This is a genomic window from Virgibacillus oceani, assembly GCF_014638995.1.
Lineage (GTDB): Bacteria > Bacillota > Bacilli > Bacillales > Amphibacillaceae > Virgibacillus_E > Virgibacillus_E oceani.
On record NZ_BMFR01000001.1, the window covers coordinates 173015 to 230685 of the forward strand.

A 57671-nucleotide genomic window follows, 5' to 3' on the forward strand; every position below is an offset into this window, starting at 1 on the left:
ACATATACACAGGCAACAGTTACCGGTCCAAAATAATCTCCAGTTCCAGCTTCATCTGAACCAGCATGCGAATCGTTAAACAATGCATGAGGCGGTGTAAATGAATGTACTGTTTTTAAGGGTGGTTTTGAAGTAGCTTGTGCAGCACTGTCTGATACCCATTTATTCGCTTCTGCAGCTGGTGCTTTTCCTTGAAAAAGTACCTTTCCAGATTTGTATGCAGTTATCACTGCATTTGGTGTTTTCGCTCTGAATATGGCTCCCTTTGGTGTGTTTGTTACTGAATCTGCATAATGACGCTGCATTTTTTCGATGGTTTCTGATGGTATTACATGAACACTTTGTGGCATATTAATCACTCCAATCAATCACATATATACACTATAGCAAAGGATTCATCATTTATCCCGTATTAACAGGCAGTAATATCTCAAGTTTAAGATTTGAGGTGATACAAAAAGATAAGCAGGGGATTACTGCCCAAAAATCCTGTTCTTTCAAACTAACAATCAGTGGGCGGAAAACTCCCAGCTGATTGAAATATCAATTATAAAAGGTTATTCTTTAGTTTCCTAAATGGCGTCTTCATGTTAATATAAAGTGAACCATTTTATTAAGGGGGTAACCGTGTGACCCAGGAAGATAAAACACGAATAACGGTCGATATACATAATAAATCTTATACAATAGTCGGAACTGAACCCGCCCATCATGTAAGGTTAGTAGCCAGTTTAGTTGATCAAAAAATGCATGAAATTCAAGAGATGAATAAAAATTTAGACACGACTAAATTAGCTGTTTTAACAGCTGTTAATTCAATGAATGATTATTTGAAATTAAAAGAAGAATACGCAAAACTGCTTGGCTCAATAAATAAGAAAGAGGATAAATAAAGTATGGTTGATATTATTTTAGTGCTTCTGCTGATTTTTGGCTTTTTAATTGGTTTAAAACGTGGTTTCATATTACAGGTTTTTCATTTGATAGGGTTTGTAGCGGCTTTTATAGTTGCCGCAATGTACTATGATGAACTAGCATCCAAGCTTGCTCTTTGGATTCCCTATCCGGAATTGTCAAATGACAGTTCATGGGCAGACTTTCTGCAGTCACTGCCCCTTGAAAATGCTTTTTACAATGCCATCGCATTTGCGATAATCTTTTTTGCTGTAAAAATCATTTTACAAATTATTGCCTCCATGCTTGATTTTGTTGCAGAATTACCGATATTGCATTCTGTGAATAAAATCCTTGGTGCTGTGTTAGGGTTTATAGAAGTATACCTATTGATTTTTATTATTTTATATATTTTAGCTTTGACACCCCTATCAGGCGTCCAATCTTGGATTAATGATTCTTCTGTTGCATTGTTTATGATTGAACATACTCCAATATTCTCTGAACAAATTAAAGATCTATGGTTTACACATATAGAAAGTTTGTTTGATTTCAATAAATAAATTTTTCAATAGGCTGATTCAATATAATAGGATATGCATTTGTATCTCATGTACAATAAGTATATCCTAACTTGGATCAGTCTCTTTTGGTATTAAGATAAGTAGGTGAAATCAATGATAAATAAAAAAGATGTATTGAAGCTGCTTGAAAAGATTGCTCTTTATTTGGAACTAAAAGGAGAAAACCCTTTTAAAATTTCTGCATATAGAAAGGCATCACAGGCCCTTGAACGAGATGATCGGTCATTAGATGAGATTGATGACTTTACAAAAATAAAAGGAATTGGCAAAGGTACAAGTGCGGTTATTCAGGAATATATAAAAAATGGCACATCAGAAACATACAATCAATTAGAAAAAGAGGTTCCTAAAGGGTTAATACCGCTGCTTAATCTACCAGGTCTTGGTGGAAAAAAGCTAGCAAAATTATATCAAGAGCTTGGAGTTATAGATGCCGATTCACTTAAAAAAGCTTGTGAAAATGGCAATGTCGAAAGCCTTGCTGGTTTTGGGAAAAAGTCTGCTGAGAAAATTTTAAAGGCATTAGAAGAAGCTGATAAAAGACCTGAACGATTACCGATTGCAATCATGCTCCCAATTGCTGAGCAAATTGAAGAATATTTAAAGGAAATCCCTTCAATCGAAGCGTATTCTCGTGCAGGCAGTTTACGAAGAATGCGTGAAACAATAAAAGATCTGGATTTTATTATTGCTGCTTCGAAGGCTACGGAGGTTCGCGATGCACTGCTTGAAATGGACAACATTAAATCTGTCATTGCCAGTGGTGAAACAAAGGTTTCAGTTACATTAGAAGATATTTATGATATTAATATTGATTTTCGTATAGTTGAACCAAGAGAATTTGCCTCGACCCTCCATCATTTTACTGGTTCAAAAGAGCATAATGTTGCCATGAGGCAGCTAGCGAAATCCCGTGGGGAAAAAATTAATGAATATGGAATAGAATTAGAGGATACAGGAGAAATAATAACATTTGCCAGTGAAACACAATTTTTTGAACATTTCGGCTTACCATATATTCCGCCAGAGGTTAGAGAAAACACTGGTGAGATCGAGTCGTTTTCAAATAAAACTGATTTAGTGGAAATGAACGATATTCGTAGTGATCTGCATATGCACACAACCTGGAGTGATGGTGGACAATCACTAGAAGAAATGGTCAATCAAGCACGCAATAAAGGGTATGAATATATTACGATTACTGACCATTCGAAATATTTACGAGTTGCAAATGGATTAGATGAAACAAGACTCAGAAAACAGCGGGAAGAAATAGAAAAATTAAACGAAAAATTTAATGATATTCATATTTTTGCTGGAGTAGAAATGGACATTTTACCTGATGGCACGTTGGATTTCGACAATCAATTTTTAAGGGAAATGGATTTTGTTATTGGTGCAATCCATTCAAGCTTCAGTCAGCCAAAAGATAAAATTATGTCACGAATATATGCTGCTTTGGAATGTCCATATGTGTCACTTATCGCTCACCCAACCGGCAGACTGATTGGAAGGCGCAAAGGGTATGCTATCGATAATGAAAAATTAATTGAACGCGCAAATGAAACGGGTACAGCATTGGAAATTAATGCAAATCCCAATCGACTCGATTTATCTTCAGAGTGGGTTAGGATTGCTCAGGATAACGGGGTAAAAATTGCCATTAACACGGATGCACATAATTATCAAATGCTGGATCACATGGAATATGGTGTCGGAGTGGCCAGGCGGGGCTGGCTGCAAAAAGAAAATGTATTAAATACATGGTCAAAAGAGAAACTTCTGGCCTTTGTTAACCGTAAAAGATAATAGACAATGTAAGCAATTAAAGGGGTAAGTATGTATGAACGATCGTATTTTACGTGTACTTGAATTTAATAAAATACTTGAACAATTAACAAATTTTGCTGCAACAACATTGGGGAAGGATTTAACGTCAAGATTAAAACCCTCTACCGACTTAGCGGAAGTCGAGATTCTGCATAGAGAAACTGATGAAGCAGCACAAATTTTACGATTAAATGAAGCAATTCCGCTTGGCGGTATTTTTGATATCAGAGCAAGTATTAAACGTAGTGTTATCGGAGGCGTTTTAAGTACGGAGGAGTGCTTAGATGTAGCAAACACAATATATGGCGGGAGACAGGTTAAAGACTTTATTGAGAAACAGGAAGAAATTTTACCAATTTTAATTGAACTTGTGCAGCGTATCACTCCGTTGCGTAATTTAGAAACAAAGATAAAAAGCTGTATAGACGACCATGGTCATGTAATGGATAGTGCATCCGCAAAACTGCGTAGTATCAGATCGTCTATCCGTACATTTGAGAGTCGGGTTCGTGATAAACTGGATAATTATACGAAATCAAGCAGCAACATGCTTTCTGATGCCATTATTACTATTCGAAATGATCGTTATGTGCTTCCTGTAAAACAGGAATATCGAGGATCAATCGGCGGTATCGTTCACGATCAATCTGCATCTGGTGCAACATTATTTATGGAGCCAAAAGCAGTTGTTGACCTTAACAATCAGCTGCAGGAAGCAAGGGGGAAAGAAAAACAGGAAATTAATCGTATTTTAGAAGAATTAACGGAACATATTGCTGAATCAGAAGTATATTTGATGGAAAATGTGATGGTATTGGGACAAATTGATTTTATGTTTGCTCGTGCAAAATTAGGGAAAAGCATGAAAGCAGCAATGCCTAAAATGAATGATAATGGACTAATCAAAATGAACCAGGCACGGCATCCGTTAATACCAATGAAAGAAGTCGTAGCAAATGATGTGGAACTTGGTGAGACCTTTACATCGATTGTAATAACAGGTCCGAATACTGGCGGTAAAACTGTAACACTGAAAATGATCGGTTTGTGCACATTAATGGCTCAATCAGGTTTGCAAATTCCGGCACTTGACGGGTGTGAAATGGCTGTATTTGAAAATGTGTTTGCGGATATTGGTGATGAACAATCAATCGAGCAAAATTTAAGTACATTTTCTTCACATATGACAAATATCGTAAACATTATTAAACAAGTTGATAATAGGTCTTTGGTTTTATTTGATGAGCTCGGTGCGGGAACAGATCCACAGGAAGGGGCAGCACTTGCGATAGCAATTCTTGATGAAGTGATTGCAAGAAATGCTAGGGTAATTGCTACGACCCACTATCCTGAGCTAAAGGCATATGGCTATAATCGTGAAAATGTTATTAACGCATCTGTTGAGTTTGATGTAGAAACGTTACAGCCTACTTATCGATTGCTGATTGGAATTCCTGGAAGAAGTAATGCATTTGAAATTTCTAAACGATTGGGATTGAATGAATCCATAATCGATCAAGCAAAAGGTCATATTGGTGTAGATTCAAAAAGTGTTGAAAATATGATTGCTTCTTTAGAGTATTCTCAAATACAGGCAGAAAAGGAGTATCAACAAGCACACCAAAATTTATTGGAAAGTGAAAAATTACAAGGGGATTTAAAAAGAGAATGGCATCAATTTGATCAGAAACGTGAAGAACTATACAGAAAAGCTGAAACGAAAGCAGAAAAAGCATTACAAAAAGCAAGGGAAGAGGCAGAATTAATTATTGATGAAATTCGTAATATGAAATCAGCTGCATCGGTAAAAGAGCATGAATGGATTGAAGCCAAAAAAATGTTAGAAGAGGCAAAGCCGAATCTTTCTGCAAAACAACAGAAAAAGCAACGTAATGATAAATCGTCATCAAAAGAATTGCAAGAAGGAGATGAGATTAAATTAATTACGGTTAATCAAAATGGTACGGTTCTTGAGAAAGTTAGCGATAATGAGTACCTTGTTCAAATAGGTATTATGAAAGTTAAAGTAAAACGAAGTGATTTGCAGGCAATTGGCAAGCAAAAACAAGTAATGGATAAACCATTAGCGACTGTAAAAGGTTCCAACTATCATGTTAGTACAGAGCTTGATTTGCGCGGAGAACGTTTTGAAGATGCGTTAATCAAATTGGAAAAATATCTGGACGATGCAATGCTTGCCGGTTATCCAAAAGTATCGGTTATTCATGGTAAAGGTACTGGAGCATTACGAACTGGTGTAAAAGAATTTGCCAAGAAACATCCCGGAATATCCGCGTTTCGTACTGGAACGATGGGTGAAGGTGGAAGTGGTGTTACCATATTAGAGTTGAAGTAAGCATCAGTATTTAAGGGAATGGGGTGTTCAGAACGTGAGTAGTTTTTGGGAAAATATATTTGTTGAAACGGCAGCAAGGTATAGTGTAGTTATACTGTGCACGATTGTTTTTCTAGCTGTGTTCGAACTTGTTACGTCCTACAAAAACTGGGATCAGATAAAGAAAGGGAATTTTGCTGTAGCGATGGCGACCGGAGGGAAGTTATTTGGCATCGCTACAATATTCCGCTACTCAATTGAGCATAATGATACATTGATTCAAAGCATTGGATGGGGTGTTTTTGGATTTGTTTTACTATTGCTTGGTTATTTTATTTTTGAATTCTTGACTCCTACCATAAAAGTTGATGAAGAGATTGGCAGAGGGAATAATGCGGTGGGATTTATTTCCATGCTGATTTCGGTTGGATTGGCATTTATAATTGGGGCAAGTATAGGGTAAGGAGAGAAATAATTGGAGACATTGGCAAAGGTATTAATTGTAGTTGCAATTATTTTTGTAATAGTTGGCGTATTTTATTTGATGTAAAGTATAGTTGAAATAAGTGATATAAAATTTCAAAAAATATAAATTAATCGGTATAATGGAAATAAACTAGTAAAAAGGGAGGAAAAATAATGGGGAACGAAAAACGCTGGCATACGCATTATCCAGATGAAATACCGACTAGTATTATGTACGATGAGAAACCGCTTCATGCCTTTCTTGAGGAAAGTGCTAAGCGCTACCCGGAAAAGAAAGCGCTTTATTTTATGGGTAAAGAAATTTCTTTTTCTGAAGTATACAGGCAAGCTAGGAAGATGGCAGGCTATTTGCAATCAATAGGCTTGCAAAAGGGAGATCGTGTGGCTATAATGCTGCCAAACTGTCCGCAAGCTGTAATTAGTTATTATGGGGCTTTAATGGCGGGTGCAACTGTAGTACAAACAAATCCTTTGTACAAGGAGCGAGAACTTGAATATCAGCTTAATGATTCTGCTGCTGAAATTATTATCTGTTTGGATATATTATTGCCGCGGGTTACAAATGTAAGAGGTAATACATCATTGAGGCACACAATCGTAACAGGAATTAAAGATTATTTACCATTTCCTAAAAATCTTGTTTATCCATTTATCCAAAAAAAACAGTATAATATGGTAGTCCGGGCTGAACAAACGGATGATACACATGTATGGAACAGAATTATGGAAAACGCATCAGATTCATATAAGAAAATAGAAGTTTTTCCAAAAGAAGATTTAGCACTGCTTCAATATACAGGTGGAACGACAGGTTTTCCAAAGGGAGTAATGTTAACCCATTATAACCTTGTTTCAAATGTTCAAATGTGTCAAGCATGGCTGTATAAATCAAAAGTAGGCAAGGAGACTGTATTAGGTGTATTACCTTTCTTCCATGTATATGGAATGACGACGGTGATGAATATGTCCATAATGAATGCCTCCAAGATGATACTGTTACCGAAGTTTGACCCCGGGGAGGTATTAAAAACGATACAAAAACAACGTCCGACCTTATTCCCCGGTGCACCAACGATTTATGTGGGGTTATTAAATCACCCTGACCTTAATAAATATGACCTATCATCCATTGAGGCATGTATTAGCGGATCAGCGCCATTACCTATTGAAGTTCAAGAGCAATTTGAGCTCGTAACGAAAGGGAAATTAGTAGAAGGATACGGACTAACCGAATCCTCTCCAGTTACACATTCCAATTTTGTCTGGACAAATCGTGTAAATGGAAGTATTGGTGTACCATGGCCAGATACAGATTCTAAAATTTTCCGGATGGATACCTTAGAGGAAGCGGATATAGATGAGGTAGGGGAGGTCGCGGTTAAAGGTCCGCAAGTTATGAGAGGTTACTGGAATAACCAAGAAGAAACGGATAAAGTGTTAAGGGATGGATGGCTGTTAACAGGTGATCTGGGATACATGAATGAAAGTGGCTACTTTTATATTGTTGATCGCAAAAAAGATATGATTATTGCTGGCGGTTATAATATTTATCCGAGAGAGGTAGAGGAAGTGCTCTATGAACATGAAGGTGTGCAGGAAGCTGTTGTTGCTGGTGTACCTGATGCATATCGGGGTGAAACCGTTAAGGCATATATTGTACTTAAATCCGGCTATAAGCTAGATGAAGGGGAATTAAATAAATATTGCCGGAAACATCTTGCAGCATATAAAGTACCTCGATTATATGAATTTAGAGATGAATTACCAAAAACAGCTGTTGGTAAAATTCTGCGCAGACAGTTAGTCAATGAAGAAAAAGATAGGCTTCAGGAAAACTCTACCACTATTTGAGCGACAAGCTCACTTTTTTGTACAAAATATGGACGGGCAATATTGACACGATTAATTTGAATCGATAAAATATACTTATGAATGATTATTCATTCAGTTTGCTGCAGAAAGTAAGGAGATCAATATGAAAAAAAATAAGCCAAAGTATAAACAAATAATTGAGGCTGCTGTTGAGGTTATTGCTGAAAATGGATACCATGCATCACAGGTTTCCAAGATTGCTAAAAAGGCCGGAGTAGCGGATGGAACGATATATTTATATTTCGCAAACAAAGAAGATATTCTTGTTTCGTTGTTTGAAGAAAAAATGGGCCAATTTATTGAAAAAATTACGAACAGTATTAACCAAAAACAAAGCGTCAGCGAAAAATTACTTACATTAATTGAAATGCATTTTCGTCAGCTGGCTGAGAACCATCATTTGGCTATAGTAACGCAGATAGAGCTGAGACAATCAAATAAAGATTTACGTTTAAAGATAAATAAAGTTCTGAAGCCTTACCTAGCTACTATTGACCTCATTATTAATGAGGGTGTGGAGGAAAAGATTTTCCGTAATGATCTAAATCTTCCACTTGTACGACAGATGATTTTTGGAACTCTGGATGAAATAGTGACAAACTGGGTGATGAAAGAGCAAAAATATGATCTAGTCAAGCAAGCTCCGGGAGTGCATGCATTAATCATAAACGGCCTTTCCGTTAAATAAGAAGAATGCAAATCAATACAAACTTCTGTTATTATATAAAAGAGGAGGGTTACAGATGGGGACAATAGCATACGAATCAGCGAATAATGTGGCAATATTAACAATAAAGAGTCCGCCGGCAAATGCATTATCCAGTACGTTGCTTGAGGATATTGCAACCAAACTTGATGAAATTGAGAAAGATGGAACAATAAAAGCGATAATATTAAAAGGTGAAGGCAAGTTTTTCTCAGCAGGTGCGGACATCAAGGAATTTACTTCGTTTCAAAAGGCATCTGATTATGAGTCATTATCACGTGATGGCCAACTATTGTTTGATCGAATTGAAAACTTTTCAATTCCTGTTATAGCTGCTATTCACGGTGCGGTATTAGGTGGTGGCTTAGAGTTAGCAATGGCCTGTCATATCCGTATAGTAACTGAAAATACGAAAATGGGGCTTCCTGAACTTTCGCTAGGGATTATTCCCGGCTTTGCAGGTACTCAGCGATTACCACAATATGTAGGTACTGCAAAAGCATATGAAATGATTTTATCCGGTGAGCCAATAAGCGGAAAAGAGGCTTGTCAATTAGGGCTGGCTAATCAAGCTGTTGCAGAGGATGCTGTTTTTACAGAAGCTATGAAACTAGCAGAAAAGATTGCTTCCAAAAGCAAACCGGCAATTAACCGTATAATGAAATTAATTCCGTATGCGAAAGTGGAAGCCTTTTCAGAAGGTTCTAAGGCGGAAGCAAAGGCATTTGGAGAAATCTTTGGTTCAGAGGATGCTAAGGAAGGTGTACAAGCGTTTCTTGAAAAACGCAAACCTAACTTCCAAGATAAATAGAATATAATGGATTTGACTTAAAGGAGGATATCTCATGAATATTTATGTATTGTTAAAAAAGACATTTGATACAGAAGAAAAAATTGCTGTAACAAACGGTCAAATTGAAGATGATGGTGCTGAATTCATTATTAACCCATATGATGAGTATGCAGTAGAAGAAGCAATCGTACAACGCGATGAACACGGTGGTGAAGTTACCGTTGTTACTGTTGGGGATGAAGATTCCGAGAAACAATTGCGTACTGCCTTAGCAATGGGTGCAGATAAAGCTGTTTTAATTAATACGGAAGATGATCTTGACGAAGGTGATCAGTACACAACAGCAAAAATTTTAGAAGCTTATTTTGAGGATAAAGACGCAGATTTAATTTTAGCAGGTAATGTAGCAATTGATGAAGCTAGTGGTCAAGTAGGGCCAAGACTTGCGGAACTCCTGGGTATACCTTATGTGACGACAATTACCGGTTTAAAAATTGATGGAGAAACAGTGAGCATTGATAAAGATGTTGAAGGTGATGTAGAGAAGGTTGAGACTAGTCTTCCAGTACTAGTTACATGTCAGCAAGGATTGAACGACCCAAGATACCCATCACTTCCAGGTATCATGAAAGCGAAGAAAAAGCCATTGGAAGAATTAGAAATTGATGATTTGGATTTAGATGAAGATGAATTAGAACCAAAAACAAAAACAGTTGATATATTCTTACCACCAGAAAAAGAAGCAGGTAAGGTACTTGAAGGTGAACTGCAAGACCAAGTTCAGGAATTGGTATCACTATTAAAGAATGAAGCAAAGGTACTTTAAACCCGATCACAGAAAGGAGAATCTGATATGAGCAAACTACTAGTAATTGGCGAAACAAGAGATGGTTCGTTGCGAAATGTTACGTTTGAAGCAATTGCAGCAGCAAAAAAAATAGATTCTGATGGAGAAGTTGTAGGTGTTTTATGCGGTAATGGTGAATTAGAATCACAAGCAAACGAAATGGTGTATTACGGTGCGGACCGTGTTATCGCTATTAAACATGATAATTTGAAAACGTATACATCAGAAGGTTTTGGTCAAGCGATTATGGCCGTTATTAATGACGAATCGCCAGCTGCTATTGTAATGGGGCACACTGCAATAGGGAAAGATCTAACGCCCAAAATTGCAAGTAAGTTAGAGGCTGGTTTAATTTCCGATGCAACTGATATTGAAGTTGACGGCGACAAGGTTGTATTTACTAGACCAATTTACTCTGGGAAAGCATTCGAAAAGAAAATCATTACAAGCGATATTACGTTTGTGACAGTACGACCTAATAATATCACTGCATTTGATCGTGATGAATCACGTACTGGAGAAATTTCTTCCAAAGATGTTGAGGTTACTGATATTAGAACGGTAATAAAGGATGTTATCAGAAAAGTATCTGAAGGTGTCGATCTATCAGAAGCGAAAGTAATTGTTGCCGGTGGTCGAGGTGTGAAAAGTGAGGATGGATTTAAACCATTACAGGAGCTTGCAGACTTATTAGGCGGTGCAGTTGGAGCATCACGAGGGGCATGTGACGCAGAATACTGTGATTATTCCCTGCAAATTGGTCAAACTGGTAAGGTTGTTACACCGGATCTTTACATAGCGTGCGGAATTTCCGGTGCTATACAGCATTTGGCCGGGATGTCAAATTCAAAAGTCATCGTTGCGATTAATAAGGATCCTGAAGCAAATATATTTAACGTTGCTGATTATGGTATTGTTGGGGACTTATTTGAAGTTGTACCGATGCTGATTGAAGAAATTAAGAAAATAAAATAAGGCAGTTATTTAGGTGGATTGTCTGATCAAACAGTTGATCAGGCTTTTTACCGTTTAGAACCAATGAATGGTTACATAGAATATGCATAAGCAAACTATTAGCAAGGATATACTAATCGATGATATACTCATGAAAAGAGTTAAAGCAACACTTGAGGAGGAAATAGTATGGCTATTGTAAATGTTACAGATCAGAATTTTTCTAAAGAAACTGCTGAGGGTTTAGTATTGGCTGATTTCTGGGCACCATGGTGTGGGCCATGTAAAATGATTGCACCGGTTTTAGAAGAAATTGATGGCGAAATGGAAGAAAAAGTTCAAATAGTTAAGCTTGATGTAGACGAAAACCAAGAAACAGCGGGTAAATTTGGTGTAATGAGTATTCCGACTCTATTACTATTCAAAGATGGAAACGTCGTTGACCAGGTTATCGGTTTTCAGCCAAAAGAGGCACTTGTTGAACTAATTAACAAACATGCCTAAAGATAGTATAATTGTATAATGTACAAAGAGCAGATCCCTTGTTGCCTTATGTGACAAGGGATTATCTTTTACTTATAGGTAAAAAGGACTGAACTATATGAATCAAACGATTAAAGAAAAATTAGCCGTTCTTCCCGCACAGCCAGGCTGCTATTTAATGAAAGATAAGCATGGGACAATAATTTATGTAGGAAAATCGAAATTGTTAAAAAATAGGGTGCGATCTTATTTTACCGGTGCAAACGATAGAAAAACTCAGCGTTTGGTTCAGGAGATAGTGGATTTTGAATACATTGTTACCTCAACTGAAATTGAAGCACTTATTTTAGAAATGAATTTGATTAAGAAATACGATCCTAAATATAATGTTATGCTGAAAGATGATAAATCATACCCCTACTTGAAAATAACTGCTGAAAGACATCCACGACTACTTATTACTCGAAAGGTTAAAAAAGACAGGGGAAAGTACTTTGGACCATATCCGAACGTGATTGCAGCAAGGGAGACAAAAAAACTTCTTGATCGCATGTATCCATTGAGAAAATGCAATAATCCACCTGGACGCGTCTGTCTTTATTATCATCTGGGCCAGTGTCTAGCTTGCAGTGAAACTCCAGCATCTGAAGAAACGTATAAAAATATTGTACAAAATATTACCTCCTTTCTAAATGGCGGTCATAAAGAAATTAAAAATGAGTTAAAACAAAAAATGCTGGATGCAAGCGAAAGATTAGATTTTGAACGTGCAAAAGAATTGCGTGATCAAATTCAGCATATTGAGTCTACAATGGAACAGCAAAAAATGACGCTTAATGATCAAGTAAACAGGGATATATTTGGATACAGCTACGATAAGGGCTGGATGTGCGTTCAAGTGTTTTTTGTAAGACAAGGAAAATTAATCGAAAGGGATGTATCCATTTTTCCGTTTTTTGATGAACCAAAGGAAACTTTTATAAGCTTTATCGGAAGGTTTTATTTACATCAACATCATCCAAAACCAAAGCAAGCATTAGTACCTGTAGGGGTGGATACCGATTTATTAGAAGAACTTTTAGAAATAAATGTTCATGTCCCATTTCGAGGCCGTAAAAAGGAATTAGTGAAGTTAGCAATGGAAAATGCAGCAATTGCCTTGAACGAGAAATTCTCTTTAATTGAACGTGACGAGGAAAGAACCTTTAAAGCGGTAGAACGATTAGGGGACAAATTAAATATTGAAATGCCGCATCGGATTGAAGCGTTCGATAATTCAAATATCCAGGGAACAGATCCCGTTTCGGCTATGGTAGTATTTGTCGATGGACGGCCTAACAAGAAAGATTACCGGAAATATAAAATTAAGGATGTACAGGGACCTGATGATTATGAAACAATGCGGGAGGTTATCAGGCGTCGTTATACACGTGTTTTGAAGGAACAATTGCCTTTACCGGATTTAATTATTGTTGATGGTGGTAAAGGTCAAATGAGCGCCGCACTGGACGTGCTGGAGAATGAATTAGGTTTAGATATTCCTTTGTGTGGATTGGCAAAAGATGATAAACATAAAACAAGTGAATTGTTATATGGCTTTCCACCTGAAATGGTACCATTGTCCAGGAAATCACAGGAATTCTATCTTGTACAGCGTATTCAGGATGAGGTGCACAGATTTGCTATTACGTTCCATCGGCAATTACGGGGGAAGAGCTTGTTTCGATCTGAATTGGATAAAATACCTGGAGTTGGGGAAAAGCGCAGAAGGTTGTTACTGACTCATTTTAAATCCATTGAAGAAATTAGAAATGCCTCATTATTAAATATAACAAAGCTGGGTATACCACAGAACGTCGCACAAATTATTATAGATTATTTAAATTCGGAAAAAAGTAAAAAGTAATGTTCTTTAACCTATTGAAGAACATTACTTTTATTTATAAATGCGTTTTACTATGCAGTATATACTACAGTAAACTCAACCTGGAGAATTTTATTATTAACTTCTTCCATGCATTCACAGGATTCATCCTTAATAAGTTGCATGGATTCAGCCAGAAAACCTGCTTCCATTCTGAACTCTGATTCAAATGGTGCGTTTAGACGATTGGCAACTGAATCAGCCATTAAATGAAAGATTTGTTCTTTTCTTTTTTTCTTAATTAATTCCAGCTTGCCCCACCCTAATTTTTCAAAAGTAAAATATATGTCTTCAATCGTCTGTATATCTAGTTTTCTAGCTAGATTTCTGCCCATAAAATATAAAAGTGTTTTTGCTTCAGTACCCAACAATTCAGGGAGACTATAATAACGCAGTAAATCATAACCAGCACCGGGATTTTGCAGTTTGTCGAGTAAAGTCAGGGGGACTGCTGCTTGATTTTTTGACATAGATGTCATCCTTTCTAACAGAACCAATTCAACGAAAAACGATAAATTAATTTTAATAGATTGCTAGTATTATTATCTATATAAATGGTAAGTTGTGCAAGCATGCTCTATCAATTTAAGGACAAAATATGTCAATTGTCTCATATCTTAAATTTGTCGAGTCCTTTTCTTGACGCTTATAGTGGTTAGAAGTACAATAAAATGTGTCACAAATTGTACATTTTTAGGCAGTAAAGGGAAATACCTATAATGAAGCAATCTTTATTGTTTAGAAACCCGTGCAAATCACAAAATAACATTACATAATCTGAGGGGGGTAACACTTAATGGAACATCGCGAATTTGGGTATCGCAGGCTACACTCGCTGTTAGGAGTAATTCCGATTGGGGTCTTTTTAATTCAGCACTTGATCATAAATCACTTTGCAGTTTATGGTGAAGAAAGCTTTAATAATGCGGCTGGGTTTGTAGAAAGCCTTCCATTCCTAATTGTATTGGAAGTTGTAATAATTTATCTTCCGATTTTATACCATGCAATTTTAGGTGTATACATTGTATTTGTAACGAAGAATAATCCTAACAACTATGGTTATTTTCGAAACTGGATGTTTTATTTGCAGCGTGTGACAGGAATCATCACGTTAATTTTCATTGCTTGGCACGTATGGGAAACACGTATACAAATAGGGCTAGGTAATGAAGAGCTGAACTATGGATTAATGGAAAGTATTTTGTCAAGTCCGGTAATGTTCTGGTTCTATATCGTGGGTGTTATATCTACTACATTCCACTTTGCAAATGGGTTATGGAGCTTTTTAGTATCATGGGGAATTACACAGTCACCAAGATCTCAAAAAGTAGCTACATATGTAACGTTAATCGTATTTTTAGCACTTAGCTATATTGGTGTAAGAGCATTAATTACATTTGCTTACGGAATTTAATATTGAATAAGGGAGTGAGTATTTCTCATGAGTAATCGTAAAGTAGTTGTTGTCGGAGGCGGTCTTGCCGGACTTATGGCAACAATTAAAGCAGCTGAAGCAGGTGTTAATGTAGACCTGTTTTCCATTGTGCCTGTAAAACGTTCTCACTCTGTATGTGCCCAGGGTGGTATTAATGGTGCAGTAAATACAAAGGGTGAAGGAGATTCCCCTTGGCAGCATTTCGACGACACAGTATATGGCGGGGATTTTTTAGCAAACCAGCCACCTGTTAAGGCAATGTGTGAAGCAGCACCAGGAATAATTAACATGCTGGACCGGATGGGTGTTATGTTTAACCGAACACCAGAGGGTTTATTGGATTTCCGCCGTTTTGGTGGTACTGCCGTGCATCGTACAGCATATGCAGGTGCAACAACAGGTCAGCAATTATTGTATGCATTAGATGAACAAGTACGTCGTTATGAAGTAGATGGCCTGGTAACGAAATATGAAAACTGGGAATTTCTTGGAGCTGTCCTTGATGATGAAGGTGTCGGTAAAGGAATAGTTGCACAAAATATTAAATCACATGAAATTAAATCTTTCCCATCCGATGCAACAATAATGGCTACTGGCGGACCTGGGATTATTTTCGGCAAATCTACAAATTCAATGATTAATACAGGGTCGGCAGCAAGTATTTTATATCAGCAAGGTGCAAAATATGCAAATGGAGAATTTATTCAAATTCATCCGACAGCAATACCTGGTGACGATAAATTACGCTTAATGAGTGAATCAGCACGTGGTGAAGGTGGACGTGTCTGGACATATAAAGATGGGGAGCCATGGTACTTCCTGGAAGAAAAATATCCTGCATACGGAAACCTAGTTACTCGTGATATTGCAACACGAGAAATTTTTGATGTCTGTGTAAATCAAAAGTTAGGTATAAATGGGGAAAACATGGTGTACCTGGATTTATCTCATAAAGATCCTAAAGAATTGGATGTTAAACTTGGTGGAATTATCGAGATTTATGAAAAATTTGTCGGTGAAGATCCTCGTAAAGTACCGATGAAGATTTTCCCTGCTGTTCATTATTCTATGGGAGGTCTATGGGTTGATTTTGACCAAATGACTAGCATTCCAGGAATATTCGCATGTGGTGAATGTGATTATTCACAGCATGGAGGTAATCGTCTTGGTGCAAACTCATTATTATCAGCGATTTATGGTGGTTCTGTTGCTGGACCGAACGCTATCAAATACATTGACGAACTTGAAACACATGTAGAGGATATGTCACCTGAATTGTTTGAGAGAAGGGAAAAAGAAGAACAAGAAATATTTGACGAGTTTATGAAAATGGATGGCGAGGAAAATGCTTACCAGATTCATAAAGAGCTTGGAGAATGGATGACAGATAATGTCACAGTGGTTCGTCACAATGATAAACTGCTTAAAACAGATGAAAAAATTAAAGAGCTTCTAGATCGATGGGAAAACATAAATATCAATGATACATCTCGTTGGAGCAATCAGGGAGTTATGTTCACTCGTCAACTTAAAAATATGCTCCATTTGGCACGTGTTATTACGCTTGGCGCATATAACCGTAACGAAAGCCGCGGGGCACATTATAAACCGGATTTTCCTGATCGTAATGATGAGGATTGGTTAAAAACAACCATTGCAACATTTGATAAGGAAAATAATGCTCCGGTATTAACATATGAAGAAGTAGACACTTCATTAATTAAACCAAGGTTACGTGACTATACAAAAAAACATTGAGGGGAGAAAGATAAAAATGGCTGAACAAAATACTGTTACCTTTATTATTACTAGACAAGACAGCCCGGATTCTGCTCCTTATAAGGAAACATTTAATGTCCCTTATAAAAAAAATATGAATGTAATTTCTGGGTTAATGGAAATCCGCAAAAATCCTGTTAATGCAAACGGTGAAAAAACGACACCAGTAATGTGGGATATGAACTGTTTGGAAGAGGTTTGCGGAGCTTGTTCGATGGTGATCAATGGTACTGCACGCCAATCCTGCGCAGCGCTGGTTGACCAGCTTGAACAGCCGATTCGCTTAGAACCAATGAGTACATTCCCGGTTGTCCGTGATTTGATTATTGATCGTGAACAAATGTTTGATGCGTTAAAACAAGTAAAAGCCTGGATTCCAATTGATGGTACGTATGACCTTGGACCAGGACCGCGCATGCCTGAGAAAAAACGTCAATGGGCATATGAACTTTCAAAATGTATGACTTGCGGTGTTTGTTTAGAGGCTTGTCCAAATGTTAATGATAAATCAGACTTTATTGGACCTGCAGCAATTTCTCAAGCAAGATTATTCAATGCACATCCAACTGGAGAAATGAACAAAAGTGAACGCTTAGAGGGGCTAATGGAAGAAGGCGGAATTACTGGATGTGGTAACGCACAAAACTGTGTCCAAGTGTGTCCAAAAGGAATTCCATTGACAACCTCAATAGCTGCAATGAATCGCGCTACAAACATACAATCATTTAAGAATTTCTTTGGCAGTGATAACGTACGATAGTCAGTATAGGTTAGAATTTACCATGGCCCTTACCAGTTAATATGGTAGGGGCTTTTTACTAAATATATGAAAGGGGATTAACGAATGAAGTCTGTTGCATATATCGCGGATATGGAGAAATGGCAATCTGAATTTTCCTTTTTTATCCCAATTAGGGTACGTTTTTCAGAAACAGATATGTTTGGTCACGTCAATAATGTTTCGTCATTTATATATTTTGAAGAAGCACGCATCGAATTTTTAAAATCTGCTGGACTGTTTGGTGATGCGAACAGTAAAGAAGGTATACCGATTGTCGCAGATTTGCAGTGTGATTACCATAAGCAAATGTTTTTTAATGAAACTATAAAGCTATTTGTAAAGGTTAATTATATTGGGAAGACATCTTTTGATGTACATTATATGGCATTAAATGAAAATGAAGAAATCTGCTTGACTGGCAGAGGAAGAATTGTTTACATAGCGACTTCAACCGGGAAACCAATATTATTAAGTGAAGTGATGAAGGAAAAACTTAGAATAGTTTAACAGTGAAAACCGACTTCCCAGAAAGAAAGTCGGTTTTAATTAGAGCTTTAATTCCCCCATGCGAAGGAGCTCTACTACTGCTTGCGAGCGCCCCTTGACTCCTAATTTTTGCATAGCATTTGAGATGTGGTTCCGGACAGTCTTCTCAGATATAAACAAATCCTGGGCAATTTCTTTTGTTGTTTTGTCTTGTACTAAGAGTTCGAATACTTCTTTTTCACGTTTAGTTAATAATTGCTTCGGTTTATACTCGTTGTCCTTCAAATGTTAACCCCTCCTTACTGTCATAGAGCTGCAGAATGAAGGGAAATTATCTAGTCACTATAGCTTATGAAATTAAGTGTAAACGGTGCGTACAAATGAATGAACGATACAAATTTGTTGTGTTATAGGTTATGCGTTGAATGATACCGATTTGTAAATCATTGTTGTTAATATTGAATAGAATAAAAATAAGGTGAGTATTAATTTAAATATTAACGCTAATAACCACATGACCAATAAAGTACGTGAACATTAACGTGAGTATTTTAACAATCCTATGTTAAAATATACTTAGAGAGTTAGGAAATTTTACCTTATGAATGCTGAAATTTTTTAACAGGAAGTTACATTTTATAGGGGGCTGCCCACTTGGCAAATAATATAACAGTTGAAGTAATAGCTGATTTAGAAAAAAGGCTGCGATATATCGCAGGAGATATAAAACAAAATGGTCGCAAAATTTTAGCTAACTATCCGATTACGTCACCGCAATTCATTGCACTGCAATGGCTGCTGGAAGAGGGTGACATGACAATTGGTGAATTGTCAAACAAAAATGGGTTAGCATTTAGTACGACAACTGATTTAGTTGATCGGATGGAAAAAAATAAGCTTGTTGAGCGTGTACGGGACTCGAATGACAGACGTGTTGTTCGGATACATGTACTGAAAAAAGGCAAAACAATTATTGAAGAAGTCATTCTTGAGCGGCAAAAATATCTGGGAGAAATAGTTCAAAATTTTTCATTAGAACAGACAAATACATTAAATGAGTTACTAACATTTCTTCATCAGCAAATGAAATCAGTGAATGAAAAATAACAACAAAGTCGAGGCGATAAGTTTGGATTCAGCAATTGGTGTAATCGATTCTGGTGTTGGAGGATTGACGGTGGCACATGAACTTATGCGACAGCTCCCTAAAGAAAGATTAATTTATCTTGGGGATACGCTAAGATGTCCATATGGTCCAAGATCCAAAACGGAAGTAAAAAAATTCACTTGGGAAATGGTAGAATTTTTGTTGCAAAAAAACATTAAAATGTTAGTGGTTGCATGTAATACCGCTACCGCTTTTACCTTAACTGAACTGCAAGAAGGCTTGAATATCCCGGTAATCGGGGTTATACTGCCAGGTGCACGGGCTGCTATTAAGTTTACTAGAAATAGTCATATTGGCGTTATAGGGACAGATGGCACAATCCGAAGCAATGCATATCCAAATGCATTGAAAAGTATTAATGGAGACATTCATGTAAGCGCCCTTGCCTGTCCAATGTTCGTACCAATGGTAGAACAAGGAATTTTATCTGGAGAAAAAGCAAAAAATGTTGTAGAAGAATCATTGCAGGTTATGAAAGAAGACGATCATTTAGATACATTGATATTGGGATGTACGCATTACCCGCTAATAAAAGATACAATTCAAGAAGTTATTGGAGATTATGTTACAGTAATTTCTTCCAGTGAGGAAACTGCACGGGAAGCGAGTACAATATTAGAGTTCCGGCAATTATTATACAAGGGTGATCGGGTAGCAAGACATCAATTTTTTACAACAGGAGAATTAGGAATTTTTGAGAAAATAGCAAGGGATATTTTTAAAACATCGTTACCGGACTTTAGAAGTGTCATAATTGAAAAGGCAGTTATTAGTTAATATCAAGGTATTACAACCTTGATATTTTTTTATGTTTATTTTCATAGGTTGGTCTAATTTCACGATAAGCTCGTATATATAATAGTACAAACCATCGTGGGAGGGAAAAACATGCGGAAGCAAGGCACATTACTAATAACTGGAATAATGGGGATTTCAATAATATTGACGGGGTGTTTTCAAGGGGAACAATCAATGGGAGAAAAAGTGGATCCGCCTCAAAATGCTGAACCGGTAAACGAATTAGAAAATGGATCTTCGGATGAAACGGGAGCTGATGCGGAGAATGATGCAGCTGCTGAAACTGTAAAGAGGCAGTTATTTTTAATTGATGCAAATGGAATGGTTGCACCTCAAACATTAGAAATACCGAAATCTGAATCAAAAGAAGTTGCTGCCCAAGCATTGGAATATTTGGTGAAGGATGGACCCGTAACAAATTTATTGCCGAATGGATTTCAAGCGGTCTTACCAGCAGGAACGGAAATACTAGGGTTAAATTTGGAAAAAGACGGAACTATGATTGTTGATGTTTCCAGTGAATTTAAAAATTATGAAGCAGCAGATGAGTTAAAAGTATTGCAAGCCATGACATATACACTAACACAATTTGATAGTGTTAATAAAGTTCAATTGCGAATTGAGGGACAGGACCAAACTGAAATGCCTGTAAATGGAACTCCAATTGCGGAGGGGTATTCCAGAGCGAATGGTATTAATATAACAGAAACGGATGCACTAGATCTTATTAATAGTCAAGCTGTTACATTATATTATCCGACCGAGTACAATGAAACTAAATACTTTGTCCCGATTACCAAGCATATTGAGGTTAATGACCAAGATTTATATGGCTCAATCGTTCAAACCCTTTTAGAAGGACCAGGATATAGTGTAAATGCGACACAGGTTTTTAATGAACAAGCTTCTTTAACTGCAGATCCTACCTTAAATAATGGGGTTCTGGAGTTGGTCTTTAATCAAGGGATATTAGCAGAGGCTGATAAAACTACAATTTCGGATGATGTAATGGAGTCACTTGTTCGGACACTGACAGAACAACAAAGTGTTGAAGCGGTACAGGTAAAGGTGGAAAACGTTGAAAAATTGTTTAACGAAAATGGAGAAGAATACAATAAACCTGTAACATCAAGTGTATTTTCTAAAGCTAAAAAATTATAAATTGAAGTGGCTGGTATTAACAGCCTCTTTTTTTATGCTCAGAAAACTATGGGATTATGGATACCGGTCGATTGCATCGGTGACGATTTGCCAAAGTTCCATTGTGATGTACTCGCAGTTGCCTACCAATAAATTAGTTTAGTATCGACGAAATAGCTCTTCATGTTTCCTTTAATATCCGCAAAAAAATGTTTAACTGAATCCGCGCATTTACTGTGAAAACATGGATCTTTCATGTTACCTTGTACGAAATTGAACATTAGTTATACGAGAGAATGTACATCGTTGCATTAAAAATAAAATGATATGCTGTGGTTAAACTAATGACCAGTTAATCCTATATTGCATACGCACTTTTGTTCCATGTTTGGCTAAAAATATGTTACTATTGATTTTGACTGAAGGAGGAAATTTTATATGAGAAATGATCAACGTACAACGGATGAAATACGACCAATTACAATTACACTAGATTTTATAAAACATCCTGAAGGATCGGTGCTGATCCAAGTTGGGGAAACTAAAGTGATATGTAACGCAAGTATTGAAGATAGGGTTCCTCCTTTCATGCGCGGACAAGGAAAAGGCTGGATAACCGCAGAATATGCTATGTTGCCAAGAGCCACTGATCAACGAAATATTCGGGAATCGTCTAAGGGCAAAGTTAGTGGAAGAACAATGGAAATTCAGCGATTAATCGGAAGAGCATTGCGTGCAGTTGTGGATCTGGACAAGATTGGTGAACGTACTGTATGGGTAGACTGTGATGTTATTCAGGCAGATGGTGGAACCAGAACAGCATCCATTACTGGAGCGTTTGTCGCTATTGTGCAAGCATTTGGTAAACTTTTGGAAAATAAAACATTAGAAAAAATGCCTGTTACAGATTTTTTAGCAGCTACATCTGTAGGTGTGTTGCCTAACGGTACGGAGGTTTTGGATTTAAATTACGAAGAAGATTCTAAAGCACTTGTAGATATGAATATTGTTATGACAAGTGCAGAAGAATTTGTTGAAATTCAGGGAACAGGTGAGGAAGCAACGTTTACATACAATCAATTACAAGGGATGCTTCAACTTGCGACCAATGGTTTACTCGAAATTATGGAGAAGCAAAAGGAAACATTAGGTGAGTTAGCAAACCGTATTGGTGAAACGAAAAGATAGGTGATGACAATGAAACAGATGATTATTGCGACAAAGAATCAAGGCAAAGCAAAGGAATTCAAAGATTTTCTAGCACCATTCGATATAAAAGCTGTTTCTTTGTTAGAATTACCTAATACTATTGATGATATAGAAGAAACAGGAACCACTTTTGAACAAAATGCTGCCTTAAAAGCAGAAACAATTGCTGACATAACAGGCGGTCCAGTATTAGCGGATGATTCAGGATTGGTAATTGATGCGTTAGACGGAAAACCAGGAATTTTCTCAGCACGTTATGCAGGAGAATCAAAGGATGATAACGCAAATATTGAAAAAGTTCTCTCCGAATTGGAAAACATTTCATTAGAAAAACGTACTGCAAGATTTGTATGTGTTCTTGCAATGGCTAAACCAAATGAAGTGACAAGATTTTATAAAGGAACCTGTGATGGTCACATAGCGAATTATCCTAAAGGTGAATATGGGTTTGGATACGATCCAATTTTTGTTCCCAATGGGTACTCTGAAACAATGGCAGAGCTTCTCCCAAATGAAAAAAATAGTATTAGTCATCGAAAAAACGCGTTTATACAATTAGAAGCCTGGTTAAAGGGTATAAGATAGCAGAAACCTTTACTGGAAAGGGGATATTATGCCTAAAGTTTTAATAGTAAGTGATAGCCATAGTCTAACGAATGAAGTTACACAAATTAAGGAACGCCATCGTGTGGATTATATGATTCATTGTGGTGATTCCGAACTGGATATGGACGCTTCTGAACTGGAAGGATTTCTGAAAGTAGCAGGTAATTGTGATTTTGATAATCGATACCCTAATGAACAGGTAACGGAGATAGAAAATGTGAACTTTTTTGTAACACACGGACATCTATATAATGTGAAATCGAACCTTTTGAATTTAGCGTACCGTTCAAAAGAATATAATGCACAGGTAGTTTGCTTTGGTCATACTCATATTGCTGGAGCTGAAAAATCAGGAAATCAATTATTTATAAATCCCGGAAGCATACGCCAGCCAAGAAATAGGGTGGAAAAGACCTACGCAATATTGGAGTGGGATATGTTGGACGATGTTTACGTAACCTTTTATTCGTTATCTGGTGATACTGTCGACGAGCTTAATTTCCACACATCTATATAAAAACTAACGAAAACCTATTGTTTCATGCTTTATAGGATGAATGATAGGTTTTTAATTGATCACTTTCCAAGATTGTTGTTTCTATACAATAGACGTAAAATGCGACGTAATATTCTCGGGTCGCCGTCCGGGATCGCTCCGGGCGGATTCTTTCCGCGGGCACCCTCTGCCTCCTCGAGAAAACCACTCTTTGGTGTCTTCGGACTCGTGCTTTTCTGAGCAGGAGTCATCGCCCGCAGCGATGCCGGACTAGTGCAGTGGAATTAATATATATCGGTACTTGCATAGATTGTAATTATTAAATATAAATTATCTATAATATCTTTAAGAAATCATGATTACGTTATAAATACACTTACTAGCAGCCCGTATACACGGAGACTCCTGTGGGAGATGAGGCATCGGTGAGACCCCGGAGCGACGAGCAAAACATCCACCGAATAAGCTACGAGTTGTGAGGAGTGCAGCATCACCGAAAATGCTTGCAACACGACGAACACCCAGCGTGAGGAGGCTCATCAGCCGCCCACGGAAAGCGTAGTGTATACGGGCTGCGGGACCAAAGAGCGTCCAAAATAATGCAAAATCACCACTAGTATTTACGTCGCAGTTTACGGAAAAACTGAAGTACAATGTGAAGAATTATGCAAAGTGATTTGATAAATTTAACAAAAGGTATTGACAAAAAAATGACCAGTGCATATAATAATTCTTGTCTCTTAAAAAGATAAATAACTGCGGGTGTAGTTTAGTGGTAAAACCTCAGCCTTCCAAGCTGATGTCGAGGGTTCAATTCCCTTCACCCGCTCCATACATAATATGTCCCAGTAGCTCAGCTGGATAGAGCAACAGCCTTCTAAGCTGTGGGTCGCAGGTTCGAATCCTGCCTGGGACGTTCCAACAGGAAACCTATACAATTCATATAGGTTTCCTTTTTTCTTCCCTTGCAAAAATGTTTATTTTTATATTTTTCGGGAATGTATATCTATTATGTAGTAAACTAATAAAAAATATTGTAGGAAAGGAGTGAAAGAATGCAAAAAAACGAAAACGTGATTCTTTTTCCAAAATGGCAGACAATGCTGGAAGAAGAAAGCCTATCTGCACTTAAACAAAAGAAGTACGGAGAAGCACTGGAAAAATTAAATAAATTATTAAGTTATCAAATTAATAACCATGAGATTGTTATTGGTAAGATAATTTGTTTAATGGAGCTAGGCCATTATGAAGATGCACAAGACTTATGTGAAGAAGCATTAAAGCAAAAGGATGAACATTATTATCAATTTGTACATATTTACTTAACAATACTGTTTCAAACAAACCAGTATAAACAACTAATGGAACAAGTAGAGTATGAATTTGAAACGGAAGAAGTTCCAGTGCCAATTAAAGAGCAGTTCCAGCAATTATATGATATGAGCGAACAAATGAATGATCAACTCAAGGTGGAAAAATCAACGGAGTACATAAATGAATTACTTGAAGCAGTAACAGTAGAAGAGCACGCATTACAATGGCGTCTAGTAGAAAACATGAAGAAAATACATGTCAAGCCTGATATACAAATATTAAAGGATTTTTTAATGAAAGAAAATGTTCACCCGGTCACGAAAACTGCCATCCTTCAGCTGCTTCAGGAAAATAAGGTTTCACAAAGCGTTACTATACATAAGCTAAATAGATGTCAATCTGTTGTACCTGCAGATATTACGGACTTAGAGTCACATATTTTCATAAAACAAACATTGTTGGTGATCGGCGAATTAGAACAGAAAAATCCTTCACTGTATCAGTTAATAGAAAAACTTCTATATCGTTATGCCTATGTTTGCTATCCATTTATGCCGGCGAATGATGATTTTATACTGGTTGCTAAAGCTTTAACGTCTATCGGGGAAGAATACCTGCATTTACATATTGATGATGATCCGGATCAAAGAGTTTTACAATATATGGAAGAGATAAAAACATGTGAAACCTTATATTTATCAATTATTGAGGACTGAGTGTTTTCTTGCATTTAAGAATAGCTACAAATGCTTGAAAGGCATAGTAATTATGTTATAATAAGATGGTTGTAAATTTGAATAGTATTACGTATCCATTATATTAAAATTAATGAACGTGAAAAATTAGTTAGAACAATAGATTTTGGAGGGAATTATATGTCAGCAAAATGGGAAAAGCAAGAAGGTAATGAAGGAGTACTTACAATCGAAGTTAGTTCTGAGGAATTTGATCGTGCTTTAGATCAAGCATTCAAAAAGGTTGTTAAAAAGGTACAAGTTCCTGGGTTCCGTAAAGGTAAAATTCCGCGCAAGATATTTGAAAACCGTTTTGGGGTTGAATCCTTATACCAAGATGCTGTAGATATTGTATTACCAAGTGCTTATACGAAGGCAATTGAAGAAACTGGAATTGAACCAGTTGAACAGCCTGAAGTTGATATTGAAGAGATTGAACAAGGAAAAGACCTTGTATTTACTGCAAAAGTAACTGTAAAACCAGAAGTTTCTCTTGGAGAATACAAAGGATTAGAAGTTGAAGACCAAGATACAACTGTTACAGATGAAGATGTTGATCATGAGATTGAACATCAAAGAGAACATCACGCTGAATTGATTGTTAAAGAAGAAGGTAATGTTGAACAGGGCGATACAGTTGTAATGGATTTCGAAGGATTTATTGATGGTGAAGCATTTGACGGTGGTAAGGGTGAGAATCATTCACTTGAAATTGGATCAGGTCAATTTATCCCTGGATTTGAAGATGAACTTATTGGGAAGGAAGCTGGGGTTGAAACTGATATCGATGTAACATTCCCAGAGGATTATCATGCTGAAGAATTGGCTGGAAAGAAAGCAACATTCAAAGTAACGATTCATGAAATAAAAATGAAAGAATTACCTGAGCTTGATGATGAATTTGCTAAAGATGTTGATGAAGAGGTTGAAACGCTTGAAGAATTAAAAGCAAAAAAACGCGAGGAATTGGAAACACAAAAGAAACAAGATGCTGAAAATCAAAAACGTGAGACGTTAATAGAAAAAGCTTCTGATAATGCAGAGGTTCAGATTCCTGAAGCAATGGTTAATTCGGAATTAGATCGCATGGTAAAAGAATTTGAACAACGTTTGCAAATGCAAGGTATGACTATGGAGATGTACTTTCAATTTTCAGGGCAGGATGAAAATGCATTACGTGAGCAAATGAAAGAAGACGCGGAAAAACGTGTTAAAACAAATCTTACGTTAGAAGCTATTTTCAATAATGAGGGCCTTGAGGTTTCTGATGAAGACGCGGATGCTGAACTTGAAAAAATGGCTGGAATGTATGGAACGGAAGTAGAGCAGCTTAAGCAGATGCTTGGCGGTAATACGGAGGCTATAAAAGACGACCTTAAGTTCCAAAAAGCAATTGATTTCTTAGTAAGCTCAAGCAAAACTATATAATCATTTCGTTTAGGGTTTATTTACAACTGAAAAAGGTGAATACTACTAACAAGGTGCGAGTTATTCGTACCTTGTTTTACCTTTTAAAGAATTACTTAACATCACCCTACAATGCGACATAATGTGTTGTCTTAAATTTAATTAAATCACATATGATAAATAAAAGAGCATGTTTCTTAGAAATTAAATAAATTTTTATTGGATAAATCTTATGATGGAAACAGTTATGATTTGACTTTTTCAATAATTTATCCATAATTATAAGAAATATTATAAGAAATATAGAAAAGGGTTATTGTTTTGTTTTCTAAATATGATTTGTTATGATGGGCTAAGAAAGTGGAGTCCTATATGTGGAAGTAGAGTGAAACTTTTAGGGGTGAAAATGTATGTTTAAATTTAACGAAGAAAAAGGGCAATTAAAGTGTTCATTTTGTGGAAAGAGTCAAGATCAAGTTCGTAAGCTAGTTGCCGGACCTGGTGTTTATATATGTGATGAATGTATTGAACTTTGCACAGAGATTGTTGAAGAAGAATTAGGAACAGAGGAAGAAACAGAATTTAAAGAGGTGCCAAAGCCAAAGGAAATTTGTGACATTCTTGATGATTATGTAATTGGACAAGAAAAGGCAAAAAAGAATTTATCTGTAGCGGTCTATAATCATTACAAGCGGATCAACTCACCGAAAAATTCTGATGATGTTGAATTAGCAAAAAGTAATATTGCAATGATTGGGCCGACTGGTAGCGGGAAAACATTGCTGGCTCAAACACTGGCAAGAATTTTGAATGTACCTTTTGCAATTGCTGATGCGACTTCATTAACTGAAGCAGGTTATGTTGGAGAAGACGTTGAAAACATCTTGTTAAAATTAATTCAATCTGCTGATTATGATGTTGAAAAAGCTGAAAAAGGAATCATTTATATTGATGAAATTGATAAAGTTGCACGTAAATCAGAAAACCCATCCATAACGAGAGATGTGTCTGGGGAAGGAGTTCAGCAAGCACTCTTAAAAATACTGGAGGGAACTACTGCAAGTGTTCCTCCACAAGGCGGCCGCAAACACCCGCATCAAGAGTTTATACAAATCGATACCACAAATATATTGTTTATATGTGGCGGGGCTTTCGATGGGATTGATCAAATTATCAAGCGTCGTCTAGGTAAAAAAGTAATTGGTTTCGGTGCGAATGAAAAACAGCAGGATCTTGAGATGGGGCAATTACTTTCAAAAGTATTACCGGAAGACTTGCTGCGCTATGGTTTAATTCCTGAATTCATTGGAAGACTTCCTGTTATTGGGGCATTAGAGCCGTTGGATGAAGACGCATTAGTGGAAATTCTAACAAAACCAAAAAATGCTTTAGTTAAGCAGTATGAAAAACTCTTCCAAATGGATGATGTTGAGTTAGAGTTTGAAGATGGTGCACTTGTAGAAATAGCGAAGAAAGCTATTGAAAGAAAAACAGGGGCCCGCGGATTAAGGTCTATCATTGAAAGTATCATGCTTGATGTTATGTTTGAATTACCTTCAAGAGAAGATATTGACAAATGTGTTATTACTTCAGATACGATTGCTGAGGAAGATGGCAGTCCTAAACTAATTTTCAGGGATGGCACTGTAAAAGAAGGCAACGAAAAATTTCCTAAAGAAAGTGCTTAATTAATGGGATAAAAAATAACTAATGTGTAAAAGAGACTGGATTGAAAGGCATATTTCTCCCGTATAAATATCATTATTAAGTGGGAAGGGAGACATATGTGCTTATTAACCAGTCTCTTTTTAATGGAATTAGTATTTTCTCTTAGGGCAATACTAAACCCGTCGTCATTGATAGACATATACATTTACAAATAGGAAAGTTTTCTATAAACTTTAACAATGAAGCTATACATAGGAAAATAATTAAAAAGCTCGATGATATATATTGGAGGTACATATAATGACAAATAATACAATTCAACTTCCCCTCCTCCCTTTACGCGGATTACTCGTTTTTCCATCAATGGTGCTCCATCTTGATGTAGGCAGAGATAAATCCGTTACGGCATTGGAAAAAGCGATGATGGATGATCAAACCATTTTTCTTGCAGCGCAGAAAAAGGTTAGCATTGATGATCCAGAACCAGCTGATATCTACCGAATTGGAACAGTGGCGAAAGTCAACCAAATGCTAAAACTTCCAAATGGGACAATTCGTGTGTTAGTTGAGGGTCTGTACAGAGGTGAAATTCTCCATTTTATTGATGAAAAAGAAGAGTTTAATGTAGAGATAGAGAAACTGGCAGATATTAATGGTGAAACGAATGAAGAGGATGCATTGATGCGTTCCCTATTGACGCAATTTGAACAATATAGTAAGGTCTCCCGTAAAATAACGCAGGAAACGTTCGCAACTGTACAGGACATAGAAGAACCGGGCAGGCTGGCAGATATTATTGCTTCGCATTTATCATTAAAAATAAAAGACAAACAGGAAATACTTGAAATCGTTAACGTCAAAAGCCGTATGCAGCATTTAATCAAGTTAATCTCAAATGAAAAGAAAGTTCTGGATTTGGAAAAGAAAATTGGTCAGCGTGTAAAGACTTCAATGGAAAAAACGCAAAAAGAATATTATTTGCGAGAACAATTAAAGGCAATTCAAAATGAATTAGGAGAAAAAGATGGTAAATCAAGTGAAGTAGAACAATTGCGTGAAAAGGTATCCGAATCTGATATGCCGGAAAGAATCATGGAAGTAGCCCTGAAAGAGCTTGGAAGATATGAGAAAGTTCCGCAAAGTTCTGCTGAAAGCTCTGTTATACGTAATTATGTTGAATGGCTGTTAGCGTTGCCGTGGACAAAGAAAACAAATGATACGATTGAGATTAATAAGGCACAAACGATTTTGGATCAGGACCATTATGGTTTGGATAAAGTGAAAGAACGAATATTAGAGTATTTAGCAGTTCAAAAGCTTACAAAATCAATTAAGGGTCCGATTCTATGCCTTGTCGGTCCGCCGGGAGTAGGTAAAACCTCTTTAGCTAAATCTATTGCGAGATCCATTAATCGGAATTTTGTCCGAATTTCTTTAGGCGGGGTTCGGGATGAAGCTGAAATCCGCGGGCACCGCAGGACCTATATTGGTGCAATGCCGGGAAGAATCATTCAAGGGATGAAAAAAGCAAAAACAGTTAATCCGGTGTTTTTATTAGATGAGATTGACAAAATGTCCAACGATTTTCGCGGTGATCCGTCATCAGCGATGCTTGAGGTACTGGATCCTGAGCAAAATAACAATTTTAGTGATCACTTTATTGAAGAAACATACGATCTATCAAGTGTTTTATTTATCGCAACGGCAAATTATGTAAACAACATCCCTGGACCATTATTAGATAGAATGGAACTGATATCGATCGCTGGTTATACAGAAATAGAAAAGCTTCATATTGCAAAAGAGCATTTATTGCCCAAGCAATTGAAGGAAAATGGCTTAAAAAAAGGTGATTTACAAATTCGCGATAATGCACTGCTAAAATTAATCAGAAGATATACACGTGAAGCGGGTGTCAGAGGATTAGAAAGACAATTAGCGACCTTATGCAGAAAAGCTGCAAAAACAATTATTTCCGAAGATAAAAAACGTGTAATCGTAACAGAGAAAAGCATTGAAGAACTGTTAGGAAAGCCTCTATTCCGTTATGGATTAATGGAAAGTGAAGATCAAATAGGTGCAGCTACCGGTCTCGCCTATACAGCGGCTGGTGGTGACACCCTTTCTATTGAGGTTTCTCATTATCCGGGAAAAGGCAAGCTTACCTTAACTGGTAAATTAGGTGATGTTATGAAAGAATCAGCACAGGCTGCTTTTAGCTATATCCGCTCAAGAGCAGAAGAGCTGCATATTGATCCTGACTTTCATGAAAAATATGATATTCATATTCATGTACCTGAAGGGGCAACTCCAAAAGATGGACCGTCTGCAGGGATAACAATGGCTACAGCACTTGTTTCTGCACTGTCAGGAAGAGCTGTTAAGAAAGAAGTAGGAATGACAGGTGAAATTACATTAAGAGGGCGTGTACTTCCAATAGGTGGGTTAAAAGAGAAATCACTAAGCGCACACAGGGCCGGTATTACCACTATAATCATTCCAGAAGAAAATGAGAAGGATACTGAGGATATACCCGAGAGTGTCCGAAATGATTTAACCTTTATTAAAGTGAATCATCTGGACCAAGTATTAAAACATGCCCTGGTGGAGGAGAACTATGAAAGTAACTAATGCAGAAATTGTTATTTCAGCTGTCAGCCAAAAACAATATCCTAGCGACCAGCTACCGGAAATAGCTTTAGCTGGTCGCTCCAATGTTGGGAAATCATCTTTTATAAATAAATTAATCAATCGAAAAAATTTAGCCAGGACATCTTCTAAGCCTGGTAAAACACAGACATTAAATTTTTATAAAATAAATGAAATGTTTTATTTTGTTGATGTACCAGGATATGGATATGCGAAAGTTTCGAAAAAGGAACGTGAAAAATGGGGCGGCATGATGGAAGAGTATTTCGAAACAAGGGATACCTTAAAAGCTGTTTTATTAATTACAGATATTCGCCATGAACCAACAAAAGACGATATCCAAATGTATGATTTCTTAAAGCATTTTGAACTGCCTGTAGTTGTCATAGCTACTAAACTTGATAAAATACCTAAAGGCAAACGAGATAGACACTTAAAACGTACGAAAGAAACCTTGCAAATAGAAAAAGGGGATATACTTATTCCCTTTTCAGCAGAATCTGGTGAAGGAAAAGACGAAGCATGGAGGGTTTTACGAAATCAAATTAATATATAAACCTTCTCCCTACTAGAGCCTAATTCTTTAGTAGGGTTTTTTGTAATTGTTTTCAGAATATTAGAAGTGTGACCTAGGATTTTAGAGCATAGTACGGTATATGTACGGTAAAGGAAGATATATCCTCCTCATAAAAAGATATGTAGGCTTAATTAGATATACAGGTATTTTTGCAATTGGAAGTTGTTTATGAACATTGCTATAATTTTATATATATTAGTGCGAAGGGATGATACGACTTCCATTATATACACATAATGAATTCAAAGGGGATGTATTGACGAATGAAAAAACTGAAAATTTCACTATTTTTCGCGTTATTTATATTTGTGCTAACAGCATGTGGTACAGATAGCTCAGATGGGGGAACAGACAATTCTGATAGTGCTGATAGTGGATCCGAATTTAATCTGATTGAGGATGGAAAGCTAACATTTGCTGCATCAGGTGAATTTAAACCTTTTAGTTATATGGAAGGTGGAGAAATGGTCGGTTATGACATTGCGGTAGCTGAGGCAATAGCCGAAAAACTGGGATTAGAGGCAGTACAACAGAAGGCAAAATTCTCTGGTATCGTTACTGGAGTAAAACAAGGGCGCTATGATATCGCGGTAGCAAGTCATACAATAACAGATAAACGTTTGAAGCAGGTTAACTTTTCAGAGCCATATTATTATTCAGGACCGGTAATTTACACAAGACCGGATAGCGATATTCAATCAGCGGACAATTTAAAGGATAAAGAAATTTCCGTTTCAAGAGGTTCTACATATGTGGATATGGCTAGTAAATATACCGACAATATCCCACAGGTAGATAGTGATGTTGTAGCACTCCAGTCATTAGCAAAGGGTCATCACGATGCCGTAATTACTGATTCTATTACTGGACAAACAGCTATTGATAACGGGCTGGAAATTGAGAATCGCGGCCAGCTTGGAGTCAGTGAACAGGCAGTGGCAGTTGCCAAAGAAAATGAAAAATTATTGGATGCGGTAAATGAAGCATTAAACGAGCTAAAGGAAAGCGGTAAACTGGCAGAGTTGGCTCGGGAATGGGTTGGAGTTGACATAACTCAGAAACCTGAAGAATTAAAATAAAAATTATTATTATACAAATGTGCGCCTTATTTGCGCACATTTGTCCTTTAAAAGGGAGCTGAACCATTTGTCAGGAATTAAACACTTTTTTGATGTATTTATAAACAGTTTTGATGTTTTTGTGGAAGGATTTAAAATTACCATCTATCTTTCAGTAGCGTCATTACTAATTGCATTTATTATTGGTTTGTTTTTTGCAATATTAAAAATTTCCAATGTGAAGATATTGCAATGGATTGCGGATGCTTATATATGGCTTGTTCGAGGCACTCCGCTTATCGTACAAATTTTTGTTCTTTACTATGGATTAACTGAAATCATACTGCTTGATAAATTTTGGGCTGGTGTGGCTGGTCTCGCATTTCATAGTGGTGCATATATAGCGGAAATTATCCGAGGTGCAATTCAGTCAATTGATAAAGGTCAAACAGAAGCCGGTCGTTCATTGGGAATGACTTCTGGCCTGACGATGCGCCGCATTATTTTACCACAAGCATTTCGCCGTGCCGTACCATCTCTTGGCAACCAGTTTATAATTGGAATTAAAGATTCCTCACTTGTATCGTTTATCGGTATGCAGGAATTATTTGGGGTAGCCAGTACACAAGGGTCAAACAACTTTGATTACCTGCCATTCTATTTAACTGTAGCAGTTTACTATCTTATTATCGTTCTGGTTCTTACTGTTTTGGTCAATATGTTAGAGAAAAAAATGGCGCAAAGTGATTAAGTGGGGAGGTTTTTAGAATGAGTGAGGGTAAAGAAAAAGAAATGATAAAAGTGGAAAAATTAAATAAATCATTTGGCGATTTACACGTATTAAAGGATATAGATTTAAAGGTTAATGAAAGTGATGTAGTTGTATTGATAGGCGCAAGCGGATCCGGGAAAAGTACATTGTTGCGCTGTTTAAACTTTTTAGAGATAAAAAATAGTGGGAAAATTGTTATAGAAGGTGACCAGATCGAACAAGAGACACACGACTTGAATAAGGTTCGTGAACGTGTTGGAATGGTGTTTCAGCACTTTAACCTCTTTCCGCATAAAACGGTTCTTGGCAACATCATTGAGGCGCCTACTCAAGTAAAAGGAATAAGTAAAGAACAAGCAATCAAAGAAGGTAAACTACTGTTGGACAAAGTTGGCTTAGGAGATAAGTATAATGTTTATCCATCAACTTTGTCAGGAGGGCAAAAACAACGAGTGGCAATTGCAAGGGCATTGGCGATGAAACCGGATGTTATGCTATTCGATGAACCGACATCTGCGCTTGATCCTGAGCTAGTTGGTGAAGTGTTATCAACAATGAAGGAATTAGCTGATGATGGTATGACAATGGTAGTCGTTACACACGAAATGGGGTTTGCACGCGAGGTAGGCGATTGGGTAGTATATATGCACGATGGGAAAATTGTTGAAAGCGGTATACCTATTGATCTATTCGATAATCCTAGGAAAGAACGAACTAAAGAGTTTTTAGGTTCAATATTATAAAAATAGGGATGGGACATAACTAAAAGAATAAAGGCAAATGATTACATTTCAAGGCATTTTTACAAATAGGAAAGTCCGAATTAATCACACGTTTTGAACAATAAATGTGAAATTATAATTCGGACTTTTCCTTTGCCTAAAACACTTATATACCAGCTTCATTTTTTCTTTCTTAATAGGTAAACACCAATTCCAATTAACAAGATTGGCCAAAAACTTTCAATAAAATTAATTACGATATATATCCAATCAAACCAAGCAGGCAGTCTAATGGAGAAAATCAGCAGTAACGAAACCCCAATTAAAATAGTCCCCGCAAGCAAACCTGTCTTCGTCTTTAGATAGCGTACAATGAAGGCAATTCCAACGATTAACGGATAAATTGCCCAATGATCAATCCAAAATGAATAATGCTCATTACCATGAAAATGAATTCCTAAGCCCAAAACAATTGTACCACTGAATAAATTTTGATAATCTTTGGAACTATAGCTATGAATGAGTAATGCTAGACCAATGACAATTAGTAAAGTCGGCCAGGAATAAAAGTCGGTAATAATTGGAAGCTTTAGTTCCCTTAGCAGAAAATAAGCCCCAATTCCAATTAATAAATATCCAGCAAATGAGTTTTGTTTTTTCATTCTATTGATTCCTTTCAAACATAGGTGCTAAACGGGTTGATTTCTTGCTTCTTGTTTGTGGTTATGATAGAGTACAAACGAGTTAATAAGTATATACGTTTATCCTATCATAATGTTTCAAACTCTGTTCACATTTATGGAAAATAAGATTTGATACTCATGGTATAATAGATGATAAATGATTATTTAAATGATGTTCTACAACATCTTTGTTAAGTCTTTTGGGGGTAGATAGAGTGCATATTATAAAGGTTGGATTAAATTACAAGACAGCCCCAGTAGAAATCAGGGAAATGCTTACATTTTCTGAAAAGGAAATGGATCAAGCAATGCTACAGTTGAAAGATCAAAAAAGCATATTGGAGAATGTTATAGTTTCCACATGTAATCGTACGGAAATATATGCCGTGGTTGATCAAATTCATACTGGCCGTTATTACATTAAGCAATTTTTAGCAGATTGGTTCCAGGTGGACAAAGAAAAATTTTCTTCTTATTTGCGAATAGCGGAAAGTGATGGTGCCATAGAGCATCTTTTTCGTGTGTCTGCCGGTTTAGATTCCATGATTCTCGGGGAAACACAAATACTTGGCCAGGTTAAGCAGGCTTTTTTGACTGCACAAAAAATGCAAACCACTGGAACTGTATTTAACGAACTATTTAAACAAGCAATTACATTCGCAAAGCGAGCTCATAAGGATACTTCTATCGGTGAGCATGCTGTTTCAGTAAGTTATGCTGCTGTTGAATTAGCTAAAAAGATTTTTGGTGATTTACAAAGCAAGCATGTAGCCATTTATGGAGCAGGCAAAATGGGAGAGCTTGCTGCAAAAAATCTTCATGGCTCTGGAGCATCACAAATCACGGTCATTAATCGAACAATAGAAAAGGCAGAAAAGCTTGCAGATAAATTTCAGGCTAAGGCAGAACATGCGGAAAATTTATTAAACGTCATTCAGGTTGCAGATATTTTAATTAGTTCAACAGGTTCAGAGTCTGTTGTATTATCGAGAGAAAATTTGGAACCGATTCAAAAAAAACGCAAGGGAAGTCCCCTTTTCTTAGTAGATATTGCCGTTCCCAGGGATATTGATCCCAAAATAAGCGAACTGGACAACGTGTTTTTATATGATATTGATGATTTACAGCATATTGTTGATGAGAATCTGGCAGCAAGAAAATCAGCAGCTGAAACAATTGAACTGATGCTGGAGGCAGAAATTGTAGCCTTTAAAGAATGGCTGCAAACGCTGGGTGTTGTGCCAGTTATATCCGCGCTTCGTCAAAAAGCATTGGCTATTCAAGCGGATACAATGGAAAGTATTGAACGAAAAATGCCAGACCTTACAGCCCGTGAGAAAAAGGTCTTAAACAAGCATACAAAAAGTATTATAAATCAGTTATTAAAAGAGCCTGTAACGCAAGCAAAGGAGCTTGCTGCAAGCGACAAGTCTAATGAAGCACTCTCACTTTTCATAGACATTTTTGGCATTAAAGAGGAAGTTAATGCTGAGTTGGAAAAGCAGGCAAAAAAAAATGTCAAATTAACGAATACAATCCAAAATAATAATGTATCCTTTCCAATGATTGAAAATGTAAAGACGCCTTAAAATGGAAGGGTATCAAGTATGATTGAATCGAAATGGCTTTACGAAATTATTCTAATTATTTATGGTCTGAGCTTGACGGGATACTTTATTGATTTTATTCAGCATAACCGGAGGGTAAATAAGATTGCCTTCTGGTTACTTAGTATGGTTTGGGCAATTCAAACACTTTTTTTAGTAAGTGAGGTATTTTTCAAAGCTAGCTTCCCGGTATTTACAATTTATGATAGTTTATTTTTTTATGCATGGGTCTTGATTAGTTTTTCGCTAATTATTAACAAGTTATTTTCTATTCATTTTATTGTGTTTTTTACAAATTTATTTGGTTTTTTCATATTATTGCTGTATATAACAACAAGGGCGCAAGAGGGGATGAAGCAGCAGGGAATTCAATTAGTGAATGAAGTTTTGATAACACATATTACCCTTGCATTAATCTCATATGGATTTTTTACGCTATCATTTCTATTTTCAATCATGTATATCGTACAATATCGGCTATTAAAAAATAAAAAAGGCCTTAAGTGGATGTGGAGATTAGGGGATTTACAACGTCTTGACAGGTATTCGTTCAAAGCTGTTACCTTAGGGGTGCCCTTGCTTTTAATTGCCATTATATTAGGAGTTGTTTGGGGATATGCTGCGAATGCTGTATTTTATTGGGTAGATTTGAAGACAATCGGTTCAATATTAGTACTAGTTGTTTATATTGTTTACTTATTCTTGCGGATTATAAAAAAGTATCAGGGGAAGGCCATCTCCATCTATAATACGGCTTCATTTTTAATTTTATTAATAAATTTCTTCTTATTTAGTTTTTTATCAAATTTTCACTTTTAGCAGGAACTAAGGAGGTTGCGGAATGCGCAAGATAGTTGTTGGTTCAAGAAGAAGTAATTTAGCTTTAACACAAACAGAGTGGGTAATTGAACAATTAAAGAAAAAAGGTGCCGCAAACGATTTTGAAATAAAGAAAATCGTAACAAAAGGGGACCGAATTCTAGATGTAACACTGTCAAAAGTCGGTGGAAAAGGATTATTTGTTAAGGAAATTGAACAAGCAATGTATGATAAGGAAATTGATTTTGCGGTCCATAGTATGAAGGACATGCCTGCTGTCATTGCGGATGGGCTGATGATTGGTTCGATTCCTGAAAGAGAAGATCATCGGGATGCATATATTTCAAAAAACCATTTAGGCTTAAGTGAATTGCCAGAAGGTGCTATTGTTGGGACAAGCAGTTTGCGACGTGCTGCACAGGTATTGGCGGTGCGCCCCGATGTTAAAATAAAATCGGTGAGAGGGAATATCGAAACACGGTTACGCAAGCTTGAGGAAGAGGATTATGATGCAATTATTTTAGCTGTAGCAGGATTAAAGCGAATGGGGTGGAGTGAGGATATTGTAACAGAATATCTTGATCCGGAAATTTGTGTTCCCGCTGTTGGACAGGGCGCTTTGGCTATTGAATGCAGAAAAGATGACAAGGAAGTCCTGGAATTATTAGAAAAGCTGAACGATGAGTACACAACAAAAACGGTAACTGCTGAAAGGACATTTTTACATTTATTGGAAGGTGGCTGTCAGATTCCGATTGCGGGTTATGCATATCTCGAAAACGAGGAAATTATTTTGACAGCATTAGTAGCGACATCAGATGGCAAAACCGTTTTGAAAGAAGTTGTACGTGGAACTGACCCTGCAGCAGTTGGCAGGGAAGCTTCCAAGCGTCTGATTAAACGAGGTGCAAAGGATATAGTTGATGAAGTAAAAGAGGAGCTTAATGAGTAATGGCTGCCTCATTACATGGAAAAAAGGTCTTGATAACAAGGGAAGAAAATCAGGCAAAAGTATTTTCGGAAAAGGTGCTGCAGTGTGGAGGCACACCAATCGAAATACCTCTTATAAAAATTTCATGTAAGAGTTGTATTCAAAATAATCAATTAGTGCGGAATTTACATCAGTATAAGTGGATTTTTTTCACAAGTGCAAATGGTGTAAATTGCTTTTTTGAGCTATTAAAGCGGAACGGGATACCCAATAAATCTTTAAAATGCCAGGTTGCTGCGGTAGGTCATAAAACTGCTGAAGCACTGCAGCAATATGGTGTTCCAGCTGACTTTATTCCGTCAGCTTATAATGCCGATGTAATGTCCAGGGAATTCTTAATTGCATATCCAACCGCTGATCGAGTTTTATTTGTAAGAGGTAATCGTTCACGGGATGTGCTGCCTGATGTGTTTTTGAAAAAGAATATTCGCTTCGATATGATTGAGGTATATGAAACAGATTACAATTATCAAAGTGCTGTGAGGCTAAACGATATTTTGCTCGAAACAGATTTTGATTTCATTACGTTTACCAGTCCGTCAACTGTGGAAGCATTTATAAATTTAATGAACGATGCTGATTGTATAGAGAAGGCTAAAAAAACCATTTGTGTATGCATTGGCACTACTACTGAGCAAAAAGCAAACGAAATGGGATTCAATAACACAATCATTCCTAATCATTTTACAATTGATGATATGCTTGCAGCAATGACGGATTACATAAAGAAAGGATGATTATCATGGCAAATAATTTGCATTTTAAGCGCCATCGCAGGTTACGTTCCACAAATGAAATGCGAGCCTTAGTAAGGGAAAATCATTTATACAAAGACGATCTTATTTATCCTCTTTTTATTATTGAAGGAGAAAAGACAAAAAATGAAGTTCCATCTATGCCAGGAGTATACCAAATTTCACTTGATTATTTAGAAGATGAAATGAATGAATTACAGTCTTTAGGTGTGAAGGCGGTTATTCTATTTGGTGTCCCAAATGAAAAGGATTCGACAGGTACGGGTGCATTTCACGAGCATGGAATTGTTCAGGAAGCAATCCGTGAAATTAAAAGTAAAACACCGGAAATGCTTGTAATTGCTGACACATGTCTATGTGAATTCACATCACATGGTCATTGCGGTGTAATACATGATGGTGATGTTGCTAATGATGAATCACTTAAATTATTGGCTGATACTGCAGTCTCACAAGCGAAAGCTGGTGCAGATATTATTGCTCCGTCCAATATGATGGATGGATTTGTAATTGCTATACGAAGTGCATTGGATGAAGCCGGATTTACAAACATTCCAATTATGTCATATGCAGTAAAATATGCGTCTGCATTTTATGGTCCATTTCGTGATGCGGCTGACAGTACCCCGCAGTTTGGTGACCGAAAAACGTATCAAATGGATCCTGCAAATCGCTTAGAGGCATTACGTGAAGCAGAGTCAGATATGGATGAGGGAGCAGATTTTCTTATTGTAAAACCCGCTTTATCATATTTGGATATTGTTCGGGATGTGAAAAATAACTTTAATGCACCGGTTGTTGCTTATAATGTAAGTGGTGAATATTCCATGGTAAAAGCAGCTGCAATAAACGGCTGGGTTAATGAAAAAGAATTGGTTATGGAGAAATTAACTTCCATGAAACGTGCTGGTGCAGATTTAATTATTACGTATTATGCGAAAGATGTCGCGAAATGGTTGGACGAATAATTCATAAACTTTAGTGAGGTGATTTGTGGTGAGTAGTTTTGAAAAATCAGTCGATGCGTACAAAGAAGCAGTTGACCTAATGCCAGGTGGAGTAAATTCTCCTGTACGTGCATTTAAGTCAGTTGGGATGTCACCAATTTTTATGGATCGTGGCAAGGGCTCAAAAATAGTAGATATTGATGGTAATGAATATGTTGATTATGTATTAAGCTGGGGACCATTAATTTTGGGTCATGCGGATGACAGAGTAGTCGAAAAACTTAAGGAAACCGCAGAAAAAGGAACAAGTTTTGGTGCTCCTACTATTCTCGAAAATAAGTTAGCAGAATTAGTTATTAACCGTGTGCCGTCAATTGATATGGTTCGTATGGTAAATTCAGGAACAGAAGCAACGATGAGTGCACTAAGATTGGCTAGAGGGTATACAGGTCGTGACAAAATTTTAAAATTTGAAGGAAATTATCATGGACATGGTGATTCGTTATTAATTAAAGCAGGATCTGGTGTAGCGACGTTAGGTCTACCGGATTCACCTGGTGTTCCAGAATCAATTGCTCGGAACACGATCACAGTTCCGTATAACGACATTGAAAGCCTGCGTTATGCATTTGCTAATTATGGCGATGATTTGGCAGCTGTAATAGTAGAGCCAGTATCGGGAAATATGGGAGTTGTACCACCGCTGGATAACTTTTTGCAAGTAGTAAGAAAGATTACGGAGGATCATGGGACAATACTTATATTTGATGAGGTTATGACAGGGTTTCGTGTAGGTTATAATTGTGCCCAGGGTTATTTTGGCGTTACTCCTGATCTGACATGTTTGGGGAAAGTGATTGGCGGAGGATTGCCTGTCGGAGCGTATGGCGGTAAAAAGGAAATTATGGAAAGTATTGCTCCAACAGGTTCGATTTATCAAGCAGGTACATTATCTGGAAATCCTTTAGCGATGACTGCTGGGTATGAAACATTAAACGCTTTAACAGAGGATTCCTACGAACAAATAAATCAGAAGGTTGATCGTCTTATAGAAGGATATAAACAAGCGGCAATTGATTTTGACATTCCATTACACATAAATCGAGCAGGATCAATGGTCGGATTCTTTTTCACAAATAAAGCAGTAATTAATTATGAAACATCCAAACAATCAAATACGGAATATTTTGCACAGTATTATCGTGCTATGGTTGAAGAGGGTATATTCCTGCCTCCTTCACAGTTTGAAGGACTTTTCCTTTCGACAGCACATACAGACGAAGATATTGAAAAAACTATAAAGGCTGCTAGAACTGCATTTTCTAAAATTAATAAATAATACTTTTAAAAGCTACTCGTAAAGGGTAGCTTTTTTTTTCGCATATATTTATTTTAGTATTCATATAGTGGAATAAGACATATAAGCATATGAATATGTATGTTGAAGGGAGGAAGATCTTTGACTAATGATCAATCAGTTTTTAATTTTGACCTGAATGAATCCCTTTATTTTGAAAGGGGACAGGAAGTAGCTGAAATGATGGGGATATCACTGGACCCGGAAATTTCAATTCAAGCATTTAATGAGTATATATCGATTAGAGGGGTAATTGAACTGCGTGGGGAGTATGTAAAGGCAAATAACCTTGAAGAATCAGAGCCTTCAGAATTTGATGATTATCAATCCAGACGCTACGTAGAAAGTGTAATTGACAGTGATTCGGGTGCTGCAGAATTTTCGCATAGATTCCCAGTTGAAATCTCGGTTCCAACATACCGGGTTGGAGATTTAGAAGATGTAACAGTTAGCATTGAGTCGTTTGATTATGAAATACCTAATAGCAGCCAATTAAAGTTTATGTCCTCTATTGCTATTCATGGGATTAGTGACCAGCCAGAAAGTCCTCGTGAAGAAGAATCATACGATGGAATGGATTTCGCGGAGCCTGCGCTGGAATCTGCGAACAGTGATACATTTGAATTTGATATAAAAGAGAACAAAGAACGACCTAAGGATACGGAAAAGGAAAACGACGACTATACGAATATTCCAGCATTAGAAGATGATAATTACGACACCTCTGAAGCAGAAGAAAATGATATGGAAAAGGATCGCTGGAAACAGAAAAAGTCACAAACACTAGCAGAGTTTTTTAAGAAAAATCCTGAGCCTGAATCAGTAACTGAAAGTCCATATGTTGAATCACCTCAAGCAGATTATACGGAATCAGTTGATTTTTATGAAGAAAGCAGATCAAACGAAGAAGAGGATGTTCGTTATTTATCCGATATGTTTCGGGGTGATGACGAAGAGAAATTTGCAAAAATGCGAATGTGCATTGTACAAGAAAAAGATACGATTGAGACGATAGCTAATCGATACAAAATTACTACACTCCAACTAGTAAAGCAAAATAGACTGCAAGACGAAACTTTAACTGAAGGACAATTATTATATATCCCTATAAAAAAGAAATTATAAGCTATTGTATGCTGCGTACTTTTAGTTTCAACGTTACCCCTTGATCATATATCAAGGGGTATACCCTTTTAAGTATAAACACTGGAGAGATGTAACGTGGATTCCTTAAGAAACGTTTTACAAGCATATCGGATTGAACCATTAAAGGTAGATCGTATATCTGAAAAACTTTATTGTATTTATGATGGTAAACAGTTTTTTGCGTTGAAAAAAAGTATGATGACGCTAGAACAGATTAAGAGCTGGGAGGCAGTTTATCACCGGGCATATTCACAAAATTTATCCGGAATTTTATCCGTTTATCTCACTGCAAATGGAAACTTATATGAGGAAGCAGATGGAGAATATTATTATTTAACCCCATGGATCCACCAAGAAAAACGTAATCAAAAACAAGAATTTGAAATAATTTTTAAAACGATTGGTGCCATTCATGCAAAAACAAAAAAAGCAGTATCATATGATGCGGAAAAAGTGAAAGATCAATTTAATCAGTATCGGGATCACTGTTTAAACATAAAATCCAGTTTACTCATGTATGTGGAGGAATTTGAGAAAAATAGGTATATGTCACCATTTGAATTGTTAGTTTGTACACAGTATCGAGAGCTTGAGTTTTTTATAAATGAACAAAACAGATGGATTGAAAATTTCAGGGATGAGTTGGACGAACAGTCAGATTGGAATATTAGCCTCTGTCATGGTCAGCTTAAATCCTCCCATGTATTACATAGTCATACTGCATATATCATTAATTGGGATAGGGCATACTATGACAATTCAGTCATCGATTTGTCTAATTTCCTTAGGGATCAGGTAAAATATTATGACCAACCCAATGAGCTATTGATTGATTCACTTTCTGTTTATTTCAATGAAAACAAACTATCGAATCATGAATTATACTTATTGAGTATCTATTTATTTGATCCAAGCGATTACATAAGAGTGGTGAAGCATTATCGTGATAAAACATCTGATGCTTCAATGGTACAGCAAATTTGTCAATTGCAGCATGCCTATCGTCAACTGGTATTTGCGATGAAATGGTCAGAGCAAGTTGATGCGTTAACGGAATCACTAATTGATGAAAGTGAAAGCTAAATCCATTCCAAATAAAATGCGATAAACACCCCTACAAGTATCCCCAATAAAAAAACGTCAAAAGTGGTAGGGAAAAATAGTGTTCGAATTAGTTGAAAGATGAGAATTGGAAGTGTGCACCTTTCGATTACAATTATACAATTTCTCGCCCATGGTGGCAGCTTGTAACGATAAAATCGTGCCATTGGATTATCACCCCTTTTTTCTTCATTAATCACCTTTTGAATTGTTTGATATTATAATATGTATATATATAGGTGTTTTGTGCAATACAAGAAATAATAGTTGATTTTATTTCAGGTTATGGATAAAATATTTATACTAACAAAAATCATCATTTAAATGCGATGATAGGGAAGAGTACAGAATAATTGCCATCAGAGAGGGAAATCATGAGCTGAAAATTTCCCGGGAACAATTATTTTGGAAGGTCGCCCTTGATGCAGCTTCTTTGAATCGAGTAGAAGTAAGCCGGGACTTGTCCGTTATCAAGCAATGAGTGTACAAGTGAAATACTTGTAAACAAAGGTGGTACCACGGAAGCAATATCCTTTTCGTCCTTTATTGGGTGAAAAGGATTTTTTTATTTGAAAAGGAGGATATCTTATGAATGATAAACCTAAAAAGTCGCTGCCGTCGAAATATCATCCACAGGAAGTCGAACAGGAGCGTTATAAATTTTGGGTCGATGGTAAGTTTTTTGAAGCAACAGGTGATGTGGAAAAAGAACCGTATACAATTGTAATTCCACCCCCAAACGTAACTGGTAAATTACATCTTGGCCACGCGTGGGATACAACCATGCAGGATACGATTTCACGAATGAAACGTATGCAAGGCTATGATGTATTATGGCTTCCGGGAATGGATCATGCGGGTATTGCAACACAGGCTAAAGTTGAAGCGAAACTAAGAGAGCAAGGGAAAAATCGTTATGATTTAGGTCGTGAAAAGTTTGTAGATATAGTCTTGGAATGGAAAGAAGAATATGCAGATTTCATTCGTAAACAGTGGGAGAAATTAGGCTTAGGTCTAGATTATTCCCGTGAGCGTTTTACAATGGATGATGGGTTATCTGAGGCAGTTCGTGAAGTTTTTGTAACGTTATATAAAAAAGGTCTAATCTATCGTGGAGAGTATATCATTAACTGGGATCCGCAAACGAAAACTGCCCTTTCCGATATAGAGGTAATCTATGAAGAACTTCAAGGTAAATTTTATCATATGCGATACCCATTAAAGGACAGTGAAGAAACAATTGAAATTGCTACAACTCGACCGGAGACAATGCTTGGGGACACAGCTATTGCAGTTCATCCGAACGATGATCGTTATAAGCACTTAATAGGGAAAACAGTAATCCTGCCAATTGTCGGACGGGAAATTGAAATCGTGGCAGATGAGTATGTAGATATGGAGTTAGGCTCTGGTGCAGTAAAGATAACGCCCGCACATGATCCTAATGATTTTGAAATTGGCAACCGTCATAATCTTAAACGTGTACTTGTTATGAATGAAGATGGTTCAATGAATGAAAATGCTGGTGAATATGAAGGGCTTGATCGATTTGAGTGCCGGAAAAAGATAGTTAAGGATCTAAAAGACCTTGGAGTTTTGTTTAAAATTGAAGATCATGTTCATCAGGTCGGACATTCTGAACGCAGTGGTGCGGTGGTTGAGCCATATTTATCAACTCAATGGTTTGTCGATATGCAACCGCTGGCGGATGCTGCTGTAGAGTTACAAAGCAGTGAAGACAAGGTTAATTTCGTCCCTGAACGCTTCGAACGCACCTATTTACATTGGATGGAAAACATTCGGGATTGGTGTATCTCACGTCAATTATGGTGGGGGCATCGTATTCCAGCATGGTACCATAAGGAAACAGGTGAATTATATGTAGGTAAAGAAGCACCAAAGGATATCGAAAACTGGAATCAGGATAAAGATGTATTAGATACATGGTTCTCTTCAGCATTATGGCCGTTTTCTACAATGGGGTGGCCAGATAAGGACACAGAGGATTTCAAACGTCATTTTCCAACCGATGTACTCGTAACTGGTTATGATATAATCTTCTTTTGGGTTGCCCGCATGATCTTCCAATCAAAAGAATTCACTGGAAAGCGTCCATTTAAGGATGTTTTGATCCATGGTTTGATTCGGGATGCCGAGGGACGCAAAATGAGCAAATCGCTTGGTAATGGTGTTGATCCAATGGATGTTATCGAAAAATATGGTGCAGATTCGTTACGATATTTCTTATTAACAGGGTCATCGCCTGGTAAGGATTTGCGGTTTCATTGGGATAAAGTAGAATCGACATGGAATTTTGCTAATAAGGTTTGGAATGCATCCCGTTTCTCATTAATGAATATGGAAGACTTTTCATATGGGGATATTGATTTAACAGGTGAAATGTCATTGGCGGATAAATGGATCCTAACCAGATTAAACGAAACAATTGAACATGTCACGAAGAACACAAACAAATATGAATTTGGTGAGGCTGGGCGTCACTTGTACAATTTCATATGGGATGAATTATGTGACTGGTATATTGAAATGGCAAAGCTGCCGCTTTATGGTAATGATGAGGCGAAGAAACAATCGACACGCTCTGTACTTGCCTATGTATTAGATCAAACAATGCGCATGCTCCATCCGTATATGCCTTTTATAACAGAGGAAATATGGCAGCAGCTGCCGCACCAAGGTGAATCAATAACAGTTGCAGCATGGCCAACCGTACAAGCTGAATTCCATGATGAAGAAGCCTCAAAGGAAATGAAACGTCTTGTTGCAATTATTAAGTCAGTTCGCAACATTCGTGCCGAGGTCAATACTCCAATGTCAAAACAGATCAAGCTTTTAATTCAAGCTGAAAATGCAGATATTGTAAACGAACTTGAAGTGAATCGTGATTATTTGGAGCGATTCTGCAATCCGAGTGAATTGACAATTGCAACAAAGGTAGAAGTACCTGAAAAAGCAATGTCAGCTGTTGTAACAGGTGCAGAGTTATTTCTTCCGCTTGAAGGTTTAATTGATTTTGATAAAGAAATAGAGCGTCTTAATAAAGAATTGGCTAAATGGAGTAAAGAAGTTGAGCGTGTACAGAAAAAATTAGCGAATGAAGGGTTTGTTAAAAAAGCTCCTCAAGCAGTTGTAGAGGAAGAACAACAAAAAGAGCAGGATTATTTAGAAAAACAAGCGAAGGTAAAAGCTCGTCTTACAGAATTAAAAGGATAAACCAAAGCGGGATCCCGAATTACACCGGGATTCCGCTTTTTAATGCAAATTATTTTTTTTAAATTGTATTTCTATGCACAATCGACGTAAAATGCGACGTAATATTCTCGGGTCGCCGTCCGGGATCGCTCCGGGCGGATGCGCACCTTAGGGCACGGCCTCAGCCTCCTTGAGAAAACCACTCTTTGGTGTCTTCGGACTCGTGCCTTTCTAAGCAGGAGTCACCGCCCGCAGCGATGCCGGACTAGTGCAGTGGAATTAATATATATCGGTACTTGCATAGATTGTAATTATTAAATATAAAGTAACTATAATCTTTAAGAAATCATGATTACGTTATAAATACACTTACTAGCAGCCCGTATACACGGAGACTCCTGTGGGAGATGAGGCATCGGTGAGACCCCGGAGCGACGAGCAAAACAACCACCGAATAAGCTACGAGTTGTGAGGAGTGCAGCATCACCGAAAATGCTTGCAACACGACGAACACCCAGCGTGAGGAGGCTCATCAGCCGCCCACGGAAAGCGAAGTGTATACGGGCTGCGGGACCAAAGAGCGTCCAAAATAATGCAAAATCACCACAAGTATTTACGTCGCAGTTTACGGAAATTACGTGGTGAAATACAGCAAAAACTTAGGCATTCTTTATTGAAAGTTTTCGTTTTATATGAGTGGTATACTTTTTTAAAATATTTACATCACTAACAGCGCTAAGTGTTCTGGAACCAACAACATCTTCCAATTCGTTAAACAAAAAATGTCCATCCTTTCCAATTAAAAAATCAATACCAACCATATCAAAATCAAAATTGGTCACAATTCTATTTATAATGTCCATTTCTTTTCCTGAGGGCTGGTACCATTCAGCTGAACCCCCGAGTTTATAATTTGCACGAAAATCTGTTGAACTGCTCCGTTTAACGGCTCCAACAATTTCTCTTCCAACTATAAATACACGAACATCTTGTCCAAGCCTCACATTACTTGTCTGAACGATAATTTGGCTTGATGAGATGACCGAAAGACAATTTTCCCATTCCAGCTTTTGCTTGATAAAATATACTTGTTGTCCCCCTCGTCCGGTAACTTCTTTAACAACAAATGGGTAAGCAAATGGCGGTGAGACCGGTAAATTTTCTTTTTTAATAAATAATGTATCAACCATTGGAATCCCAAGATCATGTACATAATGGTGAGATAATGCTTTATTATTACATAAAGCAGATATACCTGATGAATTAAAAACAAGAATACCGCACGATTCGAAATGTAAGCTTAGTATGGGGTCAATCGTACGAATAACAGCAAAATTTGGTAAATTTACAGGTTCACTATGATAGCTGATAGTCCGTTGGTTATTCGTAATTCCTATTGCTAATTCCTCACGGATAATAAGCTTGAGCGAAATATTTTGAAGTCCAGCCTCTTCTATAAACCAATTAATATAAGATTTGTTCTCAAGTGCATCTTTTTTACTATAAATCAACCATCCGTATTGCTTCATAACAAATGCCTCTGATCTTTTCTGAAGGTATTTATAATATAATTAATAATATAATCAGCAACATTAACTTTTGTACATTCATAAATGTTCCGTATGTGTGCATTAGAATTTATTTCACATATTAACGAATTATTATTGGGTCCAAATAACAAATCAACTCCTGTGAAATCGGCACCAATAACTTTTGTTGCTGCTATAGCTAATTCTTTTTCAGCTTCAGAAGGTTCGTACGGTTCCATTGTTCCCCCAGCTGTAACGTTTGCTCTGAAATCATTAGATGCATTACGTATCATAGAAGCAACCACCGTATCCCCAACCACGTGTATTCGTATATCCCTTCCATAACTTGAAGAGATAAATTCCTGAAATAAAAAGGGTTTTCCAATAATTTCTTTAATTTTGTTCAGCATTTGCTCTTGATTATGTACTAAATAAACCTGTTCACCAAAGGATCCAAATGCTTCTTTGAGAACCATAGGAAACCCTAGTTTTTTAATAGCATGTTGTGTAAAGGTGTGATCTATTACAGTTGTGCTTGGGAATATTTTTGGTGCTATGATCGTTTTGGGAATAGGTAAATGCTGTTCGGCTAATGCTTGATATGTAGCAATTTTATCATCACTTACTTCAATTGCTTTAGAACTATTAAATACACGAATTCCAAGTGATTCTAACTGTCTTGCCAAATATATATCTTTATCTGTAAAAATAACGAAATCTGGTAATGATAGTTGATCGCCAAGTAAAGCATGATTATCATTACCTAAATAGGCAAGCAGTTCATTATTTTTATAAAGCTTTATATCAATATTTTGTTTGAAAGCGGCACACTGCAGCCATTCTGCAAAATCAGCAAATTTAGTTCCAGGCAGGTGTCCGTTATAAACAATCCATCCATTTATATTCAAAATAGTAACCCTCTCATTAAATTATATATTTTTGTTGCAGTCTTTTTCTGGTGTAGTATTATGTAATGCGTGAACTATTAATAGAAGAGCGGTGATCATATGTTTAAAAACTTTCAGCAGGTAGAAACTTTTTTTGAAAATAGAAAACGTTTTGGTATAAAACCCGGATTAGATAGAATAAATCAATTGCTTCGTTTACTTGACAACCCGCAAAATAAAATAAATGCGATTCACGTGGCGGGAACTAATGGAAAGGGATCGACAATTAGTTATTTAAAAGCTGCATTAATGTCTAATGGTTTGCAAGTCGGTGTTTTCACCTCTCCAAGTATGGAAGGGTTGACCGGACATATATTTATCGGCAACACCCCGATAGATGAACAAAAGTTTATTGCATTACTAAACGAGATGCTTCCCGCCATTTATGAACTTGATAAAAAAGAAAACTATCCTTCAGAATTTGAAATTATTACTGCACTTGCCTTTGTCTATTTTGCGAAAAATGTTGATTTCTGTGTGATAGAAACTGGTATGGGCGGCAGAGAGGATACAACTAATTGTTTCACCCCTCTTTTGTCTATTATAACAAATGTAGCAAAAGATCATATCGCATTTTTAGGTGATACATTGGAAAAGATTGCATACCACAAAGCGGGAATAATAAAAGAAAAAGTACCAGTCATTATAGGTGATATGCAAAAATCTGCATATGCTGTTATGTATAATGAGGCTATACAAAAGAATGCTCCCATAAAACAGCTGTCAAACGATTTTACATATGAAATTATTGATCATACACCACATTTGCAAACGTTTTTGTGGAGGGATAATTATTACCAATTTAAAGTGGCCATCCAAATGTCGGGAGAACACCAACTAAAGAATGCATCGCTTGCAATAATGGCACTTGTACAGTTGGAGTATTTAGGTTACCAATTAGATTGGTCAAAAGCATTGTCCGGAATAAGGAAAGTAATAGTTCCCGGAAGGTTTGAAATGGTGTGGGAGAAACCTATTGTGATCATTGATGGTGCACACAATGAAGCGGGTATTAAATCGTTTATTCAAACTGTTTTAAGCGAATACCCCGAAAAAGAACGGCATTTGATCTTTGCAGGGTTTAAGGATAAAGAATTAGAGAAGATGTTAAATTTGCTTAGTGATCATTTTGTAACCATCACGGTAACGACGTTTAATCATCCAAGAGCTGCTGCCGGTGAGGATTTATATCATATGCTTCAAATGAATGGGAAAATAGTAAGCAGTAATTGGAAAGATAGTCTTGAGAAAATTAAAGCCTGTGATTCGAATAATCAAATCTTTTTTGTTACAGGTTCATTGCATTTTATAGCAATTTGCAGGAAATATTTTGTAAAATAGCAGGTACTATGATATATTATTCCTATTATCTGAAAGTTTTTAATAAATGAGTATAAAGTCACACTTTTATCGACATTTGACAGGAGATGCATCGGCAAATGATTACTAGAAGAAAAATTAATATACTCTGGTTCATTTGGCTCTTATTTTGGCCATTACTGTTATGGCTATCGTACGAGTACTCTATAATTAATTTGGAAGGTCAATGGATTGATATAGTTTTGTTTGCTGTCTTTATGTGTATAGTTGCATTATTTCCATTAACGATAAATAACAACCCGATATTTTTTGTTAATGGAATTAGCATGGCAGTCTTTCTATCATTTGGATTATTAGTTGAAACGATTTTGACTCAGATAACGATATTGACTTTATTAATCAATTTAAAGGTTGATAAAAAAGAGCTGTATCGCTTTCCCTTAAATTTACTGATGTTTGCAGTCATATCATTTGTTTCCGCTAATGTATTCTGGTTATTGGGCGGAGATCAGCAGTCAGTAAATTATCATTCGGTAAATGGATTTATTGCAATAATTGGCTATGTTTTCACAGTATTTATTACTAATCAAATGATCATAAAACTATTTCAGACTTACTTACATAAACAAAAGGTTAAATTTTTTGATAAAGGCTTTTTATGGGAGCTTACTTCTTCTTTATTAGTTTTACCGGTCGGTTTTGTTCTGTACGTGCTTTATACAGAAATAGGACGGGCGGCTATTTTTTATATGGGTATTCCGTTTATTTCTATTTCTATTATTCTTAGATTATTGTATTCCTACCAGGAAATAAATCGATATTTGAAACGAACAGGTGAAATTGGCCATCAATTGACACGCAGGTTAGAAGTGAATGAAGTTTATAATGTTTTTATAACTGAGCTTAATCGAATATTGCCAATGGATTTAGCCTATATTTATGTTGTAAATTCCAATCAGTATTTAGAGCTGGTCAGATTTGTTGACAGCAGCGGGAAGACTAGCAGTGGTCCAGGTGTCGAGTATCTTGACCCTAATGAAGCATTCAGCGGTAAAGTCTGGGCATCGGGAAGACCTATAATATACGGTAGTTCCTCTGAATGGAATCAGATTAAAAATTCGAAAATCCCTTTAGAAACAGAAAGTATTATATCGTTACCAGTAGAATATGGAGACGATATTGTGGGTGTTGTAACAGTAATTTCAAAAAAGAAAAAAGCATTTGACAAATCGCATTATCGAATCTTGGATATTCTATCAAACTATCTGGGAGTTGCTATAGAAAATGCTAAAAATTATGAAGAGACAAAGGCTAAAAGTGAGCGTGACAGTTTAACACAATTGTATAATTATCGTTATTTTGAAAGTGCAATAAATAATTATTTTAACAACACTTCAGATTCAGGTGGCATTGAAAAGTCTTCTTTATTATTACTTGACCTGGATCATTTTAAAGCAATTAATGACAATTATGGACATGAAGCAGGAAATGAGATACTTTGTCAGGTTGCAAATCGTTTAATTGTGCAATTTGCAGATATTGGATTAATTGCGCGTTATGGTGGTGAGGAATTTGTAGTTTTTCTTCCTGATGTAGATTTACCACAGGCTGTCGAATTTGCTGAAGCATTACGAAGAAATATTGAAGCTGTTTCTTTTCCAGTTGAAAAACATATCCTGGATCATTGTCAATTAACGGAAGTATCTGTGACCGCAAGTATTGGTATCGCGGCATATCCAATACATTGTGAATCCCCAAGTGAATTAATTCGGCATGCTGATCGTGCCATGTATATTGGGGCAAAACGTAAAGGCAGAAATAGGGTTGCGGTCTATGAGGACCTACAAACCATTTAAAACCGGGAAATCATCTGTTTCCATTACCTCCTGAGGTAGATTGTTCGGTTAAAACCGCCACTTTGCGTGGCAACACCGAACCACCCTGCATGGCAAATCTTTTCGGTGGGACGAGTAAGCGCAGTCCCACGTCGCTAAACGGGCGCTTCCGCTTTTGTTCTAAAAAAAATATCAGTTTATGTTGAACAATTCTTGAAAAGAGTGACAAATCTCCTCTTACTTTTCATTGTGTACATGCTAGAGTTAAAAAAAGCAGCAAAGTGAGGGGAAATTGTGAAAAAGAAAAAACCAATTATACTATGGATTAATGGTAAAAAATCAAAAATAACTCGCAATGTTGACAAAAATGACTCGCATTTGTTTGACAAAGAACTGGCTGCAACGATAGAAGAACCATCCAATAAAGATAATACTATTCCAACCCTGGCAAGACAGCATAATTATGAAATTAACCATCTAGGTAATCCGAATAGCACAAGTAAGTTTAGTATGTACAAGCCTATAATTTTTGCAACAATTTCAGCTATAGTAATCGGTTTATGTATGGGAATTGTTATGCTGAATATGTTTGTTGGTATTGGAAAAGAGGTAAACGGCGATGGTAATGCTACCAATCCATTAACCGAAAATACAACAAATGGAAGTGACCCTGGTGAACATGCTAATCAAGCTTTATCGAGTGTTACTTTTGAACAAATAAATGGTTTCGTATTGCAAGCAGGAGTTTTTTCCAGTAAATCAAATGCAGCTGAATGGGCGAAAAAATATGAAAAGTCAGGGTATGCAACTATGATATGGAACCGTGAAGGGAAATATTATCTATTAGCAGGTTTATCAAGTACAAAGGAGCAAGCTAAAGAACAAGCCAAAGTTTTACAGGGAAGCGACTTTGAGATATATGTAAAAGAATGGAGCACAGTAGAATCTGAAAAGGATTTAACTAAACAGGAAGGTGAATGGGTTCATTCTTTCAGGGATTTGTGGTACGAGTCGTTAATGAAAGTAACAGGCAAAAAGGACATTCCAACAGGTTCGTGGAAAAGCTTATTGGATCACTATCCTAAGCAATCAAATCGTTTATCCGGATTCTTTGAGGAATTGGCAGTCACCTATAAACAATTTTCGGAAGTTAATCATCAAAAGGCGCAAATTATTCTTCTAAATCAATGGAAACTATATGAAACAGCCTTGTCTGAATAACAATAAACAGAAAAGCAGGTATAATCAAATGCCTGCTTTTATATTTTGCACAAGAAATATAGTCGTAAAATCCCATTTTTACTATGTGAATTTTTACTTTCACAATTGAGAAGCAACAAGAAAATTTAATTTTAGTAACTTGCCGGATGATCATTATCTGACTAAGATGAATGTATTAACAAAAAGGGGGACAAATTATGGCTATTTCTTCAATAATGATAAAGGATGTTCCAAAAGAGGATCGCCCAAGAGAAAGATTATTAAATCTTGGGTCCAGTCATTTGTCTAATCAGGAATTATTGGCAATTTTACTCGGAAGCGGTACAAAAGAAGAATCAGTTATGACATTATCACAGCGCGTATTAATGCATTTTGAAGGATTGAATTTGTTAAAGGATGCAACCATTGAAGAGCTTACAGCAATAAAAGGAATCGGCTCTGCAAAAGGTGTTCTGATTTTATCAGCTATTGAGCTGGGCAAACGAATGAATCAATATAAACCAATTGAACGATATGTTATTCGTTCACCTGAGGATGGTGCAGATTATATTATGGAAGAGATGCGCGGGCTGAATCAGGAACATTTTGTTGTTTTGTTCTTAAACACTAAAAATCAGATTATCCATCGGCAAACGATTTTTATTGGAAGTTTGAATGCATCTATTGTCCACCCTAGAGAGGTTTACCGGGAAGCAGTAAAACGATCTGCCGCTTCAATTATTTGTGCGCATAATCACCCCTCTGGAGATCCCACCCCTTCACAGGAAGATATTCATGTTACAAGACGTTTGGTCGAATCTGGTAAGATGATTGGTATCGAACTCCTAGATCATTTGGTTATTGGTGATCGAAAATTTGTCTCCTTAAAAGAAAAAGGTTACCTATAGTTGTGAAAATATGTTTTATAACACTATCTATTTTTTTATTTTTTTCGTATAATATTAAAGACAAACAAACAAAATCGGCGCCATTTTTCAATTTTAATTGAAAGTGGCGCTTATTGTGATTTTTATGTTACATGTATTAAATTGGATAATAGTAAAAAATATACAAATGCCATTAGTATCACATTGCATTACGAATAATAAATAGATATAGTAAAGCTACATACTACATACGAATGTGTTTTTGGAAAGGGAGATATTTTTGGGAAGAATTAGTTTTTCACAGGATTTGGGTATTGATTTAGGTACAGCAAACACGCTTGTTTTCGTAAAAGGGAAGGGCGTTGTTGTGAGAGAACCTTCCGTTGTAGCAAAAAACATCGCTACGGGAGATATAGAAGCAGTTGGCAGCTCTGCTCGGAATATGATTGGCAGAACACCGGGGAATATATCTGTAATCAGGCCAATGAAGGATGGAGTTATTGCCGATTATGATACTACCGCTGTTATGATGAAATATTACATTAAAAAAGCTATGCGCAAACGCTCCCTCTTCGCTAAAAAACCAAATGTAATGATCTGTGTTCCATCGGGGATTACGATGGTTGAAGAGCGTGCTGTAATTGATGCTACGAAACAAGCTGGTGCAAAGGAAGCGTTTCCGATTGCCGAGCCATTTGCTGCTGCAATCGGTGCTGGTTTACCGGTTTGGGAACCAACGGGCAGTATGATTGTTGATATTGGCGGCGGAACTACTGAGGTTGCTGTTATCTCGCTGGGAGGGATTGTTACAAGCCAATCAATACGTACAGCAGGTGACGATATGGATGAAGCAATTATTCAATATATCCGTAAAACATATAACTTAATGATTGGGGAACGTTCTGCGGAATCAATTAAAATGGAAATTGGTACTGCAGGAGAAGTAACGGAGAACGAAGAAATAGAGATACGTGGTCGTGACCTATTGACAGGTCTTCCGAAAACTATTTCAATTACAGCAAAAGAAATTGCAGCATCACTGCAGGATACAGTAGCTGAAATTGTGGAAGCAGTTAAAAATACCTTGGAAAAAACTCCACCAGAACTTGCGGCAGATATTATGGACCGGGGAATTGTTCTTTCAGGTGGGGGATCTCTATTACGGAATTTAGATCAAGTTATTAGTGATGAGACGAAAATGCCTGTTTTTGTTACTGATGATCCACTAGATAGTGTGGCTATAGGAACAGGTAAATCCTTAGAATACATTCAACACTTCCGTTCCCATCCGAATGTATCTTCTCGTCCTACAGTTTATTAAGTAGGTGCTTTTATGCAGTTTTTCCGAAAGAAAAGATTATTTATTATATTGATTGGATTTATTATTCTCGTTGCATTAATCGGATTTTCACTCGGGGACAGAAAAAATTTGTCTACTCCCGAACAATTTATTAAAGACACCGTTGGATGGGCTCAAAGTGTTATTCACACACCGGTTAAATTTGCAGCGAATATTTTTACTAACATTGATGATTTAAAAAATACGTACGACGAGAACAAATTACTGAAAGAAAAGCTATCACAATATAAAGGTCTTATTTATGAAGTGCAGGAGATCAAAGAAGAAAATGAACAGCTGCGAAAGACCTTGGAAAAAACAGAAAGTATTAGGGATTTTAATCCTATTCAAGCGGCTGTAATGTCTCGTACACCAGAACGCTGGGTGGAGCAATTAACGATTAACAAGGGTGAGCAAGACGGTGTTAAAACAGATATGGCAGTTATTACCGCTGATGGAATGGTAGGGAAAATTCAAACTACATCCGAATTTACTTCAACTGTTCAGCTGCTTACTGGTTTTGACCAATTTAATCGAATATCAGCAACTATTTCCCGTAAAGATGGTAAAGATATTTTCGGTATGATTGAGGAATTTGACGAGGAGACAAATTCATTGCTTTTCAAGATTATTGAGGAATCAGATAAGGACTTGAAGAAGGGAGAACTAGTAGTATCTTCAGGAATGGGTGGCGTATTTCCAGCAGGTTTGCTTATAGGGACAGTAAAAGAGGTAGTACCAGATCAGTACGGTCTAACTAGAACTGCTTTAATTAAGCCGGCTGCTGATATGTATGAAATTAACAATGTTATTATTGTTGACCGTACCCTAAATGAAGCTAAAACTGACGAGCAGGAGGATACAGAGTAATGAAGCGATTATATTTACCTCTCATCCTCTTTCTATTTGTCATTAGTGAAGGTGTAGCACTTGAGTTATTACCACCCAAATTAGTGATGAGTGATTTATTAATCATACCGCATTGGGTTTTAATATTTTTAGTGTTTGTATCAATCTTCTATGACAAAGAACAAACTTATTATTCTGTACTATACGGTGCTATCTTTGGTTTATTGATTGATATTGTGTATACTGGTGTACTTGGCGTTTATATGTTTACCTATGCACTTGTTATTTATATCATTCATGGTCTTAAAAAATTATTGCATGCTAACATTCATGTAACCTTATTATTAGGTTTTATCGGCATAGTCTTGGCTGATTTAGTGATATATTTAATATTTTTCGTTATCGGATTAACCGAAATGCCTGGTAAGGATTATTTAATATACAGAGTTATACCAACTATATTAGCTAATCTATTATTTTTACTAGTTCTTTATCCTTTTTTCAAAAAGAGGCTCATAAAGTGGAGTGAGGAACAATTGACTAATAGTTAATGAGTGTATTAACCGTTTTCCAATGATGTGTCAGAACGCTTGAGAGAATTTAATGAGGTGAACTTACTGTGCAAGAAAACAAACAATT

General features: G+C 36.6%; 54 protein-coding genes, 2 tRNA genes and 1 other annotated feature (2 of these 57 running past the window's edge). Of the genes, 49 read left to right on the forward strand and 7 right to left on the reverse strand.

The window, feature by feature from the left end; genetic code table 11:
* Window positions 1-350, reverse strand: the start of a protein-coding gene (gene rnhC / locus IEV74_RS00885) for a ribonuclease HIII (RefSeq protein ID WP_188453462.1). It extends 580 nt beyond the left edge of the window; the window shows 350 of its 930 coding nt (coding positions 1-350); its start codon is at window positions 348-350; the stop codon falls past the left edge of the window.
* A 279-nt stretch (window positions 351-629) separates the two neighbouring features.
* Between rnhC and zapA the strand changes: the two genes are divergently transcribed.
* The 12 genes from zapA (at window position 630) to uvrC (ending at window position 13690) form a co-directional block, all read left to right on the forward strand.
* Entirely contained in the window at window positions 630-893 is a 264-nt protein-coding gene (gene zapA, locus IEV74_RS00890) for a cell division protein ZapA (RefSeq protein ID WP_188453463.1), read from the forward strand.
* Window positions 894-896: 3 nt separating this feature from the next.
* Complete coding sequence (locus IEV74_RS00895; protein WP_188453464.1) at window positions 897-1457, forward strand: CvpA family protein; 561 nt, start codon at window positions 897-899, stop codon at window positions 1455-1457.
* A 114-nt stretch (window positions 1458-1571) separates the two neighbouring features.
* Window positions 1572-3287, forward strand: coding sequence for a DNA polymerase/3'-5' exonuclease PolX (gene polX, locus IEV74_RS00900; protein WP_188453465.1), 1716 nt, complete (start codon window positions 1572-1574; stop codon window positions 3285-3287).
* 34 nt (window positions 3288-3321) lie between these two features.
* Window positions 3322-5664, forward strand: a complete 2343-nt coding sequence (locus IEV74_RS00905) for an endonuclease MutS2 (RefSeq protein ID WP_188453466.1) — start codon at window positions 3322-3324, stop codon at window positions 5662-5664.
* Window positions 5665-5698: 34 nt separating this feature from the next.
* Entirely contained in the window at window positions 5699-6106 is a 408-nt protein-coding gene (locus IEV74_RS00910; RefSeq protein WP_188453467.1) for a DUF350 domain-containing protein, read from the forward strand.
* 176 nt (window positions 6107-6282) lie between these two features.
* A complete protein-coding gene (locus IEV74_RS00915) occupies window positions 6283-7980 on the forward strand; it encodes an AMP-binding protein (RefSeq protein WP_188453468.1) in 1698 nt (565 codons plus the stop codon).
* 124 nt (window positions 7981-8104) lie between these two features.
* On the forward strand, window positions 8105-8689 hold the full coding sequence (fadR, locus tag IEV74_RS00920; RefSeq protein ID WP_188453469.1) for a fatty acid metabolism transcriptional regulator FadR: 585 nt from the start codon (window positions 8105-8107) through the stop codon (window positions 8687-8689).
* A 55-nt stretch (window positions 8690-8744) separates the two neighbouring features.
* A complete protein-coding gene (locus tag IEV74_RS00925; protein WP_188453470.1) occupies window positions 8745-9518 on the forward strand; it encodes an enoyl-CoA hydratase in 774 nt (257 codons plus the stop codon).
* Between the two features lie 34 nt (window positions 9519-9552).
* Complete coding sequence (locus IEV74_RS00930) at window positions 9553-10326, forward strand: electron transfer flavoprotein subunit beta/FixA family protein (protein ID WP_188453471.1); 774 nt, start codon at window positions 9553-9555, stop codon at window positions 10324-10326.
* A gap of 27 nt (window positions 10327-10353) precedes the next feature.
* Window positions 10354-11322, forward strand: coding sequence for an electron transfer flavoprotein subunit alpha/FixB family protein (locus IEV74_RS00935; RefSeq protein ID WP_188453472.1), 969 nt, complete (start codon window positions 10354-10356; stop codon window positions 11320-11322).
* 168 nt (window positions 11323-11490) lie between these two features.
* Window positions 11491-11805, forward strand: coding sequence for a thioredoxin (trxA, locus tag IEV74_RS00940; RefSeq protein ID WP_188453473.1), 315 nt, complete (start codon window positions 11491-11493; stop codon window positions 11803-11805).
* 97 nt (window positions 11806-11902) lie between these two features.
* Window positions 11903-13690 carry an excinuclease ABC subunit UvrC gene (gene uvrC, locus IEV74_RS00945; protein WP_188453474.1) on the forward strand — a complete coding sequence of 596 codons (1788 nt, stop codon included), beginning with the start codon at window positions 11903-11905 and terminating at the stop codon, window positions 13688-13690.
* A 50-nt stretch (window positions 13691-13740) separates the two neighbouring features.
* On the opposite strand, the gene IEV74_RS00950 is transcribed toward uvrC, so the two are convergent.
* Window positions 13741-14178, reverse strand: coding sequence for a YslB family protein (locus IEV74_RS00950; protein WP_188453475.1), 438 nt, complete (start codon window positions 14176-14178; stop codon window positions 13741-13743).
* Between the two features lie 326 nt (window positions 14179-14504).
* Between IEV74_RS00950 and IEV74_RS00955 the strand changes: the two genes are divergently transcribed.
* From IEV74_RS00955 to IEV74_RS00970, 4 genes are all read left to right on the forward strand, one after another.
* Window positions 14505-15122 (forward strand): succinate dehydrogenase cytochrome b558 subunit, encoded by a 618-nt coding sequence (locus IEV74_RS00955; RefSeq protein ID WP_188453476.1) that lies wholly within the window; start codon window positions 14505-14507, stop codon window positions 15120-15122.
* 27 nt (window positions 15123-15149) lie between these two features.
* Window positions 15150-16901 (forward strand): succinate dehydrogenase flavoprotein subunit, encoded by a 1752-nt coding sequence (gene sdhA / locus IEV74_RS00960; RefSeq protein WP_188453477.1) that lies wholly within the window; start codon window positions 15150-15152, stop codon window positions 16899-16901.
* A gap of 16 nt (window positions 16902-16917) precedes the next feature.
* Window positions 16918-17682: a succinate dehydrogenase iron-sulfur subunit gene (gene sdhB, locus IEV74_RS00965; RefSeq protein WP_188453478.1), complete on the forward strand. Its 765-nt coding sequence runs from the start codon at window positions 16918-16920 to the stop codon at window positions 17680-17682.
* An 84-nt stretch (window positions 17683-17766) separates the two neighbouring features.
* A complete protein-coding gene (locus tag IEV74_RS00970; RefSeq protein ID WP_188453479.1) occupies window positions 17767-18210 on the forward strand; it encodes an acyl-CoA thioesterase in 444 nt (147 codons plus the stop codon).
* A 39-nt stretch (window positions 18211-18249) separates the two neighbouring features.
* Here IEV74_RS00970 and IEV74_RS00975 read toward each other — a convergent pair whose 3' ends face one another.
* Window positions 18250-18474: a helix-turn-helix domain-containing protein gene (locus IEV74_RS00975; protein ID WP_099158690.1), complete on the reverse strand. Its 225-nt coding sequence runs from the start codon at window positions 18472-18474 to the stop codon at window positions 18250-18252.
* 369 nt (window positions 18475-18843) lie between these two features.
* Between IEV74_RS00975 and IEV74_RS00980 the strand changes: the two genes are divergently transcribed.
* The 16 genes from IEV74_RS00980 (at window position 18844) to IEV74_RS01055 (ending at window position 34528) form a co-directional block, all read left to right on the forward strand.
* Complete coding sequence (locus IEV74_RS00980) at window positions 18844-19296, forward strand: MarR family winged helix-turn-helix transcriptional regulator (RefSeq protein ID WP_188453480.1); 453 nt, start codon at window positions 18844-18846, stop codon at window positions 19294-19296.
* Window positions 19297-19318: 22 nt separating this feature from the next.
* Window positions 19319-20134: a glutamate racemase gene (racE, locus tag IEV74_RS00985; protein WP_188453947.1), complete on the forward strand. Its 816-nt coding sequence runs from the start codon at window positions 19319-19321 to the stop codon at window positions 20132-20134.
* A 111-nt stretch (window positions 20135-20245) separates the two neighbouring features.
* Window positions 20246-21316, forward strand: coding sequence for a GerMN domain-containing protein (locus tag IEV74_RS00990; RefSeq protein WP_188453481.1), 1071 nt, complete (start codon window positions 20246-20248; stop codon window positions 21314-21316).
* Between the two features lie 417 nt (window positions 21317-21733).
* Entirely contained in the window at window positions 21734-22483 is a 750-nt protein-coding gene (gene rph / locus IEV74_RS00995) for a ribonuclease PH (protein ID WP_188453482.1), read from the forward strand.
* Between the two features lie 9 nt (window positions 22484-22492).
* Window positions 22493-23089 carry an XTP/dITP diphosphatase gene (locus IEV74_RS01000; RefSeq protein WP_188453483.1) on the forward strand — a complete coding sequence of 199 codons (597 nt, stop codon included), beginning with the start codon at window positions 22493-22495 and terminating at the stop codon, window positions 23087-23089.
* Between the two features lie 28 nt (window positions 23090-23117).
* Window positions 23118-23627, forward strand: a complete 510-nt coding sequence (locus IEV74_RS01005; RefSeq protein WP_188453484.1) for a metallophosphoesterase family protein — start codon at window positions 23118-23120, stop codon at window positions 23625-23627.
* A 737-nt stretch (window positions 23628-24364) separates the two neighbouring features.
* Window positions 24365-24438: transfer RNA gene (locus IEV74_RS01010), tRNA-Gly, on the forward strand.
* A 10-nt stretch (window positions 24439-24448) separates the two neighbouring features.
* Window positions 24449-24522 (forward strand) — tRNA-Arg (locus tag IEV74_RS01015).
* 139 nt (window positions 24523-24661) lie between these two features.
* Window positions 24662-25636, forward strand: coding sequence for a DUF3196 family protein (locus tag IEV74_RS01020; protein WP_188453485.1), 975 nt, complete (start codon window positions 24662-24664; stop codon window positions 25634-25636).
* Between the two features lie 159 nt (window positions 25637-25795).
* Entirely contained in the window at window positions 25796-27082 is a 1287-nt protein-coding gene (tig, locus tag IEV74_RS01025; RefSeq protein WP_188453486.1) for a trigger factor, read from the forward strand.
* 389 nt (window positions 27083-27471) lie between these two features.
* Window positions 27472-28749: an ATP-dependent protease ATP-binding subunit ClpX gene (gene clpX, locus IEV74_RS01030; RefSeq protein WP_188453487.1), complete on the forward strand. Its 1278-nt coding sequence runs from the start codon at window positions 27472-27474 to the stop codon at window positions 28747-28749.
* Between the two features lie 280 nt (window positions 28750-29029).
* On the forward strand, window positions 29030-31360 hold the full coding sequence (gene lon, locus IEV74_RS01035; RefSeq protein WP_188453488.1) for an endopeptidase La: 2331 nt from the start codon (window positions 29030-29032) through the stop codon (window positions 31358-31360).
* Complete coding sequence (gene yihA / locus IEV74_RS01040; RefSeq protein WP_188453489.1) at window positions 31347-31934, forward strand: ribosome biogenesis GTP-binding protein YihA/YsxC; 588 nt, start codon at window positions 31347-31349, stop codon at window positions 31932-31934. The genes lon and yihA overlap by 14 nt, the downstream gene beginning before the upstream one ends.
* A gap of 284 nt (window positions 31935-32218) precedes the next feature.
* Window positions 32219-33034 (forward strand): transporter substrate-binding domain-containing protein, encoded by an 816-nt coding sequence (locus IEV74_RS01045; RefSeq protein ID WP_188453490.1) that lies wholly within the window; start codon window positions 32219-32221, stop codon window positions 33032-33034.
* Between the two features lie 67 nt (window positions 33035-33101).
* Window positions 33102-33764 carry an amino acid ABC transporter permease gene (locus IEV74_RS01050; RefSeq protein ID WP_188453491.1) on the forward strand — a complete coding sequence of 221 codons (663 nt, stop codon included), beginning with the start codon at window positions 33102-33104 and terminating at the stop codon, window positions 33762-33764.
* Window positions 33765-33781: 17 nt separating this feature from the next.
* Window positions 33782-34528, forward strand: coding sequence for an amino acid ABC transporter ATP-binding protein (locus tag IEV74_RS01055; protein ID WP_373284292.1), 747 nt, complete (start codon window positions 33782-33784; stop codon window positions 34526-34528).
* Between the two features lie 158 nt (window positions 34529-34686).
* On the opposite strand, the gene IEV74_RS01060 is transcribed toward IEV74_RS01055, so the two are convergent.
* Window positions 34687-35169, reverse strand: a complete 483-nt coding sequence (locus IEV74_RS01060; RefSeq protein WP_188453492.1) for a LiaI-LiaF-like domain-containing protein — start codon at window positions 35167-35169, stop codon at window positions 34687-34689.
* Window positions 35170-35405: 236 nt separating this feature from the next.
* On the opposite strand from IEV74_RS01060, the gene hemA reads away from it, so the two are divergent.
* From hemA to IEV74_RS01100, 8 genes are all read left to right on the forward strand, one after another.
* On the forward strand, window positions 35406-36779 hold the full coding sequence (gene hemA, locus IEV74_RS01065) for a glutamyl-tRNA reductase (protein WP_188453493.1): 1374 nt from the start codon (window positions 35406-35408) through the stop codon (window positions 36777-36779).
* A gap of 18 nt (window positions 36780-36797) precedes the next feature.
* Entirely contained in the window at window positions 36798-37616 is an 819-nt protein-coding gene (locus IEV74_RS01070; RefSeq protein ID WP_188453494.1) for a cytochrome c biogenesis protein, read from the forward strand.
* A gap of 22 nt (window positions 37617-37638) precedes the next feature.
* Window positions 37639-38568 (forward strand): hydroxymethylbilane synthase, encoded by a 930-nt coding sequence (hemC, locus tag IEV74_RS01075; RefSeq protein ID WP_188453495.1) that lies wholly within the window; start codon window positions 37639-37641, stop codon window positions 38566-38568.
* A complete protein-coding gene (locus IEV74_RS01080) occupies window positions 38568-39344 on the forward strand; it encodes a uroporphyrinogen-III synthase (protein ID WP_188453496.1) in 777 nt (258 codons plus the stop codon). The genes hemC and IEV74_RS01080 overlap by 1 nt, the downstream gene beginning before the upstream one ends.
* Window positions 39345-39349: 5 nt before the next feature.
* Window positions 39350-40330, forward strand: a complete 981-nt coding sequence (hemB, locus tag IEV74_RS01085) for a porphobilinogen synthase (RefSeq protein ID WP_188453497.1) — start codon at window positions 39350-39352, stop codon at window positions 40328-40330.
* 28 nt (window positions 40331-40358) lie between these two features.
* Window positions 40359-41648 (forward strand): glutamate-1-semialdehyde 2,1-aminomutase, encoded by a 1290-nt coding sequence (hemL, locus tag IEV74_RS01090; RefSeq protein WP_188453498.1) that lies wholly within the window; start codon window positions 40359-40361, stop codon window positions 41646-41648.
* A gap of 120 nt (window positions 41649-41768) precedes the next feature.
* On the forward strand, window positions 41769-42791 hold the full coding sequence (gene spoVID, locus IEV74_RS01095) for a stage VI sporulation protein D (protein ID WP_188453499.1): 1023 nt from the start codon (window positions 41769-41771) through the stop codon (window positions 42789-42791).
* Between the two features lie 96 nt (window positions 42792-42887).
* A complete protein-coding gene (locus tag IEV74_RS01100; RefSeq protein WP_188453500.1) occupies window positions 42888-43895 on the forward strand; it encodes a protein kinase family protein in 1008 nt (335 codons plus the stop codon).
* On the opposite strand, the gene IEV74_RS01105 is transcribed toward IEV74_RS01100, so the two are convergent.
* The gene (locus IEV74_RS01105; protein ID WP_099158664.1) at window positions 43892-44080 is read right to left on the reverse strand and encodes a YszA family small membrane protein; all 189 of its coding nucleotides are present in this window, start codon (window positions 44078-44080) and stop codon (window positions 43892-43894) included. The genes IEV74_RS01100 and IEV74_RS01105 overlap by 4 nt on opposite strands.
* A gap of 153 nt (window positions 44081-44233) precedes the next feature.
* Window positions 44234-44460, forward strand: a binding site (T-box leader).
* 41 nt (window positions 44461-44501) lie between these two features.
* Between IEV74_RS01105 and IEV74_RS01110 the strand changes: the two genes are divergently transcribed.
* The gene (locus IEV74_RS01110; RefSeq protein WP_188453501.1) at window positions 44502-47147 is read left to right on the forward strand and encodes a valine--tRNA ligase; all 2646 of its coding nucleotides are present in this window, start codon (window positions 44502-44504) and stop codon (window positions 47145-47147) included.
* Window positions 47148-47785: 638 nt separating this feature from the next.
* On the opposite strand, the gene IEV74_RS01115 is transcribed toward IEV74_RS01110, so the two are convergent.
* Complete coding sequence (locus tag IEV74_RS01115; RefSeq protein WP_188453502.1) at window positions 47786-48655, reverse strand: ATP-grasp domain-containing protein; 870 nt, start codon at window positions 48653-48655, stop codon at window positions 47786-47788.
* The gene (locus IEV74_RS01120; protein WP_188453503.1) at window positions 48652-49563 is read right to left on the reverse strand and encodes an ATP-grasp domain-containing protein; all 912 of its coding nucleotides are present in this window, start codon (window positions 49561-49563) and stop codon (window positions 48652-48654) included. The genes IEV74_RS01115 and IEV74_RS01120 overlap by 4 nt, the downstream gene beginning before the upstream one ends.
* Before the next feature lie 99 nt (window positions 49564-49662).
* On the opposite strand from IEV74_RS01120, the gene IEV74_RS01125 reads away from it, so the two are divergent.
* The 8 genes from IEV74_RS01125 to minC form a co-directional block, all read left to right on the forward strand.
* A complete protein-coding gene (locus IEV74_RS01125) occupies window positions 49663-50943 on the forward strand; it encodes a bifunctional folylpolyglutamate synthase/dihydrofolate synthase (RefSeq protein WP_188453504.1) in 1281 nt (426 codons plus the stop codon).
* Window positions 50944-51041: 98 nt separating this feature from the next.
* On the forward strand, window positions 51042-52778 hold the full coding sequence (locus IEV74_RS01130) for a sensor domain-containing diguanylate cyclase (RefSeq protein ID WP_188453505.1): 1737 nt from the start codon (window positions 51042-51044) through the stop codon (window positions 52776-52778).
* A 273-nt stretch (window positions 52779-53051) separates the two neighbouring features.
* Complete coding sequence (locus IEV74_RS01135) at window positions 53052-53978, forward strand: SPOR domain-containing protein (protein ID WP_188453506.1); 927 nt, start codon at window positions 53052-53054, stop codon at window positions 53976-53978.
* 197 nt (window positions 53979-54175) lie between these two features.
* Window positions 54176-54865 carry a RadC family protein gene (gene radC / locus IEV74_RS01140; RefSeq protein ID WP_188453507.1) on the forward strand — a complete coding sequence of 230 codons (690 nt, stop codon included), beginning with the start codon at window positions 54176-54178 and terminating at the stop codon, window positions 54863-54865.
* Between the two features lie 259 nt (window positions 54866-55124).
* Window positions 55125-56165 (forward strand): rod shape-determining protein, encoded by a 1041-nt coding sequence (locus IEV74_RS01145; RefSeq protein WP_308418960.1) that lies wholly within the window; start codon window positions 55125-55127, stop codon window positions 56163-56165.
* A gap of 12 nt (window positions 56166-56177) precedes the next feature.
* The gene (gene mreC / locus IEV74_RS01150; protein ID WP_188453508.1) at window positions 56178-57053 is read left to right on the forward strand and encodes a rod shape-determining protein MreC; all 876 of its coding nucleotides are present in this window, start codon (window positions 56178-56180) and stop codon (window positions 57051-57053) included.
* Complete coding sequence (gene mreD / locus IEV74_RS01155; protein ID WP_188453509.1) at window positions 57053-57583, forward strand: rod shape-determining protein MreD; 531 nt, start codon at window positions 57053-57055, stop codon at window positions 57581-57583. The genes mreC and mreD overlap by 1 nt, the downstream gene beginning before the upstream one ends.
* Before the next feature lie 68 nt (window positions 57584-57651).
* A protein-coding gene (gene minC, locus IEV74_RS01160) for a septum site-determining protein MinC (protein ID WP_188453510.1) crosses the window boundary here: on the forward strand, window positions 57652-57671 show its 5' end (the start). The gene runs 667 nt beyond the window's last position; only the first 20 of its 687 coding nucleotides appear in the window; it begins with the start codon at window positions 57652-57654; the stop codon falls past the right edge of the window.

Excerpts from the sequence above, each read along its gene's own strand:
- IEV74_RS00935 (WP_188453472.1), top strand. The coding sequence starts at position 10,354 with ATGAGCAAACTACTAGTAATTGGCGAAACAAGAGATGGTTCGTTGCGA.
- sdhB (WP_188453478.1), top strand. The coding sequence starts at position 16,918 with ATGGCTGAACAAAATACTGTTACCTTTATTATTACTAGACAAGACAGC.
- IEV74_RS00905 (WP_188453466.1), top strand. The coding sequence starts at position 3,322 with ATGAACGATCGTATTTTACGTGTACTTGAATTTAATAAAATACTTGAA.
- IEV74_RS01005 (WP_188453484.1), top strand. The coding sequence starts at position 23,118 with ATGCCTAAAGTTTTAATAGTAAGTGATAGCCATAGTCTAACGAATGAA.
- IEV74_RS00970 (WP_188453479.1), top strand. The coding sequence starts at position 17,767 with ATGAAGTCTGTTGCATATATCGCGGATATGGAGAAATGGCAATCTGAA.
- IEV74_RS01045 (WP_188453490.1), top strand. The coding sequence starts at position 32,219 with ATGAAAAAACTGAAAATTTCACTATTTTTCGCGTTATTTATATTTGTG.
- hemC (WP_188453495.1), top strand. The coding sequence starts at position 37,639 with ATGCGCAAGATAGTTGTTGGTTCAAGAAGAAGTAATTTAGCTTTAACA.
- IEV74_RS01070 (WP_188453494.1), top strand. The coding sequence starts at position 36,798 with ATGATTGAATCGAAATGGCTTTACGAAATTATTCTAATTATTTATGGT.
- IEV74_RS01115 (WP_188453502.1), bottom strand. The coding sequence starts at position 48,655 with ATGAAGCAATACGGATGGTTGATTTATAGTAAAAAAGATGCACTTGAG.
- IEV74_RS01130 (WP_188453505.1), top strand. The coding sequence starts at position 51,042 with ATGATTACTAGAAGAAAAATTAATATACTCTGGTTCATTTGGCTCTTA.
- uvrC (WP_188453474.1), top strand. The coding sequence starts at position 11,903 with ATGAATCAAACGATTAAAGAAAAATTAGCCGTTCTTCCCGCACAGCCA.
- lon (WP_188453488.1), top strand. The coding sequence starts at position 29,030 with ATGACAAATAATACAATTCAACTTCCCCTCCTCCCTTTACGCGGATTA.
- fadR (WP_188453469.1), top strand. The coding sequence starts at position 8,105 with ATGAAAAAAAATAAGCCAAAGTATAAACAAATAATTGAGGCTGCTGTT.
- hemB (WP_188453497.1), top strand. The coding sequence starts at position 39,350 with ATGGCAAATAATTTGCATTTTAAGCGCCATCGCAGGTTACGTTCCACA.
- IEV74_RS00895 (WP_188453464.1), top strand. The coding sequence starts at position 897 with ATGGTTGATATTATTTTAGTGCTTCTGCTGATTTTTGGCTTTTTAATT.
- IEV74_RS01080 (WP_188453496.1), top strand. The coding sequence starts at position 38,568 with ATGGCTGCCTCATTACATGGAAAAAAGGTCTTGATAACAAGGGAAGAA.
- IEV74_RS00930 (WP_188453471.1), top strand. The coding sequence starts at position 9,553 with ATGAATATTTATGTATTGTTAAAAAAGACATTTGATACAGAAGAAAAA.
- IEV74_RS01055 (WP_373284292.1), top strand. The coding sequence starts at position 33,782 with ATGAGTGAGGGTAAAGAAAAAGAAATGATAAAAGTGGAAAAATTAAAT.
- trxA (WP_188453473.1), top strand. The coding sequence starts at position 11,491 with ATGGCTATTGTAAATGTTACAGATCAGAATTTTTCTAAAGAAACTGCT.
- IEV74_RS01105 (WP_099158664.1), bottom strand. The coding sequence starts at position 44,080 with ATGGCACGATTTTATCGTTACAAGCTGCCACCATGGGCGAGAAATTGT.
- IEV74_RS00915 (WP_188453468.1), top strand. The coding sequence starts at position 6,283 with ATGGGGAACGAAAAACGCTGGCATACGCATTATCCAGATGAAATACCG.
- mreD (WP_188453509.1), top strand. The coding sequence starts at position 57,053 with ATGAAGCGATTATATTTACCTCTCATCCTCTTTCTATTTGTCATTAGT.
- radC (WP_188453507.1), top strand. The coding sequence starts at position 54,176 with ATGGCTATTTCTTCAATAATGATAAAGGATGTTCCAAAAGAGGATCGC.
- IEV74_RS01020 (WP_188453485.1), top strand. The coding sequence starts at position 24,662 with ATGCAAAAAAACGAAAACGTGATTCTTTTTCCAAAATGGCAGACAATG.
- polX (WP_188453465.1), top strand. The coding sequence starts at position 1,572 with ATGATAAATAAAAAAGATGTATTGAAGCTGCTTGAAAAGATTGCTCTT.
- IEV74_RS01060 (WP_188453492.1), bottom strand. The coding sequence starts at position 35,169 with ATGAAAAAACAAAACTCATTTGCTGGATATTTATTAATTGGAATTGGG.
- IEV74_RS00955 (WP_188453476.1), top strand. The coding sequence starts at position 14,505 with ATGGAACATCGCGAATTTGGGTATCGCAGGCTACACTCGCTGTTAGGA.
- IEV74_RS01000 (WP_188453483.1), top strand. The coding sequence starts at position 22,493 with ATGAAACAGATGATTATTGCGACAAAGAATCAAGGCAAAGCAAAGGAA.
- sdhA (WP_188453477.1), top strand. The coding sequence starts at position 15,150 with ATGAGTAATCGTAAAGTAGTTGTTGTCGGAGGCGGTCTTGCCGGACTT.
- IEV74_RS01110 (WP_188453501.1), top strand. The coding sequence starts at position 44,502 with ATGAATGATAAACCTAAAAAGTCGCTGCCGTCGAAATATCATCCACAG.
- yihA (WP_188453489.1), top strand. The coding sequence starts at position 31,347 with ATGAAAGTAACTAATGCAGAAATTGTTATTTCAGCTGTCAGCCAAAAA.
- tig (WP_188453486.1), top strand. The coding sequence starts at position 25,796 with ATGTCAGCAAAATGGGAAAAGCAAGAAGGTAATGAAGGAGTACTTACA.
- clpX (WP_188453487.1), top strand. The coding sequence starts at position 27,472 with ATGTTTAAATTTAACGAAGAAAAAGGGCAATTAAAGTGTTCATTTTGT.
- IEV74_RS00950 (WP_188453475.1), bottom strand. The coding sequence starts at position 14,178 with ATGTCAAAAAATCAAGCAGCAGTCCCCCTGACTTTACTCGACAAACTG.
- IEV74_RS00925 (WP_188453470.1), top strand. The coding sequence starts at position 8,745 with ATGGGGACAATAGCATACGAATCAGCGAATAATGTGGCAATATTAACA.
- IEV74_RS00990 (WP_188453481.1), top strand. The coding sequence starts at position 20,246 with ATGCGGAAGCAAGGCACATTACTAATAACTGGAATAATGGGGATTTCA.
- rph (WP_188453482.1), top strand. The coding sequence starts at position 21,734 with ATGAGAAATGATCAACGTACAACGGATGAAATACGACCAATTACAATT.
- mreC (WP_188453508.1), top strand. The coding sequence starts at position 56,178 with ATGCAGTTTTTCCGAAAGAAAAGATTATTTATTATATTGATTGGATTT.
- IEV74_RS01125 (WP_188453504.1), top strand. The coding sequence starts at position 49,663 with ATGTTTAAAAACTTTCAGCAGGTAGAAACTTTTTTTGAAAATAGAAAA.